The sequence below is a fragment of the Pseudomonas bananamidigenes genome, assembly GCF_001679645.1.
Lineage (GTDB): Bacteria > Pseudomonadota > Gammaproteobacteria > Pseudomonadales > Pseudomonadaceae > Aquipseudomonas > Aquipseudomonas bananamidigenes.
The window spans coordinates 1-57,671 of record NZ_LRUN01000035.1 but is presented as its reverse complement, the minus strand read 5'-3'; the positions used below and the strand labels follow the sequence as shown (position 1 = coordinate 57,671).

Sequence of the window (57,671 nt, the reverse complement as noted above, 5' to 3'; positions counted from 1 at the left end):
TGCCGGCACTTTGCGCGTCGGCAACAACAACGCGCTGGGCACCGGGGTGCTCAACACCGCCGCCGGCACCAGCCTGGACAGTACCGCCAACGTGACGTTGGGCAACAACATCGGCATCACCGGTGCGTTGAACGTACTCGGTGGCAACGCCCTGACCCTGTCCGGCATTCTCTCCGGCACCGGGGCGATTACCAAGAGCGGCACGGCCAGCCTGACCCTGACCGGCAACAACACCAACAGCGGCACCACCGCGCTCAACGGCGGCACCTTGCTGGTCGGCAGCAACACCGCCCTGGGCACCGGCGCGCTGAATGCGGCGGCGGGTACCACGCTGGATGCGACCACGGCGGTGACCCTGGCCAATGCGGTGGCGCTGGCGGCGGACCTGACCATCGGCGGAACACAGGCACTGGGCCTGAGCGGGGTCATCAGCGGTGCCGGCAACCTGATCAAGAACGGCACCGCAAACCTGACCCTCAGCGGCAACAACACCTTCTCCGGCGGTACGGCGCTGAATGCCGGGACGCTGATTGTCGGTTCCAACACCGCGCTGGGCACTGGCGCACTGAACACGGCGGCGGGCACCACGCTTGATGCCAGCACCACCGTGGCGCTGGGTAACGCCGTCGCGCTCGGCGGCAACCTCAACATCGCCGGCAACGCCAACCTGACCCTGGGCGGCGTGGTCAGCGGCAACGGCGGGCTGACCAAGAACGGCGCGGCCAACCTGATTCTCAGCGGCGCCAACACCTTCCTCGGCGGCACCACGTTGAATGCCGGCACCCTGACTGTCGGCAATGCCGGCGCACTGGGCAGCGGCAGCCTGACCGTCGCCGGCGCCGCGACCCTGGACAGCAGCACCGCCGTCAGCCTGGGCAACGACGTTGCGCTCAACGGCAACCTGAGCATCGGCGGCAGCAACGGCCTGACCCTGGGCGGCGTCATCAGCGGCGCCAGTCAATTGATCAAGAACGGCACCGCCAACCTGACTCTCAATGGCGTCAACACCTTCACCGGCGGCACGGCGCTCAACGCCGGCAGCCTGACCGTCGGCAACGCGGCGGCTCTCGGCACCGGCACGCTGACCGTGGGCGGCTCGGGCGGTTCGCTCAACAGCAGCGCCAACGTCACGCTGAACAATGCGATTGCCCTCAACGCCAACCTCACCGCCGGGGGCGCCAACCCGCTGACCCTCGGCGGCGTCATCAGTGGCGGCAGCAACCTGATCAAGACCGGCGCCTCGACGCTGAGCCTGACCGGCAACAACACCTACACCGGCAATACGGCGTTGAATGCCGGGACCCTGAGCGTGGGCTCCAACACCGCGCTGGGCACTGGTGTACTCAATGCGTCAGCCGGTACCACGCTGGATGCCAGCACCGCGACAAGCCTGGCCAACAACGTCAACCTCGGCGGCAACGTGACCCTCGGCGGCAGCAATGCCCTGACGCTCAACGGTGTCGTCGCCGGTGTCGGTGGCCTGATCAAAAACGGTCCGGCCGATCTGGTCCTCAACGGCGCCAACACCTACTTCGGCAACACCGCGTTGAACGTCGGCAAACTGATCGTCGGCAGCAACACCGCGCTGGGCAGTGGTGCGCTGAATGCGGCCGCCGGCACTACGCTGGACACCAACGCCGCCGTCAGCCTGGGCAACCAGGTCAACCTTGCCGGCGCGCTGAATGTCGGTGGTAGCGCCGACCTGACCCTCACGGGCACCGTCGCCGGGGCCGGCAGTCTGGTGAAAAACGGTGCGGCCAACCTGAATCTGAACGGCACCAATACCTACATTGGCGGCACCACCCTGAACGCCGGTAGCGTGACTGTCGGCAACAGCTCGGCGCTGGGCACGGGGGCCTTGACCGTCGGCGGTGCCGCAACGCTCGACAGCAGTTCCTCGCTGGCCAGCCTGGCCAACGCGGTCGTGCTTAACGCCGCGCTCAGTGTCGGCGGTACCCAGAACCTGACCCTCGGCGGCGTCGTCAGCGGCGCCGGCCAGTTAATCAAGAACGGCGCGGCCAACCTGACACTCAATGGCAGCAACACCTTTGGCGGCGGCACCACACTCAATGCGGGCACGCTGACACTGGGCTCGGCCGGTGCCTTGGGCAGTGGCGGGCTGACCGTCGGTGGTGCAGCGACGCTGGATAACAGCAGTCCGCTCAGCGTCGGCAACAACATCACGCTCAATGCCGACCTGACCGTGGCCGGCAACAACGCTCTGAACCTCAGCGGGGTGATCGACGGTGCCGGCAACCTGGTCAAAAGCGGCCTGGATGATCTGACGCTCAGCGGCACCAACACCTTCACCGGTGCGCTGAACATCCTCTCCGGCAGCGTCAGCACTTTGACCAGCGGCGCACTCGGCAATACCTCCGGCGCCAGCATCAGTGCCGGCGCGAGTCTGAACCTCGGCAGCAATGCCAGCCTGAATGCATTGAGCGGCAGCGGCAGCGTGCAGATCGGTGGCGGCAATACCCTGACCGTGGGCGGTGTGAGCAGCACCAGTACTTTTGACGGTGATCTCGGTGGTGGCGGCGGCCTGACCAAAGTCGGCACCGGCACACTGAACCTCACCGGTACCAACGGCATCACCGGCAACACCAACGTCAATGGCGGTACGCTGAATCTCAGTGGTTCGCTGGCCAGTGCCCAGGTCAACGTCAACAATGGCGGCACTCTGACGGGCAGCGGCTCGGCCCTGGGCGCGATGACCATCAATAATGGCGGCCATCTGGCGTTGTCTTCGGGCAACACCTTGTCGGCGGCATTGCTGGTACTCGCCGCCAACAGCAACGTCGACGCGAGCCTCGCCACGCCATCGACCACCTCGCTGATGAACATCGGCGGCAACCTGACACTCGGCGGCAATCTCAACGTCACCGATGCCGGCGGGTTCGGTGTCGGTGTCTATCGCTTGTTCAACTACACGGGGGCACTGACCGACAATGGCCTGACCGTGGCCGGTGTGCCTGTGGGTTATGGCCTGGGCGATCTGGTGGTGCAGACCTCGGTCGGTAACCAGATCAACCTGTTGGTGTCTGCGCCGAACGCCAATATTCGCTTCTGGGACGGCAGCCAGACGATCCCGAACGGTACGGTCGATGGCGGCAGCGGAACATGGGATGCCGTCAACACCAACTGGACCAACGTCAACGGCACGCTCAACCAGACCTGGGCCGGTGACTTTGCGGTGTTCCAGGGCACGGCGGGCACGGTGTCGGTCAACGGCACGCAACTGTTCACCGGCATGCAGTTCCTTACCGATGGTTACAACGTGGTGAATGGCTCTGCGGGTCTGCTGACTGCGGTCAACGGCAGCGGTGGCACCACCGCGATGCGGGTCGATCCGGGCGTGACTGCCACGATCGGCGTGAACATTGACGGCAGCGGGATTCTCAACAAGCTCGACAGCGGTACCCTCGTACTCAATGGCGCCAACAGCTACACCGGCGGCACACAGCTGGACGGAGGCACGCTGGTGGTCGGCAGCAATACCGCGCTGGGCAGCGGTGCGCTGATCGCCAACGCCGGCACGCAACTGGACAGCAACACCGCCGTGACCCTGGCCAACGCCGCCACGCTGAACGGCAATCTCACCGTGCTCGGCAGCAACGCCCTGACCCTCAACGGTGTCATTTCCGGCACTGGCGGTTTGATCAAGAACGGTGCGGCGAGCCTGACCCTCGGTGGCAACAACGCTTTCCTCGGCCCGGTGGCACTGAATGCGGGCGGTCTGATCCTGGCGTCGAACGCGGCGCTGGGCTCGGCCACCCTGAACGCGGCGAACGGCACCACCCTGGATGCCGGCGCGGCTGTCAGTGCGGGCAACGCGATCAACCTGGCAGGCAACCTCGGCGTGGTCGGCAGCAACGATCTGACACTCAGCGGAGCGATCAACGGCGCCGGCAGCCTGACCAAGAACGGCGCAGCCAACCTGATCCTGAGCGGTGCCAACAACTTCCTCGGCGGCATCACCCTCAATGCCGGCACCCTGACCGCCGGCAGCAATGGGGCCCTCGGTCTGGGCAACCTGACCGTGGCCGGCGCGTCGTCGCTGAACAGCAACACCCCGGTGTCGCTGGGTAACAACGTGGTGCTCAACGCCAACCTCACCAACACCGGCAACAGCAACGTGACCCTCGGCGGCGTAATCAGCGGCAACGGGGCACTGATCAAGAATGGCGCCTCCAACCTGACCCTCAACGGCATCAACACCTACAGCGGTGGCACCACGCTGAACGCCGGCACCGTGACCCTCGGCACCTCGGCGGGCCTGGGCTCCGGTGCGGTGACCGTAGCGGGCGCGTCGACTCTCGACACCACGGCGCCGCTGGTGCTGGCCAACAACCTCAACGTCAATGCCAACCTCAGCGTTGCGGGCAACAACAACCTGACCCTGGGCGGCGTGATCGCCGGGGCAGGCACCCTGACCAAGAACGGTCTGGCTGACCTGACGCTGACCGGCAACAACACCTTCAGCGGCACCTTCGATGTACAGGCCGGCAGCCTTACCACCCTGGGCAACTCGGCGCTGGGCAGCAACGCCGGGGTCAATCTCGGCAATGCCGCAACGCTGAACCTCGGCGGCTCCGGCAGCCTCGCCAGCCTGACCGGCAGCGGTACGGCGCTGATCGGCGGCGGCAACACCCTGAGCATCGGTGGCAACAACGCCAGCAGCCTTTTTGGCGGCGTGCTCACCGGCACTGGCGAACTGAACAAACTCGGCACCGGCACCCTGACATTGACCGGCCTCAACAGCCTGACCGGCAACACCACGGTCAACGCCGGGACCCTGAGCGTCAACGGCTCGCTGGACAGCGCCAGTGTGCTGGTCAACAGCGGCGGCACTCTGACCGGCGGCGGCTCCCTCGGCGGGGCGGTGACCGTGGCGGACGGCGGTCATCTGGCCGGTGCCACAGGCAGCACGCTATCGGTGAACTCGCTGGTGTTCAATGCCAACTCCAACTTCGATGTCGGCCTCGGCGCACCGGTCTCCGGTGGCGGCAATGCACTGGTCAATGTCGGTGGCAACCTGACGCTCGACGGTACCCTCAACGTCAGCGACATCGGTGGTTTCGGCAGCGGCGTATATCGCTTGATCAACTACACCGGCGGCCTGACCGACAACGGCATGCTGATCGGTACCGTACCAGGCAGCGTCACGCCGGGCGACCTGACCCTGCAAACCGCACTGGCCAATCAGATCAACCTGTTGGTCACCGCACCGGGTGTCACCGTGCAGTTCTGGGACGGCAACCAGCTCGTCGCCAACGGTTCGGTGGATGGCGGCAGCGGCACCTGGGGCACCGGGACCACCAACTGGACCGACGTCAACGGCACCACCAACCAGGCCTGGACCAACAACTTTGCAGTGTTCCAGGGCACGGCCGGCACAGTGACGGTCAATGGCGCGCAAACCATCACCGGCATGCAGTTCGTCACCGACGGCTACAGCCTGCAGAACGGTACGGCGGGTTCGCTGAACCTGGTCAACGGTTCGCTGGGCAACGCCACCGTGCGGGTCGATCCGAACGCGACGGCGACCATTGGTGTCGCGCTCAACGGCGCCGGCACGCTGGGCAAATACGACACCGGCACCCTGGTGCTCAATGCCGCCAACGGCTATACCGGCGGCACCGCGCTCAATGGCGGCAAAATTGTGGTCGGCAACAACGCAGCCCTCGGCACCGGTGTGTTGACCGCCGCCAACGGCACGGCGCTGGACAGCAACACCGCCGTCAGCCTCGCCAACGATGTAGTGCTCAACGGCGGCCTCACCGTTGCCGGTTCCAACGCACTGACACTCGGCGGGGTGGTCAGCGGCAGCGGCAGCCTGATCAAGACCGGCCCGGCAAGCCTGACCCTCAACGCCAGCAACACCTACAGCGGCGGCACCCAGCTTGCCGGCGGTACGCTGGTGCTGGGCAACAACAGTGCAATCAGCAGTGGCGCTCTGAGTGTGCTGGGCAACGGTACTCTCGACAGCACCTCCGCATTGCAACTGGCCAACGCCATCAACCTGGGTGCGCAACTGACCCTGGCCGGCAACCAGAACACCACGTTGATCGGCGCGATCACCGGCAGCGGCAGTCTGGTGAAAAACGGCAGCGGCGACCTGCTGCTCGGTGGCGCCAACACCTACAGCGGCGGCACCACGCTCAACGGCGGCAGCACCCGTGGTGACACCAGCAGCCTGCAAGGCGCCATCGTCAACAACGCCGCGCTGACCTTCGAGCAGAACAGTGACGGCAGCTACACCGGCAATCTGACCGGCGCCGGCAGCCTGACCAAAACCGGTACCGGCGCCTTGCTGCTGACCGGCAACAACACCTTCACCGGCAACACCTCGGTTCAGGCCGGTTCGCTGAACGTCAATGGCGTGCTCGACAGTGCCAGCGTCAATGTCGCCAGCGGCGCGAAGATCGGCGGAAGCGGCCAGTTCGGTGGGGCTGTACAACTGGCCAGCGGTGCGACCCTGCTGGGTGGCGGCAGCGCGACGCCGTTGTCGGTCGGCTCCCTGGCACTGTCTTCGGGGACAAATCTGGACTTCACCCTCGGCTCGGCCGCCAGCTCCACGACCGTGGTCAACGTTGCCGGCAACCTGACCCTTGACGGCACGCTGAACATCACTAACGCCGGCGGCTTCGGCACCGGCGTCTATCAACTGTTCAGCTACGGCGGCACGCTGACCGACAACGGTCTGGTCTACGGCAGCCTGCCGGTCTCGGCCGCCAATCTGACCCTGCAAACCGCGCTGGCCAATCAGGTCAACCTGCTGGTACAGAACACACCGGGCGAAGTGCAGTTCTGGAACGGCGGCAAGACCAACCCGGACGGCAGCATCGGCGGCGGCAGTGGCGTGTGGGGCCCGGGCACCAACTGGACCGACCCGACCGGCACTCAGGCGCTGGGCTCCAACGGGCAGTTCGCGGTGTTTGGCGGGCAGGGCGGTACGGTGACCGTGCAAGGCAATCAGAACTTCACGGGGCTGCAATTCCTCGCCAACGGTTACAGCCTGGTGCCGGGCGGTGGCGGCACGCTGACCCCGGTCAACGGACCTGGCGGCACTCCGGCGCCGATCCGCGTCAATGCCGGTGCCACCACGCAAATCGACGTGCCTCTGATTGGCACCGGCGGCATCGAGAAACTCGATTCCGGCACTTTGGTGCTCACGGCAGCCAACACTTACAGCGGCGGCACCACCGTCAGTGGCGGTACGCTGATCGGTAACACCACCAGCCTGCAAGGCAACATTACCGACAACGCTTCGCTGGTGTTCCAACAGAACACCGACGGCCAGTTCAACGGGCGTCTCAGCGGCGTTGGCGCCCTGGCCAAACGTGGCGCGGCGCGGTTGCTGTTGACCGGCGACCAACCGTTCAGCGGCACCGTGTCGGTGGACCAAGGTGTGCTGCAAGTCGGCAGCCGGGCAGCGCGGGCTTCCCTGGGCGGGCAAGTGAACGTGGCCAATGGTGCGGCCCTGAGCGGTAACGGCAGTGTCGGTTCGGTGGTCAACCACGGTGTGGTGGCTTCCGGTGGCGGTGACGGGACCCTGAGCGTGGCCGGCAACCTGACCAACGCAGCCGACGGTGTGCTGGCCCTGACCGTCAGTTCGCCAACCGCTACGCCTCTGGCTGTCGGCGGTACGGCAACGCTGGGCGGTGGCCTGCAAGTGAACAGCCTGGCGCCGTTCACCGGCAACACCGTGTATTCGCTGATCACGGCCGGTGGCGGAGTGAACGGTACGTTCAGCGCAGCCGATCTGCCGCAGTACGCATTCCTCGACACGTCGCTGGTGTACAGCCCTGACGCGGTGAGCCTGGTGGTCAGCCGCAACGGCAACTCGTTCGCCGACGTCGCCGCCACCCGCAACCAGCGCAACACCGCCTCGGCGTTGATGCGCAACGGTCCGGCGGGCGCGGCGTTGCAGAACGAGATCGTCAACCTCAGCGTGGCCGGTGCGCGTCACGCTTTCGACAGCCTGTCCGGGGAGATCCATGCCAGCACCGCCAGTGCGGTGCTGGAGGATTCGCGCTTCGTGCGTGAAGCGGTCAATGATCGTATGCGTCAACCGACTTGCAGCGCGTCGGACGACCCACGTCGGACACTGGCCCCGAGCGATACGCAACTGAGCAGCAACGGCTGCCACGGTGAAATGGTCGGCTGGGCCCGTGCCATCGGCGCCTGGGGCGACATGGGCGGCGACAGCAACACGGCGAAAGTCGATCGCAGCCTCGGCGGTTTCATGCTCGGCACCGACAAGCAGCTCGACGATCAATGGCGTGCCGGTCTGGCAGCGGGCTACACCCGTGGCAACCTCAACGCCCATGACCGCAACTCCGATGCCAAGGTCGACAGCTATCACCTGGCCGCTTATCTGAGTTCGCAGTTCGATGCCCTGGCCGTGCGCCTCGGCGCGGCCTACAGCTGGCACAGCATCGAGACCAAACGCGACGTCAACGTCGGCAGCTACAACGATCGTCTGAAGGCTGACTACGATGCCCGCAGTGCACAGGTGTTCGGTGAAGTGGGGTATGCCATCAATGCGGCGGGCGTAGCCATCGAGCCGTTCGCCGGCCTGGCCTACGTCAACTACGACAGCGACACCGCCAAGGAAAAAGGTGGAGTGGGACGTTTGAAGGGCGATGCCGATCAGGACATCACCTACTCGACCCTCGGTGTGCGCATCGGCAAGCTGGTGACCCTGGCCAACGGCAGCCAGCTCACGCCACGGGCAGCCATCGGCTGGCGGCATGCCTACGGCGATACCAAGCCTGACGCTGACCTGACCTTCATCGACGGCGGCGCATCGTTCAGCACCCAGGGCGTGCCGATTGCCAAGGACAGCGCACTGCTCGAAGCCGGTGTGGACTTCCAGATCAGCCCGACCGGCAAGCTCGGCATCGGCTATTCGGGCCAGGTGTCCAGCGACAACAACGACAGCGCAATGACCATCAGCTTCAGCCAGAGCTTCTGATCGTGGTCGAAGCACTTTGACCGCCCGCAAGGGCGGTTTTTTTTGCCCGGCATTCCCCTCTGCTAGAATCCGCCCCATTCCCAGCCAGAGGTTGCCCCATGAGCGAGCCCATCCGTCTGACCCAATACAGCCACGGCGCCGGTTGCGGCTGCAAGATTTCGCCGCAGGTGCTGGAAGTAATCCTTGCCGGCAGCGGCGCACAGAATCTCGATCCGAAACTGTGGGTCGGCAACGCTTCGCGCGACGACGCGGCGGTGTATGAAATCGATGCCGAACGCGGTGTGGTGTCGACCACTGACTTCTTCATGCCGATTGTCGATGATCCGTTCGACTTCGGCCGCATCGCGGCGACCAACGCCATCAGCGATATCTACGCCATGGGCGGCGATCCGCTGATGGCCATCGCCATTCTCGGCTGGCCGGTGAACGTGCTGGCACCGGAAGTGGCGCGTGAAGTGATTCGCGGCGGGCGGGCAGTGTGCGATGCGGCGGGCATTCCCCTGGCCGGCGGCCATTCGATCGACGCACCGGAGCCGATCTTCGGTCTGGCCGTCACCGGGCTGGTGGAAAAACGCTTCATGAAGCGCAACGACACCGCCACTGCCGGGTGCCTGCTGTACCTGACCAAACCGCTGGGCATCGGCATCCTCACCACCGCAGAAAAGAAGGGCAAGCTGCGTAACGCCGACATCGGTGTGGCCCGGGACTGGATGTGCACGCTGAACAAGCCCGGCAGCCGTTTCGGCAAGTTGGCCGGCGTCACCGCGATGACCGACGTCACCGGTTTCGGCCTGCTCGGGCATCTGGTGGAAATGGCCGACGGCAGCCACCTCACCGCACGCATCGCCTATGACCGTGTGCCGCGTCTGGACAGCGTCGAGTACTACCTCGATCAGGGTTGCGTACCCGGTGGCACCTTGCGCAATTTCGACAGTTATTCGAGCAAGCTCGGGCGCTTGCAGGAGCTGCACAAAAGGGTGCTGTGCGATCCGCAGACCAGTGGCGGTCTGCTGGTGGCCGTGACGCCGGAGGGCAACGCCGAATTTCTCGCCGTGGCCGCCGAGCTGGGCCTGGAGCTGTCGCCGATCGGCGAACTGGTCGAGCGACAGACCCACGCAGTCGAGGTGATTTGATGCTCCGCGACTGCACCGATTACCGCGACATTTTCCTCAACGACCGGCCGCTGATGGATGCCCGTGCGCCGGTCGAGTTTCACAAGGGTGCGTTCCCCGGGGCGGTCAACCTGCCGTTGATGAATGACCTCGAACGACAAAAGATCGGCACCTGCTACAAGCAGCATGGCCAACAGGCCGCCATCGAACTGGGCCACCGTCTGGTGTCCGGCACGGTGAAGGCCGAACGCATCGAGGCCTGGGCCGAATTCGCCCGGGCCCATCCCGACGGTTATCTCTATTGTTTCCGGGGTGGCTTGCGCTCGCAGATCACCCAGCAGTGGCTCAGGAGCGAGGCCGGGATCGACTATCCGCGCATCGGTGGCGGTTACAAGGCCCTGCGTACCTTCCTGATCGACACCCTCGAACAGGCGGTGACCGAGTGTGATTTCGTGCTGCTGGGCGGCATGACCGGCACCGGCAAGACCGAACTGCTGGTGCAGTTGCGCAACAGCCTGGATCTGGAAGGCCACGCCAACCATCGCGGTTCCAGTTTCGGCAAGCGCGCCACCGGCCAGCCGTCGAACATCGACTTCGAGAATCGCCTGGCCATCGACATCCTCAAGAAGCGCGATGCCGGCATCGGCCAGTTCGTGCTCGAAGACGAAAGCCGGGTGGTGGGCAGTTGCGCGCTGCCGCTGCCGTTGTATCAGGGCATGCAGCACTACCCGATGGTCTGGCTGGAAGACAGTTTTGAAGAGCGGGTGCAGCGCATCCTTGGTGATTACGTGGTGGATCTGTCGGCCGAGTTTTCGGCGGTGCATGGCGAGCGGGGTTTCGAGCTGTTCTCTCAACGCTTGCTCGAGAGCCTGAACAATGTGCAGAAGCGTCTGGGCGGCGAGCGCCACCGGCGGATGCTGTCGTTGATGGAAGACGCCCTGGCGGAACAGGGGCGCAGCGGTTCGGTGGACTTGCACCGGGGCTGGATCGAAGGCCTGCTGCGTGAGTATTACGACCCGATGTACGTGTTTCAGCGCGAGAAGAAGGGCGCGCGGATCGAGTTTGCCGGGGAGCGCGAGGCAGTGGCCGAGTATCTGCGTGAGCGGTTGAATCGCAAACGCTGAGACAGGAGCCCGGCACGGGCTCCGGATCAACTCAGGTCGGGCAAGTGACCTTGCCGTTGTCCAGCCCCTGTTTGTAGCTGTGGCTCTGCAGGCTGGCCTTGCCGTTGTGCCAGGTCAGGGTCAGCACATACAGCGAGTCGTAATCGCTGGATGCCCAGTCTTCGGTGATCTTTTGCTTCTCGCCCACGGCCTTGCCCGCGACCTTGTTGATCAGCTCGGGCAGGTAGCCGTGGGACCACGCCGTGTAGATGGTCGAGTTGTGGTACTTGTCGGCAATCAGTTCCCGGGCCAGGTCGCTGGTGTCGTTGGCCGAAAACTCGATGTTCACCGGCAGGCCGAGCTTGATGGCGGCGGGGCTGATGGTCATCAGGGGGCGGATGTAACTGTAGGTGTTGTCCAGCTCGCCTTCCTCGACATTGCGCGTCGGGTTGGCGGCAAACACGTAGTCGGCCTTGCCGAACTTTTCCGGCAGCAGGGTCGACAGTTCGATGGCGCGGTTAAGGCCCTGGCAATTGAGCTGGCCGAGCCCGCCGACGGGTTTTTCCCCGTGGCGCAGGAAGATCAGGGTCTGGGTCCCGTCCACCGGTTGCGCGCGGCTTTCGCTGGACTCGAGGGACAGAAACAGGGCGCTCATTGCCAGCAGCGAGGGCAGAGCCACATAAGCGCGATGTTTGAAGCGTCTGGCGACTTTCATCAGTTTCGTCATGAGATAAAGGTTCTTCAGTCTGATCGGTTAAGGCTGACAAACCACTGCACCACGGGCCGCCGGCGCCGGGTGTATTCCCTGTCTTGAACGATTTCCTTGGAGCCCCTTGAAAGCCTTTGGTTCGATCAGGGGTGCCTGCGCGGCCGGAGAGCAGGGTAGCGACAGCATGTTGCGGATTTAAGTAAGCCCGGCCGTCGTGGCAAAAAGAACCCGAGCCGGCGCGCAAAACGTGGATTATGCTCAGGCCTTTCATTTTGTGACTGGATGCTACACATGACCGATCTGTCCGCGTTCCCGATCACCCAGAAATGGCCGGCGCAGTACCCCGACTGGATTCAGCTCTATTCCTTGCCGACTCCCAACGGCGTCAAGGTCTCGATCATGCTCGAAGAGATCGGTCTGCCCTACGAGCCGCACCGCGTGGGCTTCGACACCAACGACCAGATGTCGCCGGCGTTCCTGTCGTTGAACCCGAACAACAAGATCCCGGCGATTCTCGATCCCCATGGTCCCGAGGACAAACCGATGCCGTTGTTCGAGTCCGGCGCGATCCTGATTTACCTCGCCGACAAAAGCGGCCAGTTGCTGGCCCAGGAAGGCGCCCTGCGCTACGAAACCATTCAGTGGCTGATGTTCCAGATGGGCGGCATCGGCCCGATGTTCGGCCAGCTCGGCTTCTTCAACAAGTTCGCCGGCAAGGATTACGAAGACAAGCGTCCCCGCGACCGTTACGTCGACGAAAGCAAGCGCCTGCTCAACGTTCTGAACACCCGCCTCGAAGGACGTGACTGGATCATGGGCGAGCGCTACACCATCGCCGACATCGCCACGTTCCCGTGGGTGCGCAACCTGATCGGTTTCTACGAGGCGGGCGATCTGGTCGGCATCAAGGACTTCCCGAACGTCACCCGGGTGCTGGAGCGCTTTCTGGCGCGGCCGGCGGTGGTGCGCGGGTTGACCGTTCCTTCATAAGTCGGTGTGAGCCGGGTGCGCATATTATTGCGTGCCCGGTAACGCACTCTTGATTGATCCAGGTTTGTACCTCATCCCCCGCAAGGCATAAGCTTCGCCCCCTACGACTTTCGTCTCATCCGCCGTTTTCAGGAAAGACCCCATGTCCAGCCAGTTCCCCGAAGCACGTCCACGCCGTCTGCGCCGCAATGCGAGCCTGCGCAGCCTGTTCCAGGAGACCGAGTTCACCCTCAACGATCTGGTGCTGCCGATCTTCGTCGAAGAAGAGATCGATGACTTCGTGCCGATCAAGAGCATGCCCGGTGTGATGCGCATTCCGGAGCGCAAACTGGCCAGCGAGATCGAGCGCTATGCCCGGGCCGGTATCAAGTCGGTGATGACCTTCGGCGTGTCCCATCACCTGGACGCCAGCGGCAGCGACACCTGGCGTGAAAACGGACTGGTGTCGCGCATGTCGCGGATCGCCAAGGACGCCGTGCCGGAAATGATCGTGATGTCCGACACCTGCTTCTGCGAGTACACCGATCACGGCCATTGCGGCGTGATGCACAACCATGAAGTCGACAACGACCAGACCCTGATCAACCTCGGCAAGCAAGCCGTGGCCGCCGCCCGTGCCGGTGCCGACGTGATCGCGCCGTCGGCAGCGATGGACGGCCAGGTGCAGGCCATTCGCCGAGCGCTGGATGACGCCGGATTCACCCAGACCGCGATCATGGCCTACTCGACCAAATTCGCCTCGGCACTCTACGGCCCGTTCCGCGAGGCCGGCGGCAGTGCGCTGAAGGGCGACCGCAAAAGCTATCAGATGAACCCGATGAACCGCCGCGAAGCCCTGCGCGAATCGCTGCTCGACGAGCAGGAAGGGGCCGATGCGCTGATGGTCAAACCGGCCGGCGCATACCTCGACATCATCCGCGACATCCGCCAGGCCTCGAACCTGCCGCTGTCGGCGTATCAGGTCAGCGGCGAGTACGCGATGATCAAGTTCGGCGCCCAGGCCGGGGCCATCGACGAAGACCGCGTGGTGCGCGAAAGCCTCGGCGCGATCAAGCGTGCCGGTGCGGACCTGATCTTCACTTACTTTGCGATGGATCTGGCACTGGCCGGGATCTGAACTTCAGGGGCAATTGAAAAACGGCCGGATCCCGTGGTCACGAAAGTACCGTTCGATCACCTTCGGATCCGCGCTGTTGTCGGCAATCGCCACATAAGTATCCGGGCGTAACAGGTAAAAGCCGTTGCGCCCCAGGCCCGCCGTCTCGAACGCCGGTCGCCAGTCGAATACGTGCAGCGGCAGGTGATGTTCATTGCACCAGGCGATCATCTCGTCGCTGGTGTCGCCGTACACATGCACCTGCCAGCACGGGTTGCGCAACGGCTCGTAATTGTCCCCCTCGCCATCATGGGCCCACGGCAAACGGTCGCCGCCGTGGACATGCCCGGCCACGCCTTCGCTCAAGGCCATGCCCCGATAGTTGACGGTAATTTGCGAGACGGTGCGAAAGAGGAATTCGCGGCTGGTCTCGAATGACGCCAATTTCGGGATCACGAACGGTGCCAGCCGTGTGCGCAACAGGTCGGCCATTCGCCCTTCGGCGGTGACGAAGCTGAAAACCTTGTCGGTGGTCGAGACCAGCCGTCGGGCGAAGGCGATGCGTTCGGTTTCGTAGCTGTCGAGCAGCTTTGGCGTGGCTGCGCCGCCGAGCACCGCCGCGAGTTTCCACGCCAGGTTGATCGCATCGCCAATGCCGGTGTTCATGCCCTGGCCGCCGGCGGGGCTGTGTACGTGGGCTGCGTCGCCAAGCAGAAACGCCCGGCCCTTGCGAAAGTGATTCGCCACCCGATGATGCACGCGGTAGGTGGAGAACCAGTTGACGTCTTCGATGTGCACGTTCAGATGTTCGATGGCGCGGCTGCTGACATCGGAAAACTCCAGGGTTTCGGCGCGCTCGGCACGCTCATCGCGCACCGTGCCGATCAGCCGTGCACGACCTTCGCCGGCCAGCGGGAACACCGCGAGAAAATCGGCCTCATCCAGATCCAGATGCAAGTCGCCGTTGAGCGCCGGGCCGCTGGCCTTGACGTCGGCGACGTAAAAGATCTGCTGATAGGTGCCGCCGGGAAAACCGGTGTCGAGGGTCTTGCGCACCACCGAGCGGGCACCGTCGCAACCGGCCAGATAACAGGCCTGGCAGATTTCCTGCTCGCCATCCGGCAGCCGCAGATGGGCGGTGAGGCCGTCACCGTTTTCCGTGAAGCTTTCCAGTGTGGTATTGCGCTCGACCGTCACGTCGTAGTCTTCGAGGCGGTCGATCAGCAAGCGCTCGTGTTCGTCCTGCGGGTAGATTTCGAGAAACGCATACGGCGTCAGGCCTTCGCCGATCCGGTTGAGCGGCAGTTGCGCCACCGGCCTGCCCTTGACCCAGAAGTTCGCCGCCGCGACCCGGTGGCCGTTGCGCACGATCGTGTCGGCCAGGTCCAGTTGCCGGTACAACTCAAGGGTGCGCGCTTGCACCGCCAGCGCCCGCGAAGTGGTGCCCGGCGCAGAAGTCCTGTCGAGGATGCGCACGCGCACACCCAGTTTGCTCAGCCACAGGGCCAGTACCAGACCGGTGGGACCTGCGCCGATGATCAAGACGTCACTGCGGTTCATGGTCTGTCCTGCCCTTGAGGTGTGCAGCAGCAAGTATGGATCACCCGGTGAGCACGGCCAGTCAGCCTGCCGGACGGGGTGATGGAACAGCGTTGCAGGCCGGGAGTCCTATCCTGCAAACCGGAATTGAGCGTAGGGTAAACCCGGCTCGACGGACTTCATGGAGCGTTATGCACAGCCTTCGATCATGTCTCTGCCTCATCGCTGCACTGGTACTGGCCGGTTGCGCCGGTCAACGTACACAGGAAGCGGCCCCGCGCCCGCCCGCCGAGGTCAAGGCGCAGATCGTGCGCCTGCTGCCGGCGCAAGTCGCCGATCGTCAGGGTTGGGCCACTGACATCTACACGGCGTTCGCCGCCCAGGGCATCAGCCCGACCACGCAGAACCTGTGTTCGGTGCTGGCCGTCGCCGAGCAGGAGTCCAACTTTCAGGTCGACCCGCCGGTACCCGGCCTGGGCAAGATCGCCCGCGACGAAATCGACCGGCGCGCCGCCAGGGTCCATGTCCCGAGCCTTCTGGTGAGCGGCGCCTTGCAGGTGCGTTCGCCCAACGGCAAGACCTACAGCGAGCGCTTGAGCGCGGCACGTACCGAAAAAGACCTGAGCGGCATTTTCGATGACTTCATCGGCATGGTGCCGATGGGGCGCACACTGTTCGGTGGTTTCAACCCGGTCCACACCGCCGGGCCGATGCAGGTCAGCATCGAATTCGCCGAACAGCACGCCAAGGGTTATCCGTACCCGGTGAGCGGCACGATTCGCCACGAAGTGTTCACCCGCCGTGGCGGCATGTACTTCGGCATCGCCCATTTGCTGGGGTATCCGGTGAATTACCGCGAGCCGCTGTACCGTTTTGCCGATTTCAACGCCGGGTGGTACGCCAGTCGCAACGCGGCGTTTCAGAACGCAGTCAGTCGTGTGTCGGGTGTGCCGCTGGCGCTGGATGGCGACCTGATCCGCTATGACTCGATCATGCCGGGCACCACCGAACTGGCGGTGCGCAAGCTTGGCAAGTCATTGGGCATGCGCAATCCGGTGATCCGCGAACAACTGGAGAAAGGCAATACGCTCGGATTCGAAGAGACCCGCCTGTATCAACGGGTCTTTGAACTGGCGGAGCGGGCGCAAGGCAAACCGTTGCCCCGGGCGGTACTGCCGGGGATCGTGCTGCAAAGTCCGAAGATCACCCGCAAGCTGACCACCGCGTGGTTCGCCAAGCGGGTCGATGAGCGCTACCGGCGTTGCATGGCCGGAAGCTGAGGGCTCGGTCATCGGCTCGCGGCGGCGATCTGCGTCGCGCCTTCTACACTCCAGGGCAGACCGGGAGTCGCTATCACGAGGGGTAGGGAACATGTATCAACTTTACGGCCACAGGAATTCAGGGGCGGCGGCCATCGAGGCGGCACTCGAACTGTGTCAGGTCGCGTACCGGTTCATTGATGTCGAAGCCAGCGCCGAAGCCGCGCAGGAGCTGGCCAGGCTCAATCCGCTCAAACAGATTCCGTCCCTGCAACTGCCGGACGGCAGTGTGCTGACCGAGAGCGCGGCGATCCTGATTCATCTGGGATTGAATTTTCCAAAGTCCGGCCTGCTGCCGGTCGAGGTTGTCGACCGTGACCAGGCCATTCGCGGTCTGGTGTATATCGTCAGCAATTGCTATGCGGCCATCGGGGTCATCGACTATCCCGAACGCTGGCTGGTGATGCCGGATGAAGCGGCACGGCAGAACCTGATGGCCGGCGCCCGGGAGCGACTGCACTGGATGTGGGAGGTGTTCTCTGACCTGTTCTCCGCCGAACTCTATCTGGACGACGAAACGCCGGGTGCGCTGGATGTGCTGGCGGCGGTGGTGACACGCTGGGCCGGCACCCGCGAACATTTGCGCCAGGCACGGCCCGGTTTTTACGCGTGGCTGCAACGCATCGACCGGCACCCGGTGCTGGCGCCGGTCTTCGCAAGGCATTGGCCCGGTTAAGAAGTCGAGTGATCGTTCCCACGCAGAGCGTGGGAACGATCGGGGGGGCATCATTCCCCGCGAATGTACTGCTCCAGCTGCTTGATCAGCTCGGCCTGTTCGGCGATCGCCTCCTTGACCAGGTCGCCGATCGACAGCAGGCCGATCAGTTTGCCGTTTTCAACCACCGGCAAGTGCCGCAGACGTTTGTCGGACATGATGCCCAGGCAGGTATCGACGGTCTGGTGAGTGTCGACCGTGATGACGTTCGACACCATGATGTCGCGCACTGGCGTGCCCACCGACGAGCGCCCGTGCAGCACCAGTTTGCGCGCGTAATCGCGCTCGCTGATGATGCCCACCACTTTTTCGTCTTCCACCACGAGCAAGGCGCCGACGTTTTTCTCGGCCATCTTCATCAGCGCTTCGAGCACCATGTGATCGGGTTTGATCTGGTGCACTTCCTGATTTTTCTGATCTTTGAGCTTGAGCAGCTGGGCGACGGTTTTCATGGCGGTTACTCAGGTGTTGTCGTTGTTCTCCAAGCATCGTAGACCGTGGCGCGCAGGGCAAGGTCGCAAAACGGCAGATAACACGCAAAAAACGTCATTTGCCGGCTTTTTCAATCCGGGCGGTTTGTCACCGGTCGCTGCATTGCCGCGTAGAATGCCCGTCTGAATCAATTCTTGAGGCTGCAGTGGTGGATTTACAGCAGGGCTTCGTCCTGACCCGGCATTGGCGCGACACTCCGGCCGGCACCGAAGTCGAGTTCTGGCTGGCGACCGATGCCGGACCGCGCCATGTGCGCCTGCCGCATCAGCCGTCGGTGGCGTTCATCCCGGCGGCGCAGCGCGAGCAGGCCGAGCGCGTGCTCGCGGACGAAAGGAACGTCGAACTGCGCCCCCTGGCCCTGCAGGATTTCGAACATCGCCCGGTGCTCGGGCTGTATTGCCAGCAGCACGGTCAGTTGATGCGCCTGGAAACGGCGCTCAACCGTCACGGTGTCGATGTCTTCGAAGCCGATGTGCGGCCGCCCGAACGCTACCTGATGGAGCGTTTCATCACCGCACCGGTGTGGTTCAGCGGCACGTTCGATGCCGAAGGTGTGCTGCTCGACGCTCACCTCAAGCCCGCGCCCGACTATCGCCCGCAACTGCGGCTGGTCTCGCTGGACATCGAAACCACCGAGCAGGGCGAGTTGTACTCCATCGCGCTGGAAGGCTGCGGCCAACGGCAGGTGTACATGCTCGGCGCGCCGAACGGCGATGACAGCCTTGTCGATTTCGACCTCGAATACTGCGAATCCCGCACGCTGATCCTGAAGAAACTCAACGACTGGTTCGCCCGTCACGATCCCGACGCGATCATCGGCTGGAACCTCGTGCAGTTTGATCTGCGCATCCTCCATGAACATGCCCGGCGCCTTGGCGTGCCGCTCAAGCTTGGGCGCGGTGGCGAGGAAATGCAGTGGCGCGAACACGGCAGCCGCAATCATTACTTCGCGGCAGCGGCAGGAAGGCTGATCATCGACGGCATCGAGTCCCTGCGTTCGGCGACCTGGAGTTTTCCTTCATTCAGCCTGGAAAACGTCGCCCAGACGTTGCTCGGCGAGGGCAAGTCCATCGACAACCCCTACCAGCGCATGGACGAGATCAACCGGATGTTCGCCGAGGACAAACCCGCGCTGGCCCGTTACAACCTCAAGGATTGCGAACTGGTCACGCGGATCTTTGCGAAGACCGAGCTGCTGAAGTTCTTGCTGGAGCGCGCCAGCGTCACCGGCCTGCCGGCGGATCGCAGCGGCGGCTCGGTGGCGGCGTTCACTCATTTGTACATGCCGCTGATGCACCGTCAGGGGTTTGTGGCGCCGAACCTCGGCACCAATCCGCCCCAGGCCAGCCCCGGCGGGTTTGTCATGGACTCGCAACCGGGGCTGTACGAGTCGGTGCTGGTGCTCGATTACAAAAGCCTTTATCCCTCGATCATCCGTACCTTTCTCATCGACCCGGTGGGGTTGATCGAAGGCTTGCAGCACCCCGACGACAGCGACTCGGTGCCGGGCTTTCGTGGTGCGCGGTTTTCCCGCACCCGGCATTGCCTGCCGTCCATCGTCGCCCGGGTCGCCGAGGGCCGCGAGACCGCCAAACGCGAGCGCAACGCGCCGCTGTCCCAGGCGCTGAAGATCATCATGAACGCCTTCTACGGCGTGCTCGGCTCCAGCGGTTGCCGGTTTTTCGATACACGGCTGGCCTCGTCGATCACCTTGCGCGGCCACGAAATCATGCTTCGTACCCGGCAGTTGATCGAGGCCCGGGGGCACACGGTGATCTATGGCGACACCGACTCGACGTTTGTCTGGCTGCGCCGCCTACACGGACAGGAAGAAGCGGCGACGATCGGCCGGGCGCTGGTGCAGTACGTCAACGACTGGTGGCGCGCACATGTGCATGAACAGTACGGGCTGGAAAGCGCGCTCGAATTGCAGTACGAAACCCACTACAAGCGCTTTTTGATGCCCACCATTCGCGGTGCAGAGGAGGGCAGCAAGAAGCGCTACGCCGGCCTGGTGACCCGTGCCGACGGCAGCGAAGAAATGGTCTACAAGGGCCTGGAAACCGTGCGCACCGACTGGTCGCTGCTGGCCCGGCAATTTCAGCAGGAACTGTACGAGCGGATCTTCCAGCGCAAGCCGTATCAGGATTACGTGCGCGAATACGTGCGCAAGACCCTGGCTGGCGAGTTCGACGAGCGACTGGTCTACCGCAAGCGCCTGCGCCGCACCCTCGACGACTACGAGCGCAACGTGCCGCCCCACGTGCGTGCCGCACGGCTGGCGGACGATTACAACGCGCAGCACGGTCGCCCGCGGCAATACCAGAACGGCGGCTGGATCAGCTACGTCATTACCCTGGCCGGCCCCGAGCCGCTGGAAGTGCGGCGTGCGGCCATCGATTACGACCACTACATCACCCGCCAGCTGCAACCGGTGGCGGATGCGATCCTGCCGTTTGTCGACGACGATTTCTCAACCCTGATCGGGGGGCAACTGGGTCTGTTTTGAGTCCAGCAGTTGCAGCGTCCATTCGTCCTGTATGCCGTGGAAATAGCGCTCCAGCGCCTGATGACAGGGGCTGCTTCCATCGGCGAACTGGGCGAACAGGGTCATCGATGAGTGGAATTTCAGGTCGTCCGGATGGCCGAAAATCTCGGCGATCGAACGTTGCTGCACATTCAGCACCAGTTGCGTGCAGGTGCGCAGCCGGGCGCCGAGCAGTCCGTGGGCCAGGTAGGCCCTGGCCTCACCGGCCGAGCCGATGGCGTAGCGTCGCGACATCTCGCTGCCCCCGAGCCCGGCGAACTGCGGAAACACAAACCACATCCAGTGACTGCGCTTGCGGCCTTCGCCGAGTTCGCGCTGGACCCGTTCGAACACCGGGTCCTGGGCCTGGACAAAGCGTTGCAGGTTGAACGGGTCGTACTCATCAGTGCTTCTCATGGCGAAGCCCTCTGCCCGTTGGCGGTGGCTCAGACCATGGCCAGCCGCTGCTTGCGTTGTGGCGCATGAAACGCCTGGTCCAGCGCCGCCAGATCCCCGGCATCGAGCTGCAGTTGCGCCGCCTGTGCATTGAGCTGCACATGTTCCGGGCGCACGGCCTTGGGAATCGCGATCACGCCATCCTGACTCAGAATCCACGCCAGCGAAACCTGTGCCGGGGTCACGCCGTGACGAGCGGCAATCCGTTGCAGCACCGGCTCGGCCAGCATGGCGCCGCCCTGGCCGATCGGACAGTACGCCATCAACGGCATGCGCTGGTGCTGGCACCATGGAAGCAGATCGAATTCGATGCCGCGTTCTTCGAGGTTGTAAAGCACCTGATTGGTCGCGCAGGCCGATGAAGACAGTTCTTCGAGATCGTCGACATCGAAATTCGACACGCCCCAGCGACCGATCTTGCCGTCCTCGCGCAATCGCTCGAAGGCTTCGACGGTTTCCTCCAGTGGATACTGGCCGCGCCAATGCAGCAGATAAAGGTCGATATAGTCGGTGTCGAGCCGGCGCAGGCTGCGTTCGCAAGCCTGGGGAATGCCTTTGCGGCTGGCGTTGTGCGGGTAGACCTTGCTGACCAGGAACACCTGATCGCGCAGGCCGGCGATGGCTTCGCCAACCACGCTTTCGGCACCGCCCTCGGCGTACATTTCGGCGGTGTCGATCAGGGTCATGCCCAGTTCGATGCCGCTGCGCAGGGCCGCCACTTCATGCTTGTGCGCCGAGCGGTCTTCGCCCATGCGCCAGGTGCCCTGGCCAATCACCGGAACCTGCACGCCAGCCAGTTCGAGGGTACGCATTCAAACCTCCTTTCTGAAACGGTCGATACCTTTAAGTGGCAGCAGGATAGCCCATGAGTTCCAAATGAGGCGTGTCGGCCCGTTGAGGCGACTATGGTGAGGTTCTGTTGTTCCGATGTATTGAAAGGGCGTTTTGGAAGTGCGCAAAAAGTTGCGCAGTTACCCGTAATAAAACCACGGTCAAATCTCCGGCATACCCTGCCGATCAAGGCCTCCAGCCAAGTGCGCAAGAAGTTGCACAGTGCTGCGCAACTTCTTGCGCACTTTTTCGCTGTTTCCTACAGAAAAAATTGGAGAATTCCCACACGAAGTTCGTAAGCCCTTGATGGGTAATGGCCATGTGATTGCTGGTATGACTTTTGATTCCTCCTTTGCCGCCTGGACAGGCAATCACGCCGTCCGGTCCTGTCTTTTGAGCAAGGAGAGCATCCCATGGCAACACCAGCGTACATGTCGGTTACCGGCGAAAAACAAGGCCTGATCACTGCCGGCGCTTTCACCGCCGACTCCGTTGGCAACACCTACCAGGAAGGTCACGAAGACCAGGTCATGGTTCAGGCGTTCAGCCACGACGTGATCATCCCGCGTGACCCACAGTCCGGTCAGCCAACCGGTCAGCGCGTTCACAAGCCAGTGATCATCACCAAGGTCTACGACAAGGCTTCGCCTCTGCTGCAAGCTGCTCTGACCTCCGGCGAGCGCATGAGCGAAATCGTCATCCAGTGGTACCGCACTTCGGCTCAAGGTACTCAAGAGCACTACTACACCACCAAACTGGAAGACGCGATCATCGTCGCCATCAACAACAAGATGCACAACTGCCAGGACCCATCGAACGCCCACTTCACCCACCTGGAAGAAGTGCAGTTCACCTACCGCAAAATCACCTGGACCCACGAAGTATCCGGTACTTCGGGTTCCGATGACTGGCGTGCTCCAGTCGTTTAATTACGGCTGACGGTTGTACCGCCTCGGCCGGTTTTGCCGGTCGAGGCGTCTTTACGACTGAAAGTGTTTTTACCGTCGGATCCTTATTGATCGGGCGTGTGTCGCAGCACTGTGCGAGGGACAAGGGAATGTTCTCACCGGCCAACCAGGCTCATTTCAATCTGACCATCGATGGCGCGAACAGCGATTTTCAGGTGCTGTCGTTCACCGGTCGAGAAGCCCTCAACACGCCCTTTGAATTCGAGCTGGAGCTGGTCAGCGAAAAGGCCTCGATCAACCTCGAAAGCCTGCTGCACAAACTGGCGTTCCTTCAGCTGTCGCCGAGCGGCACAGGGATTCACGGGCTGATCTACAGCATCGCCCAGGGCGAGGCGGGCAAGCGCCTGACCCGCTACAAGATTTCCCTGCGCCCGCAGCTTTCGTACCTCGCGCACCGCTTCAATCAGCGCATCTTCCAGCAGATGACCGTGCAGCAAATCATCAGCCAGGTGCTGGAAGAACACGGCATTCTCGCCAGCGACTACCACTTCCAGCTGAGCGCGATCTATCCCGAGCGCGTCTACTGCACGCAGTACGATGAATCGGACCTGCATTTCGTCCAGCGCCTGTGCGAAGAGGAGGGGATTCACTACCACTTCCAGCACACGTCCAGCGGCCACAAACTGACCTTCGGCGATGACCAGACGGTGTTCCCGAAACTCGCGCCCGTGGCCTATCAGCAAGACTCCGGGCAGGTGGCGGACAAACCGGTGGTCAAGCGTTTCGGCCTGCGCCTGGCCACCCGTACCAGCCGCACCACGCGGCGCGATTACGACTTCGTCAAACCGAAGATCGAGCTGGAAAGCGACGCCAAGAGCAGCGCCCAGCCGGACCTGGAAGACTACGATTACCCCGGCCGTTTTGTGGACCGCGAGCGCGGCAAGCACCTGGCCAACCGCAACCTCGAACGCCACCGCAGCGACTATCGCCTGGCCGAGGGCAACAGCGACCAGCCGATTCTGGTCACCGGGCATTTTCTGGCCCTGACCGACCACGCCAACCCGACGTGGAACGACCTCTGGCTGCTCACTGAAATCTTCCACGAAGGCAAGCAGCCGCAAGTGCTGGAAGAGTCGGTGACCAGCGACACCACCGACGACAAGGACGATTTCCATCAGGGTTATCGCAACCGCTTCAGCGCGATCCCGTGGGACGTGCCGTACCGTCCGCCGCTGGACCATCCGAAACCCAAGGTCCTCGGGTCGCAAAGCGCCGTGGTCACCGGCCCGGAAGGTGAAGAAATCTTCTGCGACCAGTACGGCCGGGTGAAGGTGCAGTTCTTCTGGGACCGCGAAGGCCAGCACGACGACAAGACCACCTGCTGGATGCGCGTGGCCTCCAGTTGGGCCGCCGAAACCTTTGGCTCGATCAACATTCCGCGGGTCGGCATGGAAGTGCTGATCACCTTCCTAGAAGGCGACCCCGACCAGCCGCTGATCACCGGTTGCCTGTACCACGGTGCCAACCTGCCGCCGTACAAACTGCCTGACTTCAAGACCCTGGCCACGGTCAAGAGCAAGGAATACAAGGGCAGCCGCGCCAACGAACTGCGCATCGACGACACCACCAGCGAGATCAGCATCGCGCTGCGCAGTGATCACGGTGCGAGTGCGATCAACCTGGGTTACCTGACCCACCCGCGCCCAAGCGGCGGCCAGCCACGGGGCGAAGGTTTCGAACTGCGCACCGACCGCCATGGCGCGGTGCGTGCCGGTGCCGGTCTGCTGATCACCACCGAGCCGCGCCCGAACGAATCGAAACATCACAAGGACCTGCCGGAAACAGCCGAGCGCCTGGCCACCGCCAGCGATCAACAGGACGGTTTCGCCACGCAGGCCAAAGAGCTGCAAGCCCAAGAGGCCGGCGACCAGGACGACGTGGCCAAAGCCCTGCACGCCCAGCATCAAGGGGTGCTCGGTTCGGGACCAGCGAACCTTACCGCCAACGAATTCCCCGAGTTCACCGAACCGCATCTGGTGTTGGCGAGCCCGGCCGGCATCGCCCTGACCACGCCACGCTCCAGCCACATCGCCACCGGCGAACACCTGGCGCTGAGCAGCACCGGGCACACCAGTTTTTCCATCGGCAAACGCCTGCTCGCCAGTGCCAGCCGCGGCATGCGCCTGTTCGTGCAGAGCATGGGCTGGCGTCTGGTGGCGGCCTCCGGCGACATCGACGTCAAGGCACTGAAGGACAGCATCAACCTGCTGGCCAAACTCAACATCACCGCCAACGCTGACCGCATCACCATCACCGCCAAAACCGAACTGGTGATCCAGGGCGGCGGCAGCGCCACGACCTACAACGCCGGCGGCATCACCCACGCCACCAGCGGCCCGTACACCGCCCACGCGGCGAACTTCGCCTACACCGGCGCCAAAAGTCTGGCCGGCGTGTTCCCGGAACCGCCGAAACCGGGCAAGGGCAATCTTGAGCTGTTCAACCAGTACGCCGGGCGTCAAGGCATCAAGGAAGGCGACTACGAAGTCATCGATGCGCTGGGCAAAAGCATCAAGGGCAAGCTCGACGCCAAGGGCTTCGCCAGCGTTGCCGGCGCCGCGCCGGGCCCGGCCCGTGTCCTCTTCGGCCAGGATCCGGCAGACACCTGGAGTGAGGGCAGCTACATCGGCAAGCCGGAGTGGCCGTTGAGTCCGCCGGGTGCAGAAGATGTGCCGAGTCAGGTGCAGGCGATGGTGGCGCAGGCGTTGCCGAGCAAGAACTGGGATGTTTTGGAGAAGGGTAAGGGCATGGTGCAAACAGGGATGAATGCGATGCAGACCGCGCAAGGCACTATGCAAACGGCGCAGCAGGTGAAAGGCGTGATTCAGGGTGGGGCGGCCGGGTTGCCGAAGCTGGCGAGTGCGGCGATGCCGAGTGCGTCGGGGATTCTCGGGGCGGCGAGCAAGGCGGGCAAGTTGCCAACGCTTCCGGCTCCAGCCCTGCCAAAAACTTCTATTAAAACCCCGGGCCTGCCGGCGGGTGAGATGCTGTCATGACCACTGAAACTGCTGTTGTGAAACGTGAGCCTCAGGTTGCCGTCGTTCCGCTCAATGTTATCGACGCAAAGGATGTTGGACGCGGAGCGGCTAAATTCGATGCCTGGCTCCAATCCATCAGCGGAGGTGTTGTTACGCTTGACCGGATTAAAAACGTTGCGGGCTCGTTGCCTGTGGTTGGCAACATCATGGCGCTGGTCGACGCATTGGGTGACATCGTTACGTTATCCAAGAGCAAAAAGCGCGAAGTGCTCGATTGGGTCAGTCTGGGCATCAACTTGATAGGTGTGCTGCCTGCACCACCTAGCATGGCTGCGGCACGCATGAGTCTGCGGCCCACGCTGTTCCTGGTTAGACAGGAGTTGCGTAGCAGCGCAAAGATGTTGCTCGGCGACTCATTGATCGAAGTCTTGATTGGTCATCTGAATGCCACGATCGTCGGTACTATTGACGACTTCGCGAAACAGGCCCAGGGAAAGTTGGCCGGCATACTTTCTGATGCAGGCAAGCTTGGTGAGAGTGCGATCAACGAGATTGCGAAAGGACTTGAAACCGTTGTCAAAGGTGAGCTCGATACAAAGGGCTCTGTGCAGGCTGCGAAGAAGCAGATCAGCGCTGCTGGCGACAAACTGCTCAGTGATCCGAAGGCTGCCATAGGCAACATTTTCGGAGCGGTATTCAGCGCATACAAAGCTGCTGGTAAAGGGCTGGCCAATAGCGCCTCGCGGGCTCTGATGCCTGACGAGGTCAAACACCTGGTACTGAGCCATACCTCTACCTTGCGAGCAATGGGGCCGGAACTGCGCGGTCAACTGACCAAGCTGAGTGACCCAGGTGTCCAGCATTCGATCGGTTGGTTGCTCGTCATGCTGACTGGGGCCGTTGCCAGCTGGCGCAAGCGTAATGCTCATGGACAGAGCGCCAGTGTCAAACCGGGTGCGACCAGTAAAGCTCAACGTCAGGGTACTGATGGTCAACTGGGCGCGAGCAGTAAGGAAAGCCCGGCAAGTCAGGCCGCGAAGGGGGATAAGAACGGTTGCTGTACCGGTACTTGCAACAGTATCAACTTTGCACTGGGCTCAGAATCCTTGAGCCACACCGACTTCAGCCTGCCCGGTCCATTCCCGATTGAATGGGTGCGTACTTACAGCTCTCGATTTGATGCATTTGACACGAGCGAGTTGGGAGCACGGTGGGTGACGGAGTTTTCCACCCGGTTTGACTGTCGGGGCGACGGATTAGTGTTTTTTGGCGCCGACGGTCGAAGTATTGACTTCCCATTGCCCAAAGTTGGCCAATTCCAATATAACGCCGTTGAAAACGTCACACTCGTACGCTTGAGCGAAGATCAACTTTTGGTTTGCTTTGGTTTCGAGCGAAAAGAAACCTATGTGCGCCGTGGTCGCAGTTACTGGCTGACGAATGTGGTGATGCGTAATGGTGCCGGGTTGATGCTGCATTACGAGCATCGCCACGGTGATGTCTCTGTTCTTTCAGATCTGATCACTTATCAGGATGACGTGACTCAGGTTCTCCTACATGTAGGTACTCTCATCGACGACCATGGCCGGATAACAGGCCTCTGGGAAATTTGCGATGGTTCACCCCGGCGGCAACTCTGCAGCTATCAGTACGATGACTTCGGGGACTTGGTTCAGGCACAAGATGAGAACGGGGCGGCCTGGGAATACCAATACCAACACCATCTACTTACCCGATATACCGATCGCACCGGCCGTGGCATGAATCTGCAATGGCAAGGGCACACCGCTGATGCTAAAGCTGTTCGCGAATGGGCTGACGACGGCAGTTTCGATACTCGCCTGGATTGGGACGAAAACATTCGTCTCACGTACGTTACTGACGCACACGGCAATGAGACTTGGCACTACTACGACATTTTGGGTTACACCTATCGAATTCGATATCCGGACGAACGATCGGAGTGGTTCTTCCGCGATGAAGCCAAAAATGTGATTCGTCACGTTCATACCGACGGAAGTACTGAACGTTACAGTTATGACGAGCGAGGTAACTTGCTCGAGCACATAAGTCCCGACGGAAGTGTGGCTCACTATGCTTATGACGATCAGAATCAGTTGATCAAGATCAGCGATGCTGAAGGGGGGCGGTGGGAACGCGCCTACGATGACGCTGGAAATCTGGTGGAGTCCGTCGATCCATTGGGCAATAAGACGGAGTATGCCTATGACAAGGCTGGTCGACCTGTTGCTATCAAGGACGCCAATGGCAACGAAAAGAAACTCGAATACAACGATGCAGGCTTGTTGCTGAAATACACAGACTGTTCGGGTAAGGCCAGTGCCTGGGAATACAACGAACGCGGTCAGATGATCTGCTTCACTGATGCAGCGGGACAGAGTACTGAATACCAGTACGAGTCGGGACATGTTGTACTTGTTACGCATTCCGATAAAACTGAAGAACACTTTAAACGAGACGCCGAAGGGCGTTTGCTGACCCATGTTGATGGCCTGGATCGCTGCACGACCTGGACTTACACGGCAGCGGGGTTGATCGCCGAGAGAGTCGATGCTTGCGAACAGAGTCTCAGTTATCGCTGGGATCGGCTGGGACGCCTGGTGGCACTCGAAAACGAGAACAATCAACGTACCCAGTTCCATTACGATCCGGTAGGACGACTCCTTGAGGAGACGGGGTTCGACGGTCGCACGACTCGATATCAGTACGATCCCGAAACTGGCCGATTGGCTCAGGCTGTATCCGCAGAGCGCGTTATCTCAATGACGTTCGATCCGAAGGGACGATTGATCGGGCGTCACGCGAGTCTTGGCGAGACAGCTCAAAGCGAGACCTTTGCTTACGACGGCAATGGAAACATGGTCATGGCCACGAACGATCAGAGCCGCCTGCAGTGGTTCTATGATCCGGCGGGCAATCTGACGAGAGAGCACCAGCACTATCTGGGTCTTGAGCAGCCGACAGTTGCTATCTGGAAGCATGAGTATGACGTGCTCAATCAATGCGTTGCGACGACTCGCCCAGACGGTCACCGTGTCAGTTGGCTGACCTATGGCAGTGGCCACTTGCTTGCGCTGCGTCTGGATGAGCACGAGCTGGTCGGGTATGAGCGTGACGACCTGCATCGAGAGGTTGCCCGTCATCAGGGCAACCATTTATTGCAAACGCAGAAGTGGGACCCTGCTGGTCGTCTGCAAGAGCAATTACTGGCGCGAGTGGATGACAAGTCCACATTGCTCAAGCGCGAATACAAGTATGACGCTGTCGGCCAATTGTCGGAGCTCAACGATAGTCGCCGAGGCCCAGCAGTCTATCGCTATGATCCGGTCGGGCGATTGCTCAGTGCCGTAAGCCGTAATGGATTGGAGACATTCTCTTTCGACCCGGCCAGTAACCTGCTCGATGAAAAGGCTTCAGAGGTACGCAGGCCTCTGGAACTCGATCCTCCACGCAGCAAGCTTCTGGATAACCTGATACGCGAGTATGCCGGTACCCACTATGAATACGACGAACGCGGAAATCAGACGCTGCGTTGGCACAATGGCAACCGCAGTCAATTGCGGTGGGATTTGTTTGATCGACTGGTTCATTTTGAAGACTCTCGTCTCTCTGTCGAGTTTGCTTACGATGCGCTGGGGCGTCGGATTTACAAGAATTCGACGGCGCACTTCAAGCATCGTCACGAAGCCGGTTCGCACTGGAATCGAAATGAACAGGGACGCATACAGCGTGAGCTCGGTTGCAGCCTGACACTCTACGGCTGGGATGGAGACAATTTGTCGTGGGAAAGCAGCCCTGCCGACATGGACGGCGGTACCGGGCGTACCGTGCATTACATTTATGAGCCGGGCACGTTTATACCCATAGCGCAGGCGCTTCGACAGAGTCCGATCAATTTGGTTGGTCAGCCTGAGTACCTCGGGAGTTACAGCCTCGATGATGACCCGTTATGGGCTCATGAGCCGAAGGCGCAACCCTTCGATGTGTTGGCCTGGTATCAGTGTGATCATCTGGGGACTCCCCTCGAGCTGACAGACCAAAAGGGGCAGGTGGTGTGGGCAGCTCGTTACCAGGCGTGGGGACAAGTAAAGGAAGAGAAGACCAGTTTTGCTGTCCAGCACGGATTGACCAACCCCATACGTTTCCAGGGGCAATATCACGACCATGAAACGGGTCTGCACTATAACCGCTACAGATACTACGATCCGCAGGTCGGGCGCTTCATCTCGAAGGATCCGATAGGCCTGGCTGGTGGTATCAACCTTCACCAATACGCACCTAATCCAACCCAGTGGATCGACCCGCTTGGTCTGGTGAAAAAAGCCCCGTCAAAGGTCGCACTGAAAGATGGTCATGGAGCATCGGCTCAAGACATGGCGGCGAGCAAGGTCGGTGGTGGCAGTCGGAAAGGGCAGTCTGCTTGCCGCAAAAAGCTTATTGCCAAGAGCAAGCCTGTGGGTGTCTACAAGTGCTGGCGTTGTGGACATACCTCTACAAACCCGGATGACATGCACTTGGGCCACAAGAACGTGGCGACGTCCAATGGTGGCAACCTCGCCGATGTAAACGTGGATCTTGAGGGCGCATCCTGTAACCTGAGCGCTGGGAACAGTGGTTATGTGAAAGAGGGTATGTCGTGTGTTGAACGTGGAAGCTGCGGAGCACCGTATGGACGATAGAAGCGCACCTGTTTTGATTCAAGTATTCGTCGCAGATGACGATGGCCCGGTGTACGAGGAACTGCCGGCTCGACAGGTTGCGGAGGATACATATGAGCTGCTTTCCTCTCCGGGCCTGGCGCTGAATCTGGCACGGGGTGATGTGATCTCGATCAAGAACAAAAACGCCCATGCAGACGTGTTGAAGCGAGGTGGCAATTTTTGCATCCACATTTATGCCGATTACATTCCCCCTGAGGAAATAGACGGACTTGAACGAGGTGTCGGTCTTGAGCTGGGTGGAACACTGGACGGTGTACATGAGGGCAACCTCTCGCTAGCCGTCCCGGCGATCAATGGGATGGATAAGATCAATCAGTTTTTTGATCGGTTTAGCGAGAAAACCGGCATCCAATGGTATTACGCAAACATCTATAAAAACATTGATGACGACGAGGACGAGACGCTTCTGAACTGGTGGCTACAGAGTTGAAGTGATGGGCGAAGAACAACACGGTGGTCGGAGGAAAATCTCTTGAGCGAGCTTGAAACGACCACTCCTGACTCGTCTCAGAGAATACTCTGTGAAAAATATGGGCTCGCCATCCAGCCCCCTGAGGACATGGTTGCTGTCGCCCTGAAGACACTCGGCCGATCTCCCATTTACGGCAGTAGAGTGGAGCTTCCCGAAGGAGGAAATGTAAGTTGGTTCATTCACTGCGGAGAGTATTGTGCTGCGGATGATTTTTACCAGGCTGTCCATGTTCGCCACTTGAGTAAAATTCTTCCGCAGACGGTGAGCTTTCTCTCTCTGCCCACAGGGGCAAAGTTCATTACTGATGCGCAAGGGTATGAAGACGTATGGATGACTGAGTAACGATAAATAGAGGAACCGGAGGAAAACCTGTTTCAATGCTGCTCAAGACAACGTTGATGTATGAGTAGTCAATACTTGTCAAAGGAGTGACGCGATGAAAGACGCAATCCGCTTGGGCGACTCCACCACACACGGTGGCAAGGTGATCGAAGCATTCTCCCAAACCAACCTCAACGGTAAGCCAATTGCCGGGGTTGGTCACAAAGTCAGCTGTCCCTTGTGCAAAGGGGTTTTTCCTATTGCCGAGGGCAGCAGCACCTACACCGTCGATGGCGTGCCCATCGCGCTGGACGGCATGAAAACCGCCTGTGGAGCCGCGTTGATTTCCAGTGGCCCGAAAGGCGCCGTAATCAGCTGAGTCCCTGAATTTCGGTTACTTCTGTCTGCCTTGGTCGATATCCAGAGTGGGCAGGGCCGGTCCAGGGGTTCAAGAAGCAAAAAGGTCGCAGCCTGCGACAGCTCTGCATGAGGATTGATTTTCCCCTGTAGACGCTGCCGCAGGCTGCGATCTTTTGCTTTCACTTCGCAGAAAACTTCAACACCACGCTCTGGGTGTAGGTCTGTCCCGGATCCAGTCGGGTGCTCGGGAAGTTCGGCTGGTTCGGCGAGTCCGGGTAGTGCTGGGTTTCCAGGGTGAACGCACTCCAGTGCGGATAGACCTTGCCACCCTTGCCCTTGACCGTGCCGTCGAGGAAGTTGCTGGTGTAGAACTGCACACCCGGTTCGCTGGTGTACAGCTGCAGGTGGCGACCGGATTGCGGGTCGCTGACTTCGGCGGCGAGTTTGCTGACGTCACCCTGGGTGTCCAGCGCCCAGTTGAAATCGAAGCCGCCTTGTTTTTCTTCGGCGAATTTCAGTTGTGGGTGATCGGCCTTGATGTGCTGGCCGATGGCGGTGGGTTTGGTGAAGTCCATCGGCGTGCCGGCCACCGGGGCCAGTTCGCCGGTCGGGATCAGTTTGGCGGTGACCGGGGTGTAATGGCTGGCGTGCAGGGTGGCGACCTGCTTGAGGATGTCGCCATTACCGGCACCGGCGAGGTTGAAGTAGCTGTGGTTGGTCAGGTTGAGCACTGTCGGTTTGTCGGTGCTGGCCTTGTAGTCGATGCGCAGCTCGTTGGAGTCGGTGAGGCGGTAGGTCACTTCGGTGGTGAGGTTACCGGGGAAACCCATTTCGCCATCTGCCGACAGGTAGGTCAGGGTCACGCCGACCGAATCCTTGTCTTTGGTTTCCGTTGCCTTCCAGACCTTTTTGTCGAAACCCTGCGTGCCGCCGTGCAAGGCATTGGTCTTGTCGTTCTGCGGCACTTGATAGCGCTTGCCGTCGAGTTCGAAGGCGCCATCGGCCAGACGATTGCCGAAGCGTCCGATGGTCGCGCCGAAGTACGCGGTGCCTTTCTGGTAACCCTGCACATCGTCGAAACCGAGAACGATGTCGTCGAGCCTGCCGTGTTTGTCCGGCACCCGCAGCGCCTGCAAGGTCGCGCCGTAGGTGATGACCGTGGCCTGCATGCCGTGGCTGTTGCGCAGGATGTATTGCTCGACCGGCGTGCCGTCATTGGTTTTGCCGAACGCTTTGTGTTCGCTGGTCAGGCCTGCGGCCTGGGCGGAGAGGGTGGCGATCATCAGGGACAGTCCGAGGCCGCAGAGTGATTGTCGGGATTGAAGCATGGTTGACCTTCCTTTTTTGTTGTTGTTTTCAAAATCACTAAATAGTCATGCTAATTGTCGTTTGAATGAAAACTTATAGACGATTAAACGCCTATTGCAAAAATAAAGTCGGACTAAATGGTGACTCGTCAAACGCCGAAAGTCGGGAAAACTCTGCGGCACCGCACTTTTGCGCAATCCCCGGCTCTATCCATGGCCAGGTTGCGGTGACTCCCGCCGCACAGGAATGTGTCCGTCAAAGAATTCATGCCGAGAGTTTTGCTCCACATCGCTGCATTCATTCATCGCCCGTGTCTGCTGCTGGCCTGCCTGTCGACGCTGTTGCTCGGCGCCTGCAGCCACCAGGACGGCAACAATTTCATCAGTCAGATGCGCGAGGGCAGGCCTCAGGAATTTCTCCAGACCAGCGTAGACCGCATGGCCACGCTGGCGATGCGCGACAATCTCGACAGCCTCTATCGCTTGATGGGTAAGTTGTACCTGCGCAACCCGGACGAGTTGCGCAAATCCGGCTTCCTCGACATTCGTACGGCGGTCAAGCAGGTGCGGTTGGCCATTGAGCAGCAGCAACCGCTGCCGACTCTCGGCGGGAAGAAAGATCTGGCGGCACTGAGCTATGCCATGAGCCCGGAGTTTCTGGGTGACCGGGTCGGCGCCTTCATCTATGCCATCGGCAGCATGCTGGTCACCGCTCACGGCAACCGTACCGAGTTCTACATGACCGATGCGATCAACCCGACCTTCGTCAACAACGCCGCGCGCAACATCGAGAAAGCCACGTGGATCCTTGCCCAGCGGCAGAACAAGGAAGGTCAGCCGCTGCTGTTTTCCAATGAGATATCGGAGGAGGGCAGCAACCTGAGCTTCGCCACGGAGTTCGGCAAAGTCGTGGCGCGTCTGGATCTGTTGACCCAGATGCTCGACGAGCGCTATCGGCGCATCGGTTTGAATTACGCCCAGAGCCTGCTGTTCTTGAATTTTTTGCCGGTACAGTGAAATGGCATAACGATAGATCGGATCGATATAGGTGGTTATAAGAAAAATCGCTATGCTGCGGACCGGATTTTTCCTGTCGTCTTCTGGATGTTTTAATGGAATTGGCAAATTTCGGCCTGGTGGTTGCCGGGCTGGTGGTGGGGTTCATCGTCGGCATGACCGGTGTCGGCGGTGGTTCGTTGATGACGCCGATCCTGCTATGGTTCGGCATCAATCCGGCCACGGCGGTGGGCACTGACCTGCTGTACGCCGCCATCACCAAGTCCAGCGGCGTGCTGGTGCACAGGAAGAACAAGAACATCGACTGGGCCATTACCGGCTGGCTGACCCTGGGCAGTGTTCCGGCGGTGGCGATGACGTTGTGGTTCCTCAGTACGCTGCATGCTGCACCGGAGGCGATGAACGCCATCATCAAACAGGCGCTGGGTTTCGTCCTGTTCGCCACGGCGCTGGCGATTCTGTTCAAGAAACGCCTGCTGGAATTCGCCCACAAACGCGCCGGCGGCAACTACAACCCGAACGGAACGCGCCTGAATGTCATGACCGTGATTACCGGCCTGATCCTCGGCACCATGGTCGCCCTGACCTCCATCGGCGCCGGCGCCCTTGGCACCGTCGCGCTGTTCATCCTCTATCCGCTGCTGCCGACGCGCCGCCTGGTCGGCACCGAAATCGCCCACGCCGTACCACTGACCCTGGTCGCCGGCCTTGGCCACGCGAGCATGGGCAACATGGACTGGGGCGTGCTGGGCTTCCTGCTGCTGGGCTCGCTGCCTGGCATCTGGCTTGGCAGTCACCTGACCGGTCGGGTCTCCGATGAACTGCTGCGTCCATGCCTGGCGACGATGCTGGTGTTGATTGGTTACAAGCTGGCCTTTTGATTCGCGACGGTCATAAAGCGTAAACAAATGGGCGACAGGATCACGCCCGTCCGGTTGCGCAAAATCGTTGCTGACCTAAGCTTTGGGCAAGGCGAAACACTTTTGCCGGGTAGCTCCCGGAACAATCGCCACGATGCGCAATCATTAGAGCGTGGATATCAAAAGGAGATGCGCATGCTCATCAGGTCACTGACCCTGACACTCTTGCTGGCGATTGCCGGCCCCTTGTTCGCCGCAGACGGCGATTCCCCCCTGGACGTCGACAAGGGCATCAACCGCCCGGTGATCGTGATCGCTTCCAGTACGGTCGATTCTTATTGGGTCAGCCTGAAAAAAGCGCTGGACGACCCGGCCAACAAACAAGGCATCGCCGACCGCAAGATCAAGGTTTACACCATCCTGAGCATGAGCGGTCAGGTCGATGGCAAAAGCATGGAGCAGCAGCAAACCATGGCGCTGCTGCGCTCGCTGAAGCTGGGCGCCGGGGCGTATCCCAAGGTCTTCCTGGTGGGCAAGGATGGCGAGACCAAACTGTCGGCTTCGGGGGATGAAGCGGCGACCGTCGACCTGAAGAAAATTTTCGACACCATCGATGCGCTGCCAGCCGCCGAGAAAGAAACTACTTCCACCGTGGTCACGGCCCCGGCTGCTGCAGAACCGGCGCCGGCCAAAGGCGCTAAAGGGACAAAACCGACGAAGCCGACCAAACCGGCCAAGCCACCGGAAATGCCGGATGATTGAGGCAGGCTCTGAATGAAAATGGCGAACGTTATCAAGCGTTCGCCATTTTTTTGCCCGCCGGAATGACCGCGATACTTTGAATATCAGGGCAGGAGCTGACGGATGACATTGACCAGAACCGGAGAAAAAGCCGCAAGCTGGCCATTCTTGGGAGTCAGCATGTCATCAAGGAGAATGTCCAGAAGCTCTTCATCTTCAAGGTCATCAGGTTGCATGCCTCCTGTAAAGATCAGCTGATCAACCAGCTGTTTCCGTGCTCCTATGAGTCCGCGATTGCTTTCTTCGGTATGACCGAGATTCAAAATTTCCAGAGCTGAATTTGCGCGCTCAGTTTTGCCGGTCACTCTACCGGACAGATAAAACTTCAATTCCGACTCGCATTCCTCCATCAAAGGCGTCAGATCCAGTGGGCGCGTGCCTCGATGATGTCCACATTGATTCTGGCGCTGGCAACTGGCGACGATGTTGGTGAACTCCAATGTGCGATTGGGGGCTTTATCCTGGGCTTCAACGTGCTCGTTATGTGAGTTGTCGCCTGCAATGGTCTGGCAGCAATAGGCGCAAAGGCTGAACTGTTCCGCTATACAAGCAGTGCGCAGGCTCACACGTTCTTCGCTGGGCAGGTCCCGGTAACGTAATGTTGTGTTGGCGCGTTTCCATCTGATGAGTTGTTCCGGCTCGGCTCCCTTGGTGATCTTACGCACGACGCAGCTCCAGCTTGCGCAGCAACAGCGCTGCTTTCGCCAGTTCGATATGACCGTCTGGAAGCTCTTCTGCCAGTTCGGCGAATAGCTTCTGTGCGGTTTCCAGATCACCGTCCTGCAAGCGTTCGAGCAACGCGTTCAAACGTTTTTGAACGTCGCTGTTGCGGATATCGGTGTCCATGACTTCCAGCAACACCTGATTGGCATCGAGACCGTAAAGGCCGTTGTGTTCGTGGAGCTCTCCGTTATTGAGCACGTAAACCAGCACATCCTTGGCATCGCTGATCACCAGTGGCGAATGGGTGGTCAGTACGAACTGGCAGTTGGGGAAGGTTTCGCTCAGTTGGCGGATCAAGCTGCGTTGCCATTTTGGGTGCAGGTGCAGATCCACTTCGTCGATCAGCACGATGCCGTCGCCGTGGAGCGGGTTGTCCAGCGACTGGTTCATCATTGCCAAGCGGCGGGCGATATCACCGACAAGCGCCATCATCGACTTCTCGCCTTGCGAGAGTTGGGCGACGTTGAGGGTGACGCCATCCTTGTCGATGGCCATGTGCAGGCGTGGTTTGCGTTGCACGCGCAGGTTGGTGAAGCCGGGCATGAACGCAGCGATGGCGGAGCGGACGGCGGTTAGCTGGCGGTCGCGCGAGGAGGCTTTCAGTTTGGACAGGGTTTTCCAGACGTCACTATCCGGGCCGAACTTTTCTGAAATTTCAGCCAGTGCCGAATCGGAAATCCCGGTTTCGTTTTCGCTGTCTTCGCGCTCGCGGAACCATTCGAAGAAACGACGGAAATCGACGCCTCGGTTGAGCGAGTTGTCGTAGCCGTCCAACTGATCAAAAGTATGTTTTGTCTTGATTTTTAAAGGGATTTCAAGAACTGAGCGTTCAACTGGGTAGTACGCAATTAGGGGAAGTGATGCTTTGTCATCGGCAGTCAACTTTGTGCGATAGAGGTCAGCTAGGCGGCTAGTCTCAGTTAATTCGCTATGAACACTCGACTTTCTCCCCTGCTTGGATCTTGCAACCGTCCAGACAAATAAAATTTCGTCTGTCACTTTTTTGGGAACGTTTGACCGTGCTTTAGACCCGTCTATCATGGCCACAGCGACCATCGCAAACGAGGCGCCATTGCGAATGTCGTCGTCTATTAGATGACTGCCAATACCTCTTTCGGTACGAATTCTGGCGACCAACCAGCTCAGAGAGGTAGCAAGTGACTTCAATAGTGTGGTTTTCCCAGCACCGTTATTTCCTACGATCACCGTTATGTTCGAAGAGTTCTTATTTGTGGGGGCGAGGTGAAGGGTAAGGTCGGCGAACCGACCTACATCCTTGAGGTTTAAGTTAAGAATTTCCATTACAACGCCCTTCGAGGGTCAGTCGGTTTAAACGCTTTGGCGCGCATTATGTCATCCTCGGCCACGGATTGATTCGGTGGAGTGTAGATACTCCATTTCACCCGGTCACCCATGAAAATAGTTGCCGCATATTCCAGCTTGATGAGCTGCGCAACACCCTTCAAATCCCTCGGACATTTCCTTCAAACCGCGGTGGCGCCGGTGAACTGGTGGCTTGAGCCGAACGCCGATAACCTCATCGAGCCGCTGCAAAATCAGCGGTCGGATGTGGAAGTCCGGTGAATCCCGAAAGCGCATGTGCGCCTGTAAACACTTGTTGGCGCCTTTTATGCCAACATTGTTTGCTTATGGCAGCTATGCGCAGGAGCACGCTCGAGTGCACCGGGTTTTTTCGGGGGCCCGGACTTCCACACCTGCGCAAAGCTGCCACCCTCTCGTGGAAGGGAGCTCGGCAGTTTTTTCTCTAACTGCACGAGATCTTCACGTATGAAAAAATTTGATTCGAACGCACCCGAAACTCCCGCGAACCCAGAATCCCCCGAACACATCGCCAACCCCAAACCCCGCTACATCCCCATCACCGGCATCGACTGCCAGATTCCCTGCCTCCTGATCGACCGCGAAGCTCCGGTAGACGTACTCCACGGCACCGCCGCCTACCGCTTGCGCAGCGTGACTCAGCTGCTGGAAACACTTTCCCTCAACGACGACACTGGCCACGACGCGTTACTGCTACAGGACTTCGCCCGGGTGCTGGCAATCCCGCTGCGCGACAGTTGCGACCTGATGGATGTACTGGGCTGGAAGCTACAGGCCTAGTTTCAAACCCTCAAACAAAAACGGGCGACCCTCTCAGGTCGCCCGTTTTTTATGGCGTGACTACCGGGTCAACTCACCCAGAATCCTGTGCGCAATCTTCACCCGCTCCCCGTTGGGGTAATTGCGATTCGCCAGAATCACGATCCCGACCTTTTTCGATGGCACGAACGCGACGTAGGCACCGTAGCCGGCGGTGGAACCGGTCTTGTTCAGCAGCGCGTTCGCCGGTTCGGATTGTGGCGGGTTGAGCCATTTGACCTTGTGCGGTTCCATGGCCATCGGCGTCGAGTTGCCGTCCAGCAGGCGGTCGAGGCTGATTGGGTAGGTGTAGCGTTCCCAGCCCAGGCCCTGGGTCATGTCGCCGACGGTGTAGTAGCCGGTGTGAGTAAGGGCGATGGCTTTCTGCAGCGGTGTTTCGAGTTTCGCGGTGTCGAGGTTGGCTTCGACATATTGCAGCAGGTCGGCGGCGCTGGTTTTCACGCCGTAAGCTTCGGAATCCAGTGCGCCGGGGCTGACCCGGATCGGTTTGTTGTTCTTGTCATAGCCCTGGGCATAGAGCTTTTGTTCAGACGCAGGCACCGACAGGTAGGTGTGCTTGAGTCCGAGTTTCGGCAGCAGGGTTTCAGTCATGAGCTGGTTGAACGGCTGGCCGAGGCTTTTCGCCGCCAGGTAGCCGAACAGGCCGATGCTCGGATTGGAATACAAACGTTGACTGCCTGCGGGATACGTCGGTTTCCACTGTTGGTAATAGCCGAGCATCTTGTTGGAAGAATCTGCGGCATCCGGGAATTGCAGTGGTAGCCCGCCCGCGCTGTAGGTGCCCAGTTGCAGCAGGCTGATCTGGTCGAAGGCACTACCTTTCAGCTCGGACCAGTGCTGGCTGGCCTTGTCGGAAAATTCGAGTTTGCCGGTGGCCTGGGCGTAGGCAGCGAGGGTTGCGGTGAAGGTTTTGCTCACCGAGCCGATTTCGAACAGGGTGTTCTCACTCACTGCTTGCCCGGTGCTTTTGTCGGCAATGCCGTAGTTAAAGTAATGGGCCTTGCCATCGACGGTCACGGCGACCGCCATGCCCGCAATGTCCTGCTGCTGCATCACCGGTGTCACGGTGGCCTTGACCAGCGCCTGCAACTGGTCGTCGCTCTGTGAGGCAGCCAGGCAGGTGGCGGCGCTGAAGAACAGTCCGAAAGCGCTGCAGGACTTGAGTTTGTTCAGGTTGATTGAAGGCATCGTTGAGCCACTCTCCATGAGTGTTGTTGGTGTTATCCCGCTACACTGCGAGTGTTTTCCGTCGGGCCGGCTGATCGGCAGCGCCAAATCTAGGCAGTCCGGCGCCTTTCGACAAACGATGAAAACTCGGACGAGCCATTAGAAAAATTTGGGATCTGGCATGATTCGACCTCAATTGCCCTTGAATGCACTGCGCGCTTTCGAAGCGTCTGCGCGTCATTTGAGCTTCACCCGTGCTGCGGTGGAGTTGTGCGTGACTCAGGCGGCTGTCAGCCATCAGGTCAAAAGCCTCGAGGCGCAACTCGGCGTGATCCTGTTCAAGCGCCTGCCACGGGGGCTGATGCTGACCGGCGAGGGCGAAACCCTGCTGCCGGTGCTGACCACGTCGTTCGATCATATCGCGCAGATGCTCGAGCGTCTGGCGGGCGGGCAGTATCGGGAAATGCTCACGGTCGGCGCGGTAGGTACTTTTGCCGTGGGCTGGTTGTTGCCGAGGCTGGCGGACTTTCAGGCGAAACATCCGCTCATAGATTTGCGGCTGTCGACCAACAACAATCGAGTGGACGTCGCTGCCGAAGGCCTGGATTACGCGATCCGGTTTGGCGCCGGGGCGTGGCACGGTATCGAGGCGACCCGTTTGCTGGAGGCGCCGTTATCGGTGCTCTGCGTGCCGGAAATCGCCCGGCAATTGCACGCGCCAGGGGATCTTCTGCAGCAGCGTCTGTTGCGTTCCTATCGCACCGATGAGTGGCCGGAATGGTTTCATGCGGCAGGGATGGCCACCCACGCCGCGCCGCCTCAGAGCATCGTGTTTGATTCGTCGCTGGCGATGATGGAAGCGGCGCTGCAAGGGGGCGGAGTGGCGTTGGCGCCGCCGTTGATGTTTGCCCGGCAACTGGCGGCGGACCTGATCCGCCAACCCTTTGCCATCGAAATCACCACCGGCAGCTATTGGCTGACGCGCTTGCAGTCACGGCCGGAGACGCCGGCGATGGCAGCGTTCAGGCACTGGCTGCTGGAAATTTCCGGCCAATGAAAGTCCTTGTGGGAGCGAGCTTGCTCGCGAAGACGGCCTCAAATTCGAAAAATTTATTGACTGACACTCCGCCATCGCGAGCAAGCTCGCTCCCACAGGAAATTGCGTTGAATCCGGATCAGCGCACCAGGCAGGGACGCTTGTTATCGAACGTCCAGCCCGGAATCAGAAACTGCATCGCCACGCTGTCATCCCGCGCGCCAAGGCCCATGCCTTTATAGAGTTCGTGGGCCCTGCTCACCTGATCCATGTCCAGTTCCACACCCAGCCCCGGTTTCTTCGGCACCTGCACGCAGCCGTCGACGATTTGCAGCGGGGCCTTGGTCAGGCGCTGGCCGTCCTGCCAGATCCAGTGGGTGTCGATGGCGGTGATGTCGCCCGGTGCGGCGGCGGCCACGTGGGTGAACATCGCCAGAGATATATCGAAGTGATTGTTGGAATGCGAGCCCCAGGTCAGGCCCCATTCGTGGCACATCTGCGCCACGCGCACCGAGCCCTGCATCGTCCAGAAATGCGGGTCGGCCAGCGGAATATCCACCGACTGCAACTGAATCGCGTGCCCCATCTCGCGCCAGTCGGTGGCGATCATGTTGGTGGCGGTTTTCAGGCCGGTGGCGCGACGGAATTCGGCCATCACTTCACGGCCCGAATAGCCGTTTTCCGCACCACACGGGTCTTCGGCGTAGGCCAGTACACGATGCTGATCGCGACACAACCGGATCGCTTCTTTCAATGACCACGCGCCGTTGGGGTCGAGGGTGATGCGGGCGTCGGGGAAGCGCTCGGCCAGTGCGGTCACCGCTTCGATTTCGGCATCGCCGCTGAGCACGCCGCCCTTGAGCTTGAAATCCTTGAAGCCGTAACGCCCATGGGCCGCCTCGGCCAGGCGCACCACGGCGTCGGCGGTCATGGCTTTCTCGTGACGCACGCGGAACCAGTCGTTGTCGGCATCCGGTTCGCTGCGGTAGGCGAGGTCGGTTTCCCGGCAATCGCCCACGTAGAACAGATAACCGAGCATCTTCACTTCATCGCGCTGCTGGCCTTCACCGAGCAGTGCGGCCACCGGCACGTCGAGGTGCTGGCCGAGCAGGTCGAGCAGGGCGGCTTCGAGGCCGGTGACCGCGTGAATGGTAATGCGCAGGTCGAATGTTTGCAGGCCACGGCCGCCGGCGTCGCGGTCGGCGAAAGCCTGGCGAACCTGGTTGAGGATTTTCTGATACGTACCGATCGGACTGCCGACCACCAGGCTGCGAGCGTCCTCAAGGGTCTGGCGAATGCGTTCGCCACCGGGCACCTCACCGACGCCGGTGTGGCCGGCGTTGTCCTTGAGGATGACGACGTTGCGGGTGAAAAACGGCCCGTGGGCGCCGCTCAGGTTGAGCAGCATGCCGTCGTGGCCGGCCACCGGGATGACTTGCATCTCGGTGATGATCGGGGCTTTGGCGATGTCGTGTGCGGTCATTTCGGATTGTCCTTTCAAGCGTGTTTCGGTGCGGCATCGGCCACGGCGATATCAGGTGCGGATTTGGGTGTCGTGCGGGCGGCGAACACGATGAGCGCGGCGATGATCGAAGTCGCGGCAAGACCATAGAGGCCGCCCTGGATCGAACCGGTGTGCTGTTCCAGCAGGCCGAACGTGGTGGGGGCGACGAAGCCGCCGAGGTTGCCCACCGAGTTGATCAGCGCGATCACCGCAGCGGCGATCCGCGCATCGAGATAGGCCTGCGGAATCGGCCAGAACAACGACGACGCAGACTTGAAACCCAGCGCGGCAAAACAGATTGCGACGAACGCGAAGATCGGCCCGCCGGTGGTGGACATGAACATCCCCGCTGCGGCAATCAACAGGGCGGTGGCCACCCACGCCTGCTGGTGTTTCCACTTCGCCGAGAACGAGGCGAACGCATACATGCCGATGATCGACAGCAGCCACGGAATCGAGTTGAACAGGCCGATCTGGAAGTCACTCATCTCGCCCATTTTCTTGATGATGCTCGGCAGCCAGAACGTCGCGGCGTAGATCGTCAATTGGATGAAGAAGTAGATCAGGCAGAACAGAATGATCTGGCGATCCTTGAGCAGCTTGCCCATGGACGGCCGGATCGGGGTTGCGGCCTCGCGAGCCTTCTGTTCGTCGTCGATGGCTTGGACCAGCGCATCCTGCTCGGCGCGGCTCAGCCATTTCGCGTCTTGGGGGCTGGCGTCGAGCCAGAACCACACGAACACGCACAGGCCGACCGAAAACATGCCTTCAATGAAATACATCCATTGCCAGCCATGCAGTCCGAGACCTTCGATCTGCAACAGCAGACCGGACAGTGGTCCGGAGATCAGCGAGGCCACGGCCGAGCCACTCAGGAAAATCGCAATTGCCTTGCCGCGCTCCGCGGCGGGCAGCCAGCGGGTGAAGTAGTAGATCACCCCGGGAAAGAACCCGGCCTCGGCCACACCCAGCAGAAACCGCAGGATGTAGAAGTGGGTTTCGTTCTGGATGAACGCCATGCCGGCGGCCACCAGGCCCCAGGTGAGCATGATGCGGGTCAGCCAGATTCGCGCGCCAACCTTTTGCAGCAGCATGTTGGAAGGGACTTCGAACAGCGCGTAACCAATGAAGAACAGACCGGCACCGAACCCGTAGGCCGCGGCGCCGATGCCGAGGTCATGTTCCATGTGGGTGCGGACGAAGCCGATGTTCACGCGGTCGATGTAGTTGACGATGAACATGATGACGAACAGCGGCAGGACGTGGCGTTTGACTTTGGCGATGGCGCAGGACAGCGCGAAATCGGCGCCTTCGCTCATCCCGGCAATGGATGATTTCACTTGGTTTTCTCCCACTCGTTATTTTTATGCGGGGTGTGGTTGGGTGTTGCTTGTTGATAGACATCATACAACTAGATTTTTTTGTCCTACAAGCAGAGACGTCCAATCAAATTTATCTACAGCGAATTGTTTTTATGCTTTTTAGCTGTTTATGCCGTATTTATTGGGTTTTATAGAAGTTTTTTTGAGGTGAGGCAGAGACGAACGCCCTTGATCGGGAGGAGACGGCGTTATCGTCGATGAGGGTTTGCCAAGGAAATTTCCCTGTTGTCATACAAGTTTGGCGTAGGAAATCATAGGAGCTCATACAAGTCTTCGACGCAGTGTTACGATCGATCAGCCATGACCTGTGGATCCGAACCATGCAAGAAGACCTCGAAGCTCCCGCACGCAAGCGTGCGCACAACCTGGCCCATGACCTGGTGGAAAAGCTCTCCCGGAGCATCCTGCTCGGCCAGATGCTGCCCGGTGACAAGTTGCCGTCGGAAAACTCGATCGTTCAGGAACACGGCGTCAGCCGCACCGTGGTGCGTGAGGCGATTTCCAAGTTGCAGGCGTCGGGGCTGGTGGAGACACGGCACGGCATCGGCACGTTCGTGATCGAGCGTGCGCCGGAGCAAGGGCTGCGGCTGAATGTCGACACCGCGCTGGGCGTGCGCAGCATTCTCGAATTGCGCATGGGTCTGGAGACGCAAGCGGCGGCACTGGCCGCGCAGCGCCGCACCGAGCTGCAACTGCTGCAGATGCATCAGGCGCTGGACGACTATCAGCGACTATTGGCCAACAACGACAGTTGCGTCGAGGCCGACCGGCGCTTTCATTTGCTGATTGCCGAAGCCACTGGTAATGCCTGCTTCACCGAAATCATGCAGCACCTGGGCAGCGCAATGATTCCGCGCACCCGGGTCAATGCGGCCGAGCGCGGGGCGGTGGATTTGAGCAAGCTCGGGCAATTGGCGAACCTGGAGCATGAGGCGATCTTCAATGCGATCAAGCGCCAGGATGCTGATGCGGCCCGGGCAGCGATGTGGCTGCATCTGAGCAACAGTCGTGACCGGTTTTCCGCCACGAGCTGATTGCCACTGGTCTGTTCAATGGCACGCGCAGTGCGGCGGCACCTCCAACGAGCACGACCCGGACACTCCGGGCCTCATGCTTTGAGGGCGCTTCTTGAACGTCTGCGCTTTTTTCCGGTGCTTTTAAACAGCGCCGAGATCACGCATCAACAACCCGAAGCGTAAATCCACGGCATCCGGAATCGGCAAGTACACGGTGTGCCCGTCTCCCGGCGCCACGTCGATGGCTTCGCCCTTGAGGTTCTGCAATTCGTGCAGGTCAAAGTGAAAGTTGCCTTTGGGTGTCATCAGTTCCAGATGATCGCCCAAGGCAAAGCGGTTTTTCACTTTGACCTCGGCCAGCCGGTCCCGGCGTTCTCCGGTCAGTTCGCCAACAAACTGTTGTCGCTCCGACACCGAGCTGCCGTTCTGATAGTTCTGGTATTCGTCATGCACATGTCGGCGCAGGAAACCTTCGGTGTAGCCGCGCTGGGCGAGGGATTCCAGATCGGTCATCAGGCTGCGGTCGAATTCGCGTCCGGCCACCGCATCATCAATGGCCCGGCGGTAGACCTGAGTGGTGCGCGCGCAATAGAAGTGCGATTTGGTCCGGCCTTCGATCTTCAGCGAGTGCACGCCCATGCGGGTCAGGCGCTCGACGTGCTGCACCGCGCGCAGGTCCTTGGCATTCATGATGTAGGTGCCGTGTTCGTCTTCGAAGGCCGGCATCATCTCGCCCGGACGATTGGCTTCCTGCAACAGGAACACCTGATCGGTGGGGGCGCCGAGGCCCAGGGTCGGTTGCGGTTCGAAGGTCTGGACGATTTCGCCGAGCTGATTTTCCGTAGCCTCTTGTGCTGAATATTTCCAGCGGCAGGCATTGGTGCAGGTGCCCTGATTGGCATCGCGCTTGTTCATGTAGCCGGAGAGCAGACAGCGCCCGGAGTAAGCCATGCACAATGCGCCGTGGACGAACACTTCCAGTTCCATGCCCGGCACCTGTTCGCGGATTTCGCCGATTTCTTCCAGCGACAGTTCCCGGGACAGGATGATCCGGCTCAACCCTTGTTGCTGCCAGAACTCGACGCTCGCCCAGTTCACCGTGTTGGCCTGCACTGAAAGATGAATTGGCATCTGCGGAAAATGACGGCGTACCAGCATGATCAGGCCAGGGTCGGACATGATCAGCGCGTCCGGCGCCATCTCGATCACCGGTGCCAGATCCTTGAGAAAGGTCTTCAGCTTGGCGTTGTGCGGCGCGATGTTGACCACCACGTAGAAACGCTTGCCCTGAGCCTGGGCTTCACGAATGCCGAGGGCGAGATTGGCGTGGTCGAACTCGTTGTTGCGCACCCGCAGGCTGTAGCGCGGCTGCCCGGCATAAACCGCATCGGCGCCGTAGGCGAAGGCGTAGCGCATGTTTTTCAGGGTGCCGGCGGGGGCGAGCAGTTCCGGGGTGAAGGAGGGCGTCATGGCGGTGTCGGTCGCAAAAGCGCGGGAGGGTAAACGAGGTGCGGCGAGGGTTTATTGATCTGGATCTATGCTCCTTGAACAAAGATGGCACTCGCGCGGGCACGGGCTGACTAAGTTGGGCGGGCGCGTTTGGCGCCTGACTGACATGGACCGGACATGAACCCAAAAAGTCTGCAATTCAAATCCCTCACCGTGCTGCTCTTGCTGGTGACCGTCGCCTTCATCTGGATCCTGCTGCCATTCTACGGCGCGGTGTTCTGGGCAGTGATTCTCGGCATTGTGTTCGCGCCGATGCAGCGTCGGTTGCAACAGAGGTTCGGCTGGCAACGCAATTTGACGTCGCTGTGCACCTTGAGTATCTGCGTGGTGATCGCGATTCTGCCGGTGATCGTCATCAGCGTGTTGCTGGTGCAGGAAGGGGCGACGCTTTACGACAATATCGAAAGCGGCAAGCTCGATATCGGCGCGTATCTGGCGCAGTTCAAGCACAGCCTGCCGCCGTATTTTCAGCATCTGCTCGACCGTTTCGGCATGGGCGAACTCAATGCCGTGCGCGAGAAAATCGTCAAGGCAGCGATGCAGGGCAGTCAGGTGCTGGCGACCCAGGCGTTCAGCTTCGGTCAGGGCACCTTCGATTTCGTGGTGAGCTTTTTCATCATGCTGTACTTGCTGTTCTTCTTTCTGCGCGATGGCGCCGAACTGGCGCGCAAGGTGCGCACGGCGGTGCCGCTGGAGGAACATCACAAGCGCCGACTGCAACTGAAGTTCAATCGGGTGGTGCGCGCCACCGTCAAGGGCAACCTGGTGGTGGCCATTACCCAAGGCGCGCTGGGCGGCGCGATCTTCTGGTTTCTCGATATTCCCAGTGCGTTGCTCTGGGCGGTGTTGATGGCGTTTCTGTCACTGTTGCCGGCGGTGGGGGCCGGGATCGTCTGGGCGCCAGTGGCGGTTTACTTTCTGCTCAGCGCAATGATCTGGCAGGGCGTGGTACTGGCGTTGTTCGGGGTATTCGTGATCGGCCTGGTGGATAACGTGCTGCGTCCGGTGCTGGTGGGCAAGGACACACGCATGCCGGACTACATGATCCTGATTTCGACGCTGGGCGGGATGGCGGTGTTCGGCCTCAATGGTTTCGTGATCGGGCCGCTGATTGCGGCCTTGTTCATGTCGAGCTGGGCGCTGTTCGTCGAAACCAGACCGAAGGTGCAGTTGCCTTAAGCCTTGAACGGGCCGTTGATCAGTTGTTGCGACAGCGCCTGGGCGGCTGGCAGTGAAGTCAGCGGACCGCTGACCGGCTCGCCGTCGCGCACCAGATACCAGCAGGCGAGCAATCCGAGCTCTCTGAGGGATGCGGGAACGGCGCTGCCGACAACGGACATGATTTGAACCTGAGCCATGAAAAGTACCTCCATCAATCTATGGAGCTACCTTAGGGGGTTGGTCGTTTCAGGGACAATCAACGCTTTCGATAGTGGTCATTGACGCCAGTGAGGGCTGGCTCAGTCCACCACTTGATCGAGCATGTGCACGATTTCGTGTTCGTTGAGCAAACCCTTGCGTACCAGGTTCTCCGCCAGCAGCGAGAGAAACTTCGCCGTGCGATGACCTTCCAGGTGCTTGAGCTCGGTCAGGGCGTTGTAGACCTTGCCCGAGGTGCATAAACCGACGATGCGGTGCGGATTCTGTGTTGGCATTCCAGTCGTCCTTGTTGTTATCAACCTGTTGTATGCGGACGGATTCAGATTGCGGTTCCGTCATGACAAATCGATGACCGTTTTGTGTTTCGGCCCGACGGTCGAGTCCATCATGCCGACTTTAACGGGTGAAACTGTCTCCACAGCGACCTTGGCGAGATTTTTTCAGACGTTGGCCGACGGACGGTTGGCTTTCCCGGGGCCAACAAAAAGCCCCGCTGTAAAAGCGGGGCTCTGTCTGTGAGCTTACCAGCGACCACCGTAGTAGTGCGGGTGGCCGTAGTAGCCACGGGGCGGGCCGTAGTAGACCGGGCCTGGTACATAAACCGGTTGTTGTACATAGACCGGGGCCGGCTGGTAATAGACCGGTGGTGGCGGTGGCTGCACGTACACCGGCGCCGGTTGAGCGTAAACAGGCTGTTGAACGTACACCGGACGATCCTGGTTGATGAGCGCCGAGCCGATGATGGCCGAGCCGACGATCGCACCAAATACCGCCGGGCCCTGCCAGCCACCGCCATGGGCTTCTGCCTGACCTGTGACAGCGCATGCACCGATCAACAAGGCCACGATGGGGAGTTTACGAATCATGATTAATCCTCGGTTCTTCGACCCGGCGTCCGGGCCAGCATCAGGCTCGGGATAGCGCGGGGATACTTCTAAGACAGCAACATTTGGAAAAACAGCACGGCGGCTGGGTAAATTTTGTGTAAGGTCTGTACCGGCTTGCTTACCGGGTTGCATGCAATGGCTGTGATGCCCGGAACAGACCGCCTTATGATCGTTCAGAACCCGATGGTCTGGCTAATCCCGTCCATCCGAAAGTGCATTTGAAGGAGACTCCCATGCAGATGAACCCCAACAAAGACACCCAATTGTGCATGTCCCTGTCTGGGCGTCCCGGGAATTTCGGTCTGCGTTTTCATAACCATCTGTACGAGCAGCTGGGTCTGAACTTTTACTACAAGGCCTTCAGCAGTCAGGATTTGCCGGGCGCTGTCGGGGGCATTCGCGCGCTGGGCATTCGTGGTTGCGGCGTGTCGATGCCGTTCAAGGAGGCCTGCATTGCGCTGGTCGACGAGCTGGATGCGTCGGCAGCGGCGATCCAGTCGATCAACACCATCGTCAACACCAACGGCCATCTCAAGGCTTACAACACCGATTACATCGCCATCGCCCAGTTGCTGGAAACCCATGCGGTGCCGAAGGACTCGACCTTTGCCTTGCGCGGCAGCGGTGGCATGGCCAAGGCAGTAGCCAGTGCCTTGCGCGATGGTGGTTACAGGAAGGGTTTGATCGTGGCCCGCAACGAGCGTGCCGGCCGGGCGCTGGCGGATTCGTTGGGTTATCGCTGGCAGGCGGATTTGGGTGAGGAGCGCCCGCAGATGCTGGTCAATGTGACCCCGGTGGGGATGGACGGTGGTCCGGAAGCAGGTCAGTTGGCGTTTGAGGTGGATGTGATCAAGTCTGCCGATACGGTGTTCGATGTGGTGGCAATCCCCTCGGAAACGCCATTGATCGTGCGTGGTCGCGCCGAAGGCAAAAAGGTCATCACCGGGCTGGAAGTGATCGCGATCCAGGCGCTGGAGCAGTTTGTGCTTTACACCGGCGTGCGGCCGACGGTCGAGCAGTTCGAGGCGGCGGTGGCGTTTGCCCGCAGTTGATTGATCTCGGTGTCGGGATGGTCATTGCCTATACTGCCGGATCAGCAGGCACAGACTTGCCCCACGACAAAAACCGAGGTTTGCATGCATCCGCCCATCCTCAACCTGAATGACGTCGAACTCGAACCGTTGCCCGAAGCGCTGGCACCCGGAGGCGAAACCGCCGGACGTTATCAGCAGCGGTTCGCCCGAATCGGTCAGCAACTGGGCGCGCAAAAGCTCGGTTATCGGCTGTATGCGCTGCCGCCGGGCATGCGCGGCAGTCCGTTTCACAGTCATCGGGTCAATGAGGAAATGTTCTACGTGGTGGCCGGGGAAGGGGAGGTGCGCTTGGCCGCCGAGCGTTTCCCGATCCGCGCCGGCGACGTGATCGCCTGCCCGCCGGGCGGCCCGGAAAAGGCGCATCAAATCATCAACACCAGCGCGCAGGAGCTGCGTTATCTGGCGGTCAGTACCCAGCAGCAACCGGACATCTGCGAGTACCCGGACTCGAACAAGTACGCGGTGATGGATAACTTCAGCATCGATGCCGAGGGCAATGCCTCGGGCTTCGTCGCGGTGGCTCGGCAGTCGGACGGGGTGGATTACTGGGACGGCGAATGACGCCGCCCCGCTGCGCTTACGCTTCGAGGCGTGCCAGGCGTTCTTCCAGCGCCGCAATCCGTGCTTCCAGCTCTTCGATGCGCTCGACTGAAACACCGCTGGCAGTACCGCGATCACCCGGATTCTGTCGCGCCGCGATAATCGCCTCGATGTCCGCCGGATCACCCAGCGCGTGGGTGTAGCGATCTTCGCGTTGGCCGGCCTGACGCGGAATCAGCACCGCCAGATCCCGAGCGATCAGGCGCTCAAGCTGATGCACCACTTGTTCGGCGTCTTCGAATTCATGCATGCGCCCGCTGCGGGTCAGCAGCTCGTTGACGGTTTGCGGGCCGCGCAGGAACATCAGCCCGGTCAGAATCATCTGTGCCGGCACCAGCTCCAGCGCTTTGTCGACCTTGTGTTCCCAGCGGTCGGCGCGACTGCCCATGACCAGTTTGGCGAAACCCCGGCCTTCGAGGGCGCGCAGACTCTGGCCGACCTGGCCCTGGGTCAGGTTCATCACAGGTTCCCGGCTGGTTTTCTGATTGCAGGCCAGCACCAATGCGTTGAGGGTCAGCGGATAGGTTTCCGGGCTGGTGGCCTGCTTCTCGATCAGCGAGCCCAGAATGCGGATTTCCGTGGCGTTGAGCCGTGGTTCGTTGACGTTGGTTTCAAGTTCTGTGGACATCGCGCGTTCCCTCTGCAGTCGAAGGCGCCTAGCCTAATCCTTGCTGGATAAAAGACAAGTCGCACGGTCCGCGAGCATGGCTATAATCGCCCCACGATTTACCCAGCCACCCTGTGAGACTGGCATGACCATTTCCCTGTACGCCGCATCCGTTCCGGTTTTCCAGCAAATGCTCAACGCCCTGAGCGATGTGCTGAAAAAGGCCGAAGCCCACGCCACCGCGAAAAACATCGACCCGAACGCCTTCCTGCAGGCGCGTCTGTACCCGGACATGTTCCCGCTGGTGCGTCAGGTGCAGATCGCCGTGGACTTCGCCAAAGGCGTTTCCTCGCGTCTGGCCGAAGTCGAAATCCCCAAGTACGACGACACCGAAACCACCTTCGCCGAGCTGCAAGCATTGATCGCCAAGGTTCTGGCCTTCATCGGCGAGATCAAGCCCGAGCAGATCAATGGCAAGGAAGGCATCGAAATCGTGACCCGTCCGGGCACTCCGAAAGAGAAACGCTTCTCCGGCCAGGCCTACCTGCTGAGCTACGGCCTGCCGCAGTTCTTCTTCCACGTCACCACTGCTTACGACCTGCTGCGTCACAACGGCGTTGAAATCGGCAAGCGCGATTACATGGGCGCGTTCTAAACCCGTCGCAACAAAAAGCCCGCCAAGGTTTGCGCCTTGGCGGGCTTTTTGTTGCGCTCGGTGTTTACGCCGGACGTTGTGCTTTCTGTTCTTCGCCCAGGCAAGCCGCAGCGGTGAACAACACGTCGGTGGAGGAGTTCAGCGCCGTCTCGGCCGAATCCTGCAACACACCGATGATGAAGCCGACCGCCACCACTTGCATGGCAATCTCGCTCGGAATGCCGAACAGGCTGCACGCCAGCGGAATCAGCAGCAGCGAACCGCCGGCCACACCGGACGCGCCACACGCGCAGATCGCAGCGACGACGCTGAGCAGGATCGCGGTCGGGATGTCCACGGCAATGCCCAGGGTGTGCACGGCGGCAAGGGTCAGCACGGTGATGGTGATCGACGCACCGGCCATGTTGATGGTGGCACCCAGCGGAATCGAGACCGAGTAGGTGTCTTCATGCAGGCCCAGACGCTTGCTCAGCTCCAGGTTGACTGGAATGTTGGCCGCCGAGCTGCGGGTGAAGAACGCGGTGATGCCGCTTTCGCGCAGGCACTTGAGCGTCAGCGGATACGGGTTGCGGCGCATTTTCCAGAACACGATCAGCGGGTTCATCACCAAGGCCACGAACAGCATGCAGCCCAGCAGCACTGCCAGCAGGTGCGCGTAACCCACCAGTGCGCCAAAACCGGACGTGGCCAGGGTCGAAGCCACCAGACCGAAAATGCCCAGGGGTGCGAAACGAATGACTACGCGCACGATCAGGGTCACGCCGTTGGACAGGTCGCTGACCACTTCCCGGGTGGTGTCGCCGGCATGCCGAATCGCCACGCCCATGCCGATGGCCCAGGCCAGAATGCCGATGAAGTTGGCGTTCATCAATGCAGTGACCGGGTTATCGACCACGCTCAGCAGCAGGCTTTGCAGGACTTCGCCGATGCCGCCCGGTGCAGTGACGGCGACGTTATCGGTGGACAGCACCAGATGCGACGGAAACATCGTGCTGGCAACCACCGCCACCGCCGCAGCGCCAAAGGTGCCCAGCAGGTACAGGAACAGAATCGGCCGGATATGGGTTTCCTGACCGTGCTTGTGGTTGGCGATCGAGGCCATGACCAGCACGAACACCAGGATCGGCGCCACGGCCTTGAGCGCCGAGACGAACACCTTGCCGATGAAGGCGGTGCCTTTGGCGGCTTCGGGCGCGAACAGCGCCAGGGCGATGCCGGCAATCAGGCCGATCAGGATCTGCGTGACCAGGCTGAGGCTTTTCAGGCGTTGCATTAGAGAAGGGGATGAAGCGGTCATAACGGCATCTCTGCTTTTTTATAGGGTGCAAGGTTGTGTGATCCGGGCGATGAATCGGGGGCAGGCCACAGACACGAACCGTAAGGAATGACGCGACAGCCACGCCGTTTAACGGGTGGCTGAACAGGGTGTACGTTTTTCAGGGCGCGGACTTTATCACAGCGTAGGCCTTATCCTTCAGGCCTGTGACGATCTGCCACCGAAACGTTCTGCAATATAGACAGGTTTGTGCAAGTCACTCCGGGAACACTCTGTTAAGATTGCGCATCCTTATTTTCATGTTCTGCCGGCGGGCCTTCAGGTCAGCGCCGGTGCCGTCGTTTTGCTGGAGTTCCCCATGCTGTTGCCCATCCTTCTGTTGTCTGCCGCCGGATTCACGGTGCTGACCACGGAGTTCGTCATCGTCGGCCTGCTGCCGGCGATTGCCCGAGACCTGGAAGTCACCATCCCGCAAGCCGGGTTGCTGGTGACGCTATTCGCTTTCACCGTGGCCATGTTCGGCCCGTTCTTGACGGCATATTTCGCCCGTTTCGAACGGCGCAAGCTGTTCATCACCATTCTGGTCATGTTCGGTCTGGCCAATACCGTGGCGGCTCTGGCGCCGAACATCTGGGTCATGGCCATTGCACGGTTGATCCCGGCACTGGGGCTGCCGGTGTTCTGGGCCCTGGCCAGTGAAACCGCAGTAGACATCGTCGGTCCGGACTTCGCCGGTCGCGCCATTGCCAAGATCGGCTTCGGCATCGTCTGCGCCACGGTGTTCGGCATCCCGGTCGGTACGCTGATTTCCGATGCCTTCGGCTGGCGCAGCGCATTCGCCATTCTGGCGGTCATCGCATTCGCCAAGGCGTTGCTGCTGTTTGTCTACCTGCCGAAAACCAGCCTGCACCAGCATCAGGTCAGCTTCGGATCGCAGTTCAAGATTCTGCGCAGCCCGTTGATGCTTGGCCATGTGCTGCTGTCGATTCTGGTGTTCAGCGGCATGTTCACGGCCTACACCTATCTGGCGGATATCCTTGAACGTCTGGCCGGTTTCAATGGCACCGTGGTCGGCTGGTGTCTGATGGGCTTTGGTGCGGTCGGCCTGATCGGCAACTCGCTGGGCGGTCGCGCGGTGGATCGTCACCCATTGATGGCTTCGGTGATGTTCTGCGCGTTCATGATTCCCGGGATGGTGGCGCTGGTGCCCAACATCAATTCGTCGCTGGGCCTGGCGGCGGCGATGGGCATCTGGGGCGTGACGCAGGCCGCGCTGTTTCTGGTCAGCCACGTACGCTTGATGAAAGCGGCACCTGAAGCACCGGCCTTTGCCGCATCGCTGAATATCGCCGGAGCCAATCTCGGGATCGGTCTGGGCGCGATCATTGGCGGTCGGGTAATCGACAACGCGGGCCTGGGCTTCGTCGGTTTCGCCGCTGCCGCGTTCATCCTGCTGTCGATTTTCCTCGCCATGGTGTTGATGGTGCTCAAGCCGCGCGAGGTTTGCGCGCAGGCTTAAAACCCGGTAAACAGCTCGCGTCGGGCACCTTCGGTAATCGCTTTGATGCCGGGGTGCTTGAACTTGCGTTCCACCGAGATCGCATAGAACGACTCGCTCACCGCATCGGTCTGGCCGATCAATTCAACGCCGTACTGGCGTTTCACCTCATCGGCGATCACGCTCGGGCCAATGAAAATTCCGCTGCCGGACTGGCCGAACGCCTGCATCAGGGCGCTGTCATCGAATTCCCCGACAATCCTTGGTTGAATCTGCTGTTCGGCGAACCAGCGCTGCAGACGGCTGCGCACCACGGTTTCGGCTCCGGGAATCAACAGCGGCGCGCCGTGCAGGCTGCGCGGAAAGTCCTGACCGTATTGCGCCGCCAGTTCGGCGGTGGCAAAGAAACTGATCCCGCACTCTCCGAGCCTTTGGCTGTAGCCCTTGATGTCCAGGTGCGACGGCATAGGGCTGTCGGAGATCACCAGGTCCAGGCGCTGGATCGCCAGATCTGCCAGCAACCGTTCCAGTTTGTCTTCGCGGCAGGTGATGCGCAGCGGTTCGCTCAACTCCATGGTCGGTGCGATCAGGCGATAGACGATGGATTTGGGCACCACGTCCGCCACGCCGACCCGGAACAGGATCTGCTGTTCGTTGGGCTGGGCGCGCAGCATGAGTTCCAGTTCGCCGCCGATCTGAAACATCTGTTCGGCGTAGGGCAGGGCCTGACGTCCGGCTTCGGTGAGTTCGAGCTGTCGGCCGACGCGCTGAAACAACTCGATGCCGTAGGTCTGCTCAAGCAAGGAAATCTGCCCACTGATGGTCTGCGGTGTCAGGTTAAGTTGCTCGCAGGCGCGCACGATGCTGCCGGTCTTGGCCACCACCCAGAAGTAGTGCAGTTGTCGGTAATTGAGCACGGGGTCCGGTCCGCCAGATTCAGTTCGTATAAATCGAAGTATAGCCGCTGAAAATACGAATTTTTCTGAAGTGTTTGTCTCCCTAGAATGCCCAGCCATCGACGGGTGGTCCGTGACCTGTCTGTTCATTCGAAGGAATCCTTATGAAATACACGATCCCGGCACTGATGTTTACGTCTTTACTGCTTATGGCTGGCTGCGACCAGGCTGAAAAAAGCGCCCAGCAATTGATGGGCAAGGCCGCCGAGAGTGCCAAACAGGCCATCGACGACACGCACAAAGCCGCCGAGCAGGCGCTCAGCGAGGTCACTGGCGGCCTGATCGAGAAAAAAGAAGCCCCGGAAAAAGAGGCGGAAAAATACGAATCTTCCTCCAAAACCATCTAAATCGTCTTACAAGAGTCAGGACTGACCCATGGAATACCTGTTAGAACTCGCTTCCAGCCCGACGGCCTGGATTGCTCTGGCAACACTGGTGGTGATGGAAATCGTGCTCGGCATCGATAACCTGATCTTCATTTCGATCCTGACCAACAAGCTGCCCGAGCAGTATCGGCAGAAGGCCCGCCGCCTCGGTATCGGCATGGCGCTGATCATGCGTCTGGCGCTGTTGAGCACCATCGCGTTCATTGTTCAGTTGACCGAGCCGGTCATCGAGATCCTTGGCCAGGCGTTTTCCTGGAAGGACATGATCCTGATCGCCGGTGGCCTGTTCCTGGTCTGGAAGGCGACGACCGAGATCCATCACAGCATGGATCCGGCACCGGAAGACCCGAAAACCGCCGCCTCGACCGTGACCCTGGGTTTCGCTGCCGCGATCGGACAGATCCTGATGCTCGACATGGTGTTCTCGATCGACAGCATCATCACGGCGGTCGGCATGACCGAACACTTGCCGATCATGGTGATCGCGGTGGTGGTTTCGGTGCTGGTGATGCTGTTTGCGGCTGATCCGCTGGCAAAATTCATCAACGACAACCCGTCGGTGGTGATGCTGGCCCTGGGCTTCCTGATCATGATCGGCATGACGCTGATCGCCGAAGGCTTCGGCGCCCATGTACCGAAAGGTTATGTGTATGCCGCCATGGCGTTCTCGGCTGCGATTGAAGTGTTGAACATGATGTCCCGTCGGGCGAAGCAGAAGAAGCTGGCTGCCCAGGCGTAACCGCTGGAAAAGCGAAGGCCGCGTCACTCGCAAGAGTCACGCGGCCTTTTTCGTTTGAATCGGTTGAAAGCAGTCAGTGCGCGGTGGCGTGACGGGCGCTGTGTTTCTCGACTTTCTTGATCGGTGCGGGCTGTACAGGGTGGTGATGACGCCGGGAAATCCGCAGTACGCCCCACAACATGGCGGCGGCGACGGCCAGCCAGCCGGCAATCAACATCACAATGGTCATGGTCAGGCTCATCGGTGCCTCCTCTTTGCCCTGCGTCGGGCGCTTTCTCTTTTGCTGTCTATCGAATGACAGTCTAGTCGCTGGCGTGTTTCAGGCTATTGACCAAAGGTCGGTGGTGACCAATCACTTCGCTCTATGCAGCCGATGGATCTGCGCCTTCGGGCTATACCGCAGCGTTGCGCCGTCCTATGATCCTCGACCAAGCCGGAACACGATGACCGGTAACTGATCAAGAGAGTGACGATGGTGCAGCTATTTTCCCGGATTCGCATGGCACTGCTGGTGGCCGGTTGCGTGACAGCTTTGGTGGGGTGTGCGGGCAGCGTGGCGCCGGAAGTCCAGCGCCTGCCGGAACGGGTCGAGCTCAGTGGCACCTTTTATCGGGGCGAAGCCAATCAGAGCGGGCCGCAGGTGCTGGCCAGCCTGCTGTCGCAGCAGGGCATCGTGATCACCCCGGGCCTGCTGGAAAAACCCCTGCACCTGCCGGGCGCCGAAAATCAGTTGCAGCAGAACATGCAGAACCTGGCGCGTGAATACGGCATGGTCGTATACCCGTTGGATGCCCGTTTGCCGGCGTTGCTGACTCAGGTGGCGGCAGGGTATCCGGTGATGGTGCGTTTCAGTGAAGGGTCGGCGTTCTGGGCCGAGCCGCGTTACGCGATTCTTTCCGGTTATGACCGCAAGAAGCAAAATGTGCTGCTGCGTGCCGGGATGAACCGCCGTGAACTGATGAGCTTCAGTTCTTTTGAATCGGCGCTCGAGAAGTCGGGTGGCTGGGCGGTATTGATTCAAAAACCTTCACAGATCCCGGCAGCGGTCGATCGCCAGCGTTGGTTGAAAGCCGCTGATGAGCTGGCGCAGGCCGGCCAGGAGCGAGAGGCCGCACAAGCAAGAAAGGCACTCGGTTCACAATAAGGCCCCGTTCGTCACCTGCCGGGCACCCTGAAAATCTGCAGGTCTCTGAACAGTAGCGCCCGGTTATTTCCGGGCCTCGTTCCCAGGAGACGACTATGGCAATTCCCCAATCTCCCCGTGGCCCTCACTCATCCGAGCATGCCAGTGGCGAAAAGCCGGGATTCGATCCCGACTCGCCCGATCTGGATGATCCGCAAGTCGATCCCGTCGGTCCGGCCAAGGCTCCACGGGACGTAGCGCATGGCGATGACAAAAAA

The 57,671-nt window shown here is 60.6% G+C and carries 48 protein-coding genes (1 of these 48 running past the window's edge); 29 read left to right on the top strand and 19 right to left on the bottom strand.

The window, feature by feature from the left end; translation table 11 throughout:
* From BBF94_RS12795 to mnmH, 3 genes are all read left to right on the top strand, one after another.
* Positions 1 to 8,980, top strand: partial view of an autotransporter-associated beta strand repeat-containing protein gene (locus tag BBF94_RS12795; RefSeq protein WP_065259388.1) — the 3' portion only. The gene continues 1,547 nt to the left of window position 1, outside the view; the window shows 8,980 of its 10,527 coding nt (coding positions 1,548–10,527); its start codon lies off the left edge, out of view; it ends in the stop codon at positions 8,978 to 8,980.
* A gap of 98 nt (positions 8,981 to 9,078) precedes the next feature.
* Positions 9,079 to 10,113 carry a selenide, water dikinase SelD gene (gene selD / locus BBF94_RS12790; RefSeq protein ID WP_065259387.1) on the top strand — a complete coding sequence of 345 codons (1,035 nt, stop codon included), beginning with the start codon at positions 9,079 to 9,081 and terminating at the stop codon, positions 10,111 to 10,113.
* Positions 10,113 to 11,216: a tRNA 2-selenouridine(34) synthase MnmH gene (gene mnmH / locus BBF94_RS12785; protein ID WP_065259386.1), complete on the top strand. Its 1,104-nt coding sequence runs from the start codon at positions 10,113 to 10,115 to the stop codon at positions 11,214 to 11,216. The genes selD and mnmH overlap by 1 nt, the downstream gene beginning before the upstream one ends.
* A 31-nt stretch (positions 11,217 to 11,247) precedes the next feature.
* Here the strand turns inward: mnmH and BBF94_RS12780 are convergent, their stop codons facing one another.
* Positions 11,248 to 11,922, bottom strand: a complete 675-nt coding sequence (locus BBF94_RS12780) for a histidine phosphatase family protein (RefSeq protein WP_065259385.1) — start codon at positions 11,920 to 11,922, stop codon at positions 11,248 to 11,250.
* Positions 11,923 to 12,195: 273 nt separating this feature from the next.
* Here BBF94_RS12780 and BBF94_RS12775 point away from each other — a divergent pair, with 273 nt between their 5' ends.
* Positions 12,196 to 12,894: a glutathione binding-like protein gene (locus tag BBF94_RS12775; protein ID WP_065259384.1), complete on the top strand. Its 699-nt coding sequence runs from the start codon at positions 12,196 to 12,198 to the stop codon at positions 12,892 to 12,894.
* Positions 12,895 to 13,036: 142 nt separating this feature from the next.
* Positions 13,037 to 14,011, top strand: a complete 975-nt coding sequence (gene hemB / locus BBF94_RS12770; protein ID WP_065259383.1) for a porphobilinogen synthase — start codon at positions 13,037 to 13,039, stop codon at positions 14,009 to 14,011.
* 3 nt (positions 14,012 to 14,014) lie between these two features.
* Here hemB and BBF94_RS12765 read toward each other — a convergent pair whose 3' ends face one another.
* Positions 14,015 to 15,550 (bottom strand): FAD-dependent oxidoreductase, encoded by a 1,536-nt coding sequence (locus BBF94_RS12765; RefSeq protein ID WP_065259382.1) that lies wholly within the window; start codon positions 15,548 to 15,550, stop codon positions 14,015 to 14,017.
* Between the two features lie 170 nt (positions 15,551 to 15,720).
* On the opposite strand from BBF94_RS12765, the gene BBF94_RS12760 reads away from it, so the two are divergent.
* On the top strand, positions 15,721 to 16,809 hold the full coding sequence (locus BBF94_RS12760) for a DUF1615 domain-containing protein (protein ID WP_065259381.1): 1,089 nt from the start codon (positions 15,721 to 15,723) through the stop codon (positions 16,807 to 16,809).
* 91 nt (positions 16,810 to 16,900) lie between these two features.
* A complete protein-coding gene (locus BBF94_RS12755; protein WP_065259380.1) occupies positions 16,901 to 17,524 on the top strand; it encodes a glutathione S-transferase in 624 nt (207 codons plus the stop codon).
* A 50-nt stretch (positions 17,525 to 17,574) separates the two neighbouring features.
* On the opposite strand, the gene BBF94_RS12750 is transcribed toward BBF94_RS12755, so the two are convergent.
* Positions 17,575 to 18,015, bottom strand: a complete 441-nt coding sequence (locus tag BBF94_RS12750; protein ID WP_065259379.1) for a CBS domain-containing protein — start codon at positions 18,013 to 18,015, stop codon at positions 17,575 to 17,577.
* A 188-nt stretch (positions 18,016 to 18,203) separates the two neighbouring features.
* Between BBF94_RS12750 and BBF94_RS12745 the strand changes: the two genes are divergently transcribed.
* Positions 18,204 to 20,564 (top strand): DNA polymerase II, encoded by a 2,361-nt coding sequence (locus tag BBF94_RS12745; protein ID WP_176704453.1) that lies wholly within the window; start codon positions 18,204 to 18,206, stop codon positions 20,562 to 20,564.
* Here BBF94_RS12745 and BBF94_RS12740 read toward each other — a convergent pair.
* The gene (locus BBF94_RS12740; protein WP_065259377.1) at positions 20,529 to 20,999 is read right to left on the bottom strand and encodes a DUF1810 domain-containing protein; all 471 of its coding nucleotides are present in this window, start codon (positions 20,997 to 20,999) and stop codon (positions 20,529 to 20,531) included. The genes BBF94_RS12745 and BBF94_RS12740 overlap by 36 nt on opposite strands.
* Positions 21,000 to 21,028: 29 nt before the next feature.
* Entirely contained in the window at positions 21,029 to 21,850 is an 822-nt protein-coding gene (locus tag BBF94_RS12735; RefSeq protein ID WP_065259376.1) for an aldo/keto reductase, read from the bottom strand.
* 432 nt (positions 21,851 to 22,282) lie between these two features.
* Between BBF94_RS12735 and BBF94_RS12730 the strand changes: the two genes are divergently transcribed.
* The 6 genes from BBF94_RS12730 (at position 22,283) to BBF94_RS12705 (ending at position 31,729) form a co-directional block, all read left to right on the top strand.
* Positions 22,283 to 22,798, top strand: a complete 516-nt coding sequence (locus BBF94_RS12730; protein WP_039767797.1) for an Hcp family type VI secretion system effector — start codon at positions 22,283 to 22,285, stop codon at positions 22,796 to 22,798.
* Positions 22,799 to 22,926: 128 nt separating this feature from the next.
* Entirely contained in the window at positions 22,927 to 25,833 is a 2,907-nt protein-coding gene (locus tag BBF94_RS12725) for a type VI secretion system Vgr family protein (protein WP_065259375.1), read from the top strand.
* A complete protein-coding gene (locus tag BBF94_RS12720) occupies positions 25,830 to 30,515 on the top strand; it encodes an RHS repeat-associated core domain-containing protein (protein WP_082302396.1) in 4,686 nt (1,561 codons plus the stop codon). The genes BBF94_RS12725 and BBF94_RS12720 overlap by 4 nt, the downstream gene beginning before the upstream one ends.
* The gene (locus tag BBF94_RS12715) at positions 30,505 to 30,987 is read left to right on the top strand and encodes a DUF4265 domain-containing protein (RefSeq protein ID WP_065259374.1); all 483 of its coding nucleotides are present in this window, start codon (positions 30,505 to 30,507) and stop codon (positions 30,985 to 30,987) included. Before BBF94_RS12720 ends, BBF94_RS12715 begins: the two co-directional genes overlap by 11 nt.
* Positions 30,988 to 31,029: 42 nt before the next feature.
* Positions 31,030 to 31,371: an immunity protein Imm33 domain-containing protein gene (locus tag BBF94_RS12710; protein WP_065259373.1), complete on the top strand. Its 342-nt coding sequence runs from the start codon at positions 31,030 to 31,032 to the stop codon at positions 31,369 to 31,371.
* A 94-nt stretch (positions 31,372 to 31,465) separates the two neighbouring features.
* Entirely contained in the window at positions 31,466 to 31,729 is a 264-nt protein-coding gene (locus BBF94_RS12705; RefSeq protein WP_065259372.1) for a PAAR domain-containing protein, read from the top strand.
* Between the two features lie 160 nt (positions 31,730 to 31,889).
* On the opposite strand, the gene BBF94_RS12700 is transcribed toward BBF94_RS12705, so the two are convergent.
* The gene (locus BBF94_RS12700; RefSeq protein ID WP_065259371.1) at positions 31,890 to 33,038 is read right to left on the bottom strand and encodes an aldose epimerase family protein; all 1,149 of its coding nucleotides are present in this window, start codon (positions 33,036 to 33,038) and stop codon (positions 31,890 to 31,892) included.
* A gap of 246 nt (positions 33,039 to 33,284) precedes the next feature.
* On the opposite strand from BBF94_RS12700, the gene BBF94_RS12695 reads away from it, so the two are divergent.
* The 3 genes from BBF94_RS12695 (at position 33,285) to BBF94_RS12685 (ending at position 35,656) form a co-directional block, all read left to right on the top strand.
* Positions 33,285 to 34,034 carry a hypothetical protein gene (locus tag BBF94_RS12695; protein WP_065259452.1) on the top strand — a complete coding sequence of 250 codons (750 nt, stop codon included), beginning with the start codon at positions 33,285 to 33,287 and terminating at the stop codon, positions 34,032 to 34,034.
* Positions 34,035 to 34,129: 95 nt separating this feature from the next.
* Complete coding sequence (locus BBF94_RS12690; protein WP_065259370.1) at positions 34,130 to 34,915, top strand: sulfite exporter TauE/SafE family protein; 786 nt, start codon at positions 34,130 to 34,132, stop codon at positions 34,913 to 34,915.
* 174 nt (positions 34,916 to 35,089) lie between these two features.
* Entirely contained in the window at positions 35,090 to 35,656 is a 567-nt protein-coding gene (locus BBF94_RS12685) for a DUF4174 domain-containing protein (protein WP_065259369.1), read from the top strand.
* Between the two features lie 83 nt (positions 35,657 to 35,739).
* On the opposite strand, the gene BBF94_RS12680 is transcribed toward BBF94_RS12685, so the two are convergent.
* A complete protein-coding gene (locus BBF94_RS12680) occupies positions 35,740 to 36,360 on the bottom strand; it encodes a retron system putative HNH endonuclease (RefSeq protein ID WP_065259368.1) in 621 nt (206 codons plus the stop codon).
* Entirely contained in the window at positions 36,353 to 37,720 is a 1,368-nt protein-coding gene (locus BBF94_RS12675) for an AAA family ATPase (protein ID WP_065259367.1), read from the bottom strand. The genes BBF94_RS12680 and BBF94_RS12675 overlap by 8 nt, the downstream gene beginning before the upstream one ends.
* A gap of 546 nt (positions 37,721 to 38,266) precedes the next feature.
* Here BBF94_RS12675 and BBF94_RS12670 point away from each other — a divergent pair.
* Positions 38,267 to 38,539 (top strand): hypothetical protein, encoded by a 273-nt coding sequence (locus BBF94_RS12670; RefSeq protein ID WP_065259451.1) that lies wholly within the window; start codon positions 38,267 to 38,269, stop codon positions 38,537 to 38,539.
* A 60-nt stretch (positions 38,540 to 38,599) separates the two neighbouring features.
* Here BBF94_RS12670 and ampC read toward each other — a convergent pair whose 3' ends face one another.
* Positions 38,600 to 39,766, bottom strand: coding sequence for a class C beta-lactamase (gene ampC, locus BBF94_RS12665; protein WP_065259366.1), 1,167 nt, complete (start codon positions 39,764 to 39,766; stop codon positions 38,600 to 38,602).
* A 160-nt stretch (positions 39,767 to 39,926) separates the two neighbouring features.
* Between ampC and BBF94_RS12660 the strand changes: the two genes are divergently transcribed.
* Positions 39,927 to 40,802: a LysR family transcriptional regulator gene (locus tag BBF94_RS12660; protein WP_065259365.1), complete on the top strand. Its 876-nt coding sequence runs from the start codon at positions 39,927 to 39,929 to the stop codon at positions 40,800 to 40,802.
* A gap of 118 nt (positions 40,803 to 40,920) precedes the next feature.
* Here BBF94_RS12660 and gudD read toward each other — a convergent pair whose 3' ends face one another.
* Both gudD and BBF94_RS12650 read right to left on the bottom strand, forming a co-directional pair.
* On the bottom strand, positions 40,921 to 42,264 hold the full coding sequence (gene gudD, locus BBF94_RS12655) for a glucarate dehydratase (RefSeq protein ID WP_065259364.1): 1,344 nt from the start codon (positions 42,262 to 42,264) through the stop codon (positions 40,921 to 40,923).
* A gap of 14 nt (positions 42,265 to 42,278) precedes the next feature.
* A complete protein-coding gene (locus tag BBF94_RS12650) occupies positions 42,279 to 43,625 on the bottom strand; it encodes an MFS transporter (protein ID WP_065259363.1) in 1,347 nt (448 codons plus the stop codon).
* A gap of 362 nt (positions 43,626 to 43,987) precedes the next feature.
* On the opposite strand from BBF94_RS12650, the gene BBF94_RS12645 reads away from it, so the two are divergent.
* The gene (locus BBF94_RS12645) at positions 43,988 to 44,701 is read left to right on the top strand and encodes a FadR/GntR family transcriptional regulator (protein ID WP_065259362.1); all 714 of its coding nucleotides are present in this window, start codon (positions 43,988 to 43,990) and stop codon (positions 44,699 to 44,701) included.
* Between the two features lie 123 nt (positions 44,702 to 44,824).
* On the opposite strand, the gene trhP is transcribed toward BBF94_RS12645, so the two are convergent.
* A complete protein-coding gene (trhP, locus tag BBF94_RS12640; protein WP_065259361.1) occupies positions 44,825 to 46,153 on the bottom strand; it encodes a prephenate-dependent tRNA uridine(34) hydroxylase TrhP in 1,329 nt (442 codons plus the stop codon).
* A gap of 156 nt (positions 46,154 to 46,309) precedes the next feature.
* On the opposite strand from trhP, the gene BBF94_RS12635 reads away from it, so the two are divergent.
* Positions 46,310 to 47,371 carry an AI-2E family transporter gene (locus tag BBF94_RS12635; protein WP_065259360.1) on the top strand — a complete coding sequence of 354 codons (1,062 nt, stop codon included), beginning with the start codon at positions 46,310 to 46,312 and terminating at the stop codon, positions 47,369 to 47,371.
* Here BBF94_RS12635 and BBF94_RS12630 read toward each other — a convergent pair.
* From BBF94_RS12630 to BBF94_RS12620, 3 genes are all read right to left on the bottom strand, one after another.
* Positions 47,368 to 47,550 (bottom strand): hypothetical protein, encoded by a 183-nt coding sequence (locus BBF94_RS12630; RefSeq protein ID WP_065259359.1) that lies wholly within the window; start codon positions 47,548 to 47,550, stop codon positions 47,368 to 47,370. The genes BBF94_RS12635 and BBF94_RS12630 overlap by 4 nt on opposite strands.
* Before the next feature lie 102 nt (positions 47,551 to 47,652).
* A complete protein-coding gene (locus BBF94_RS12625) occupies positions 47,653 to 47,847 on the bottom strand; it encodes a hypothetical protein (RefSeq protein WP_065259358.1) in 195 nt (64 codons plus the stop codon).
* 246 nt (positions 47,848 to 48,093) lie between these two features.
* A complete protein-coding gene (locus BBF94_RS12620) occupies positions 48,094 to 48,438 on the bottom strand; it encodes a hypothetical protein (protein ID WP_065259357.1) in 345 nt (114 codons plus the stop codon).
* Positions 48,439 to 48,692: 254 nt separating this feature from the next.
* Here BBF94_RS12620 and BBF94_RS12615 point away from each other — a divergent pair, with 254 nt between their 5' ends.
* The gene (locus BBF94_RS12615; protein ID WP_065259356.1) at positions 48,693 to 49,511 is read left to right on the top strand and encodes a shikimate 5-dehydrogenase; all 819 of its coding nucleotides are present in this window, start codon (positions 48,693 to 48,695) and stop codon (positions 49,509 to 49,511) included.
* An 84-nt stretch (positions 49,512 to 49,595) separates the two neighbouring features.
* Entirely contained in the window at positions 49,596 to 50,114 is a 519-nt protein-coding gene (locus BBF94_RS12610; protein ID WP_065259355.1) for a cupin domain-containing protein, read from the top strand.
* A gap of 16 nt (positions 50,115 to 50,130) precedes the next feature.
* Here BBF94_RS12610 and BBF94_RS12605 read toward each other — a convergent pair whose 3' ends face one another.
* Complete coding sequence (locus BBF94_RS12605; RefSeq protein WP_065259354.1) at positions 50,131 to 50,781, bottom strand: YceH family protein; 651 nt, start codon at positions 50,779 to 50,781, stop codon at positions 50,131 to 50,133.
* Positions 50,782 to 50,905: 124 nt separating this feature from the next.
* On the opposite strand from BBF94_RS12605, the gene BBF94_RS12600 reads away from it, so the two are divergent.
* A complete protein-coding gene (locus BBF94_RS12600; protein WP_065259353.1) occupies positions 50,906 to 51,415 on the top strand; it encodes a DUF1993 domain-containing protein in 510 nt (169 codons plus the stop codon).
* A 64-nt stretch (positions 51,416 to 51,479) separates the two neighbouring features.
* Here the strand turns inward: BBF94_RS12600 and sstT are convergent, their stop codons facing one another.
* Positions 51,480 to 52,712 carry a serine/threonine transporter SstT gene (gene sstT / locus BBF94_RS12595; protein WP_065259352.1) on the bottom strand — a complete coding sequence of 411 codons (1,233 nt, stop codon included), beginning with the start codon at positions 52,710 to 52,712 and terminating at the stop codon, positions 51,480 to 51,482.
* A 337-nt stretch (positions 52,713 to 53,049) separates the two neighbouring features.
* Between sstT and BBF94_RS12590 the strand changes: the two genes are divergently transcribed.
* Positions 53,050 to 54,210 (top strand): MFS transporter, encoded by a 1,161-nt coding sequence (locus BBF94_RS12590; RefSeq protein WP_065259351.1) that lies wholly within the window; start codon positions 53,050 to 53,052, stop codon positions 54,208 to 54,210.
* Here the strand turns inward: BBF94_RS12590 and nhaR are convergent.
* On the bottom strand, positions 54,207 to 55,106 hold the full coding sequence (gene nhaR, locus BBF94_RS12585; RefSeq protein WP_065259350.1) for a transcriptional activator NhaR: 900 nt from the start codon (positions 55,104 to 55,106) through the stop codon (positions 54,207 to 54,209). The two genes, BBF94_RS12590 and nhaR, sit on opposite strands and share 4 nt — an antisense overlap.
* A 143-nt stretch (positions 55,107 to 55,249) precedes the next feature.
* On the opposite strand from nhaR, the gene BBF94_RS12580 reads away from it, so the two are divergent.
* Together BBF94_RS12580 and BBF94_RS12575 are read left to right on the top strand one after the other, a co-directional pair.
* The gene (locus BBF94_RS12580; protein WP_065259349.1) at positions 55,250 to 55,492 is read left to right on the top strand and encodes a hypothetical protein; all 243 of its coding nucleotides are present in this window, start codon (positions 55,250 to 55,252) and stop codon (positions 55,490 to 55,492) included.
* Between the two features lie 28 nt (positions 55,493 to 55,520).
* Complete coding sequence (locus BBF94_RS12575) at positions 55,521 to 56,270, top strand: TerC family protein (protein ID WP_065259348.1); 750 nt, start codon at positions 55,521 to 55,523, stop codon at positions 56,268 to 56,270.
* A gap of 73 nt (positions 56,271 to 56,343) precedes the next feature.
* On the opposite strand, the gene BBF94_RS27970 is transcribed toward BBF94_RS12575, so the two are convergent.
* A complete protein-coding gene (locus BBF94_RS27970) occupies positions 56,344 to 56,511 on the bottom strand; it encodes a hypothetical protein (RefSeq protein ID WP_176704452.1) in 168 nt (55 codons plus the stop codon).
* A gap of 231 nt (positions 56,512 to 56,742) precedes the next feature.
* On the opposite strand from BBF94_RS27970, the gene BBF94_RS12570 reads away from it, so the two are divergent.
* Both BBF94_RS12570 and BBF94_RS28160 read left to right on the top strand, forming a co-directional pair.
* On the top strand, positions 56,743 to 57,414 hold the full coding sequence (locus tag BBF94_RS12570) for a peptidase C39 family protein (RefSeq protein ID WP_065259347.1): 672 nt from the start codon (positions 56,743 to 56,745) through the stop codon (positions 57,412 to 57,414).
* 95 nt (positions 57,415 to 57,509) lie between these two features.
* Positions 57,510 to 57,671, top strand: a 162-nt coding sequence (locus BBF94_RS28160; protein ID WP_225875051.1) for a DUF6021 family protein, incomplete at its 3' end; no start/stop codon positions are given.

Excerpts from the sequence above, each read along its gene's own strand:
- selD (WP_065259387.1), top strand. The coding sequence starts at position 9,079 with ATGAGCGAGCCCATCCGTCTGACCCAATACAGCCACGGCGCCGGTTGC.
- mnmH (WP_065259386.1), top strand. The coding sequence starts at position 10,113 with ATGCTCCGCGACTGCACCGATTACCGCGACATTTTCCTCAACGACCGG.
- BBF94_RS12780 (WP_065259385.1), bottom strand. The coding sequence starts at position 11,922 with ATGACGAAACTGATGAAAGTCGCCAGACGCTTCAAACATCGCGCTTAT.
- BBF94_RS12775 (WP_065259384.1), top strand. The coding sequence starts at position 12,196 with ATGACCGATCTGTCCGCGTTCCCGATCACCCAGAAATGGCCGGCGCAG.
- hemB (WP_065259383.1), top strand. The coding sequence starts at position 13,037 with ATGTCCAGCCAGTTCCCCGAAGCACGTCCACGCCGTCTGCGCCGCAAT.
- BBF94_RS12765 (WP_065259382.1), bottom strand. The coding sequence starts at position 15,550 with ATGAACCGCAGTGACGTCTTGATCATCGGCGCAGGTCCCACCGGTCTG.
- BBF94_RS12760 (WP_065259381.1), top strand. The coding sequence starts at position 15,721 with ATGCACAGCCTTCGATCATGTCTCTGCCTCATCGCTGCACTGGTACTG.
- BBF94_RS12755 (WP_065259380.1), top strand. The coding sequence starts at position 16,901 with ATGTATCAACTTTACGGCCACAGGAATTCAGGGGCGGCGGCCATCGAG.
- BBF94_RS12750 (WP_065259379.1), bottom strand. The coding sequence starts at position 18,015 with ATGAAAACCGTCGCCCAGCTGCTCAAGCTCAAAGATCAGAAAAATCAG.
- BBF94_RS12740 (WP_065259377.1), bottom strand. The coding sequence starts at position 20,999 with ATGAGAAGCACTGATGAGTACGACCCGTTCAACCTGCAACGCTTTGTC.
- BBF94_RS12735 (WP_065259376.1), bottom strand. The coding sequence starts at position 21,850 with ATGCGTACCCTCGAACTGGCTGGCGTGCAGGTTCCGGTGATTGGCCAG.
- BBF94_RS12730 (WP_039767797.1), top strand. The coding sequence starts at position 22,283 with ATGGCAACACCAGCGTACATGTCGGTTACCGGCGAAAAACAAGGCCTG.
- BBF94_RS12725 (WP_065259375.1), top strand. The coding sequence starts at position 22,927 with ATGTTCTCACCGGCCAACCAGGCTCATTTCAATCTGACCATCGATGGC.
- BBF94_RS12720 (WP_082302396.1), top strand. The coding sequence starts at position 25,830 with ATGACCACTGAAACTGCTGTTGTGAAACGTGAGCCTCAGGTTGCCGTC.
- BBF94_RS12715 (WP_065259374.1), top strand. The coding sequence starts at position 30,505 with ATGGACGATAGAAGCGCACCTGTTTTGATTCAAGTATTCGTCGCAGAT.
- BBF94_RS12705 (WP_065259372.1), top strand. The coding sequence starts at position 31,466 with ATGAAAGACGCAATCCGCTTGGGCGACTCCACCACACACGGTGGCAAG.
- BBF94_RS12700 (WP_065259371.1), bottom strand. The coding sequence starts at position 33,038 with ATGCTTCAATCCCGACAATCACTCTGCGGCCTCGGACTGTCCCTGATG.
- BBF94_RS12695 (WP_065259452.1), top strand. The coding sequence starts at position 33,285 with ATGCCGAGAGTTTTGCTCCACATCGCTGCATTCATTCATCGCCCGTGT.
- BBF94_RS12690 (WP_065259370.1), top strand. The coding sequence starts at position 34,130 with ATGGAATTGGCAAATTTCGGCCTGGTGGTTGCCGGGCTGGTGGTGGGG.
- BBF94_RS12685 (WP_065259369.1), top strand. The coding sequence starts at position 35,090 with ATGCTCATCAGGTCACTGACCCTGACACTCTTGCTGGCGATTGCCGGC.
- BBF94_RS12675 (WP_065259367.1), bottom strand. The coding sequence starts at position 37,720 with ATGGAAATTCTTAACTTAAACCTCAAGGATGTAGGTCGGTTCGCCGAC.
- ampC (WP_065259366.1), bottom strand. The coding sequence starts at position 39,766 with ATGCCTTCAATCAACCTGAACAAACTCAAGTCCTGCAGCGCTTTCGGA.
- BBF94_RS12660 (WP_065259365.1), top strand. The coding sequence starts at position 39,927 with ATGATTCGACCTCAATTGCCCTTGAATGCACTGCGCGCTTTCGAAGCG.
- gudD (WP_065259364.1), bottom strand. The coding sequence starts at position 42,264 with ATGACCGCACACGACATCGCCAAAGCCCCGATCATCACCGAGATGCAA.
- BBF94_RS12645 (WP_065259362.1), top strand. The coding sequence starts at position 43,988 with ATGCAAGAAGACCTCGAAGCTCCCGCACGCAAGCGTGCGCACAACCTG.
- trhP (WP_065259361.1), bottom strand. The coding sequence starts at position 46,153 with ATGACGCCCTCCTTCACCCCGGAACTGCTCGCCCCCGCCGGCACCCTG.
- BBF94_RS12635 (WP_065259360.1), top strand. The coding sequence starts at position 46,310 with ATGAACCCAAAAAGTCTGCAATTCAAATCCCTCACCGTGCTGCTCTTG.
- BBF94_RS12630 (WP_065259359.1), bottom strand. The coding sequence starts at position 47,550 with ATGGCTCAGGTTCAAATCATGTCCGTTGTCGGCAGCGCCGTTCCCGCA.
- BBF94_RS12625 (WP_065259358.1), bottom strand. The coding sequence starts at position 47,847 with ATGCCAACACAGAATCCGCACCGCATCGTCGGTTTATGCACCTCGGGC.
- BBF94_RS12620 (WP_065259357.1), bottom strand. The coding sequence starts at position 48,438 with ATGATTCGTAAACTCCCCATCGTGGCCTTGTTGATCGGTGCATGCGCT.
- BBF94_RS12615 (WP_065259356.1), top strand. The coding sequence starts at position 48,693 with ATGCAGATGAACCCCAACAAAGACACCCAATTGTGCATGTCCCTGTCT.
- BBF94_RS12610 (WP_065259355.1), top strand. The coding sequence starts at position 49,596 with ATGCATCCGCCCATCCTCAACCTGAATGACGTCGAACTCGAACCGTTG.
- BBF94_RS12605 (WP_065259354.1), bottom strand. The coding sequence starts at position 50,781 with ATGTCCACAGAACTTGAAACCAACGTCAACGAACCACGGCTCAACGCC.
- BBF94_RS12600 (WP_065259353.1), top strand. The coding sequence starts at position 50,906 with ATGACCATTTCCCTGTACGCCGCATCCGTTCCGGTTTTCCAGCAAATG.
- sstT (WP_065259352.1), bottom strand. The coding sequence starts at position 52,712 with ATGACCGCTTCATCCCCTTCTCTAATGCAACGCCTGAAAAGCCTCAGC.
- BBF94_RS12590 (WP_065259351.1), top strand. The coding sequence starts at position 53,050 with ATGCTGTTGCCCATCCTTCTGTTGTCTGCCGCCGGATTCACGGTGCTG.
- BBF94_RS12580 (WP_065259349.1), top strand. The coding sequence starts at position 55,250 with ATGAAATACACGATCCCGGCACTGATGTTTACGTCTTTACTGCTTATG.
- BBF94_RS12575 (WP_065259348.1), top strand. The coding sequence starts at position 55,521 with ATGGAATACCTGTTAGAACTCGCTTCCAGCCCGACGGCCTGGATTGCT.
- BBF94_RS27970 (WP_176704452.1), bottom strand. The coding sequence starts at position 56,511 with ATGAGCCTGACCATGACCATTGTGATGTTGATTGCCGGCTGGCTGGCC.
- BBF94_RS12570 (WP_065259347.1), top strand. The coding sequence starts at position 56,743 with ATGGTGCAGCTATTTTCCCGGATTCGCATGGCACTGCTGGTGGCCGGT.